Below are 55,885 nucleotides of genomic sequence, written 5' to 3' on the forward strand. Positions count from 1 at the left end.
CGCATACCCAGGCCTACGATTACGGCCAGCACGCCAACACCACCCTGGAAAAACTGATCAACGACTACCCTGGCCGATATCGAGGCACGGCAAATTTTGCCGGGGCAGCCGACTGGATGCAGAGCCAGATGGGCACGGCCTATAGCTTCAGCCGCCAGGACTTCACCTGGAACAACGGCAGCCGGGCTTCGCAAAACGTGGTGGCCTCTGCCGCTGGTATCAAGGCCCAGTACGTGGTGATTGGCGCGCACTTCGACACTTACTTCGGCCGCCCGACCCTGCAAGGCCTGGATGACAACGGCTCCGGCGCCAGCGTGTTGACCGAGGTGGCGAAGAACCTCGGCGGCCTGTCACTGGAAAATGGCCTGCAAATCGTTGGCTTCGGCGCCGAAGAAGAAGGCCTGCGCGGCTCCCGTGCCTTTGTCGACTCACTCAGCGCCAGCCAGCGCGCCAACATGCTCGCGATGATCAACCTCGACAGCCTGATCACCGGCGACATGATGTATGCCCACGCCGGCCAGAACAGCACCGCCAACCCGGCCTTGGCCTCCTTGCGCGAGCACGCCTTCCAGATCGCCAAGGAGTTGAACATTCCCTTGTTCAGCAACCCCGGCCTCGACCCGCAGTACCCGAAGGGCACGGGCTGCTGCAGCGATGGTGAAGCGTTCGAACCGCTGAATATCCCGATCCTTTATATAGAGGCCACCAACTGGGAACTGGGCGACCTGGACGGCTACACCCAGACCGACAACCCGAAAATCCCCGGCGGCTCGACCTGGCACGACCCGAACGAAGACAACAAAGCCGTGCTGACCGATGCGTTCGGCCAGGCGCGCATCGACCAGCGCCTGCGTGACTATTCACGCCTGCTCAGCCGCCTGGTGCTGGAACTGACCAACGCCGACCTGATGGCCTCGACCGCTTCTGGCGGTGCCGTTGCGCGCAATATGCAAGACAACCTGCAGCGCCAGCATCAGGCCCTGGTGCGCCTGCATGATCGCCGCTGGCTGACCCTGCAAGCGGCCAGCCGCGAGGTCGCAAGCTTCGATGGCGAGATCGGGGTGGATGGCGAATACAACCCGGACAGCGGCTTCGACAGTGCCCCCAACCCCGAAGCCCGGCGCGTGGGCCTGCATGCCCTCGGCGACTACCAACTGACTTCAAGCTTGAATATCGGCGCCAGCCTCAGCTACCTCAATGGGCGCGACAAATTGGAGCATCGCGGCAAGCTCGACAGCGACACCTGGCAGGCAGCCGTCTATGCGCTGCTCAACGATGGCGGGCCAAGCTGGCTGGCCGGTGACCTGAGCGTGGGCCACACGCGCTTCGACTCCAAGCGCAACCTGGTCATCCAGGCCAATGGCGGGCCGATCCTGCTCAATCAGCAACTGACGGGCGACACCGATGCCTTGGCGTTGGGCGCACGGGTGCTGGGTGGCTATGACTTTGATTTTGGCGCGATCAAGAGCGGGCCGTTCGCCGGCCTGGACTACAGCCATTACCGCATCGACAAGTTCCACGAAAAGCAGAACCTGCGCACGGCCCTGGAGTACGAAGAGCAGTCTTTCGACTCGCTGGAAGCCAGCCTCGGCTGGCGCGTGCGCGGCGCTGTTGCCCTGCCCTATGGCCTGAACCTGATGCCCTACGGCGACATCGCCTGGGTCAAGGAATTGGCCGACGGCCGCCTGGACGACCTGCAACTCACCGCACGCGCCGATGGCCAGGCCCGCACCGCCAGGCTGGGCTCAGTGGATAAAAGCTTCGCTCGCGCACAACTCGGCAGCCAACTGGCGATCACCCCACAGTTGGGCGTGTTTGCCGAGGTCAATGGCCGCCTAGGGCATGCTGAAGGCAGCCAGACCGGTTATTCGCTGGGCGTGCAATGGATGTTCTGATCAGGGTTTCTTGAACACGTAAAACAGGTTGGGCTCGCTGACCATGTACAGCGTGCCGTCGTCATCCATGGCGATCCCTTCGGCCTGGGGCACGCGCTTGCTCAGCCCATGGCGCCCTTTAAGCAACGACAGACTGCTTAGAGGGCGACCATCAATATCCAGCTCCAAGACCAGGAACGACTCATCCGACAGCGCCAACAGATGGCCACTGCGCTCGTCGTATTGCAGGCTCGACAGGTCGCGCACAAACAGCCCGGCATCGCGCTTGGGGTTGTTTATCACATGTACCGAATAGGTTTTTTCCGGCTTGAAATGGGGAAACCCGTGCACCTCGTAGATCAGCATGGGGTCGCGTTCCTTGGCCACGAACAAGCGCTTGCCCACCGAGTCGTAGGCCAACCCTTCAAAGCCTTTGTTGCCGCCAACGTGCACGCCCAGGGTCATTTGCTCCGCATCGGCGGCGTCGAGGAACGTGGTGTCATCGTCCACATGCACTTTGATCAAGCGCTGCTGGCGCTCATCGCTGATGACGTAGATGTTGTCGCTGATAAATTCCACCGCTTCGGCATCGCCAAAGCCCACCAGCGGAATGCGCCGCAGGATCTTGCCCTCCAGCGACAACTCGACCAGTTCGGCGTTTTTATTGGTGACAGTAAACAGGCTTTTGCGCACGGGGTCGTAGGTCAGGGCCGAGACATCGTCGTCGAGCCCTTCGATCACCTGGCCTTCGAGGGTGACGCGATAATCCGCCAGGCCAATCGCGCGCTCATCCGCAGGCTGGTACCACACCTGCCAGTTGAACCAGGCGCGTTCGAACAGACGGAACTGCTGTGCCACCAGCCCGGCAGCGACCAAGGCGAGCAACAGCAGGATAAAAACAGCAGGTTTGGGGCGGGCAAGTCGACGCATCGGGGCGGGCTCAGAGAAAAAACTGGCGAATAGATATCAAGGTCACCTGAATTTAAACTTAAACGCACCGGACTGCCTGGCGAATGCCGTTTATAAAGAAAACTCTGACGTAATTCGTCAGTTATTTCTGCTTTTCAAAGCGATAGAACAGGTTTGGCTCACTGACCATGTACAGATTGCCGCTCTCGTCCATGGTCACGCCTTCGGCACGTGGGATCGTGTCTTTCAGGCCATTGAAGCCGCCAAGCAAGGTCATGAAGCTGACTTGCTCGCCCGTTTCATCCAGTTCCAGCAGCAGGTGGGAATCGGCCGACAGCACCAGCAAATGCCCGGTACGTGGGTCGATGGACAGGGCCGACAGGTTGCGCACATCCAGTTCGGTGCTGGCCAGTTTTTGCTTGTCGCCGGTCAGCGTATTGCCATCGCTTTTCCAGGTAAACAAGGCCGGCGGACGCTCTTCGCCCAGCACCAGCTGCTGGTTGCGCTTGTCCCATGTGACGGCTTCAAAGGCTTTGTTCTGATCTTTGGACGGGCCCAGGTCATGGCTGGGGAAATCGGCCTTGTTCAGCGCCGTAGTACCGGCGTCGACCTTGACCACGGTCAGGCTGTGATCGCGTTCATCGACCACCGCCATCAAGCCGTTTTCCATCACCGCCACGCCTTCCGGATTGTTCCAACCGTTGAGCGGCATTTTGCGCAACACATCGCCTTGCAGGCTCAACTCGACCAGGAAGGGGTTCTTGCCCATCACCGAAAACAGGGTTTTGGTCTGAGGGTTGTAGGACAGGTCCGAAGCCTCATCCTTCTCCATACCGGGCAGCAACTTGGCGTCGATCACCGCGTGATAGTCGGGCAGCCACACACTCTCCCGGCGCTCAGCCGAACTCTCGAAACGCTCCAGCACCCACAGCAGACCGCGATCGTCCCAGTGCATGGCCCAGGCCACGCCATACAAAATGGCACCGGCCAAGAACACCCAGGAATACCAGCGCATGGACAAGCGGGAGCGGAGCGAGGTTTTCGAAGTGGGCAAAGGCACGACCATTGAGCGCTTTTCCGGAAAGTGAGCCGTAGGGGATAGCACAGGATTCAAGGCCCCGCGCGCAAGAGCAGGGAATTATCCGGATGGCGTGTGAAAAAAATGCAAAACGCCGGATCCTGCAGATGTACACAAACAACTGTGGGAGCGGGCTTGCCCGCGATTGAGGGCGTTCAGTCAACTATTCAGTGACTGTCACACTGCCATCGCGGGCGAGCCCGCTCCCACAGTTTAATTGCAGTTTGGCAGTGATTTAGCGCACAACGCTTTCGAAGCGATTGACACCCGCCAGCTCCAACACCACTTCATCCCCCACATTCAACGGGCCAACGCCCGCCGGGGTGCCGGTCAGGATCACGTCGCCCGCCTGCAGGGAGAAGCAACCCGCCATGTACTGAATCATCGGCACAATCGGGTTGAGCATCTGCGCGCTGTTGCCGTCCTGGCGCACTTCACCGTTGATGCTCAGGCGAATGCCGATATCGGTCACGTCTGCAAAGGTACTGCTGACCACGAAGGGGGCAATCACCGCCGCGCCATCGAAAGACTTGGCGATTTCCCACGGCAGGCCCTTGGCTTTGAGCTCGGCCTGTTTGTCGCGCAGGGTCAGGTCCAGGGCCGGGGCGAAGCCCGAGATGGCGTCCAGCACTTCTTCCCGGCTCGGCTTGGCGGACAAAGGCTTGCCGATCAACACGGCGATTTCCGCTTCGTAGTGCACCGAACCGCGTTCGGTCGGAATGGCAAAGCCGCCTTCCAACGGCACCACGCAGCTGCCCGGCTTGATGAACAGCAGCGGCTCGGTGGGCACCGGGTTGTCCAGTTCCTTGGCGTGTTCGGCGTAGTTACGCCCGATGCACACCACTTTACCCACCGGGAAGTGGATGTTGGTGCCGTCGACATACTTGTGCTGGTAGCTCATGGAACGACTCCTTCAGGTGCGATTAAACAGCGAAGATCTTGCCAGGGTTCATGATCCCGTTAGGGTCGAACACGGCTTTGACGGCCTTCATGTATTCGATTTCAACCGGTGAACGGCTGTAGGTCAGGTAATCGCGCTTGGTCATGCCCACGCCGTGCTCGGCGGAGATCGAGCCGTTGTACTTGGCGACGGTCTCGAATACCCACTTGTTCACGGTGGCGCACTTGGCAAAGAACTCGTCTTTGCTCAGGTTTTCCGGCTTGAGGATGTTCAGGTGCAGGTTGCCGTCACCGATATGGCCGAACCAGACGATTTCGAAGTCCGGGTAGTGTTCACCGACGATCGCGTCAATTTCGCTCAGGAACGCTGGCACTTTCGACACGGTCACCGAGATGTCGTTCTTGTACGGCGTCCAGTGGGAAATGGTTTCGGAGATGTACTCGCGCAGTTTCCACAGGTTGTGCAGTTGGGTTTCGCTCTGGCTCATCACGCCATCCAGCACCCAGCCCTGCTCCACGCAATGTTCGAAAGTTTCCAGAGCGTGGTTGGCGACTTCTTCGGTGGTGGCTTCAAATTCCAGCAATGCGTAGAACGGGCACTCGGTTTCGAACGGCGCCGGCACGTCGCCACGGCCAAGGACTTTGGCCAGGGCCTTGTCGGAAAAAAATTCGAAGGCGGTCAGGTCCAGCTTGCTCTGGAAGGCGTGCAGCACCGGCATGATCGAGTCGAAATCAGTCGTGCCGAGCACCATCGCCGTGAGGTTCTTTGGCGCACGGTCCAGGCGCATGGTGGCTTCGACCACAAAGCCCAGGGTGCCCTCAGCGCCGATAAACAGCTGGCGCATGTCGTAGCCGGTGGCGTTCTTGATCAGGTCGCGGTTCAGCTCCAGCACATCGCCTTTGCCGGTGACGACCTTCATGCCGGCCACCCAGTTGCGGGTCATACCGTAGCGAATCACTTTGATTCCGCCGGCATTGGTGCCGATATTGCCGCCAATCTGACTGGAACCGGACGAGGCGAAGTCCACCGGATAATACAGGCCGTTTTCTTCAGCGACGTTCTGCAGTTGCTTGGTGACCACACCCGGCTGGCACACGGCGGTGCGGTCGGTGAGGTTCACGTCGAGGATCTGGTTCATATAGTCGAACGACACCACCACTTCACCATTGGCGGCAACGGCAGCGGCCGACAGACCGGTGCGCCCGCCCGATGGCACCAGCGCCACCTTGTGCTCATTGGCCCACCGCACGATGGCCTGCACCTGCTCGGTGGTCTTGGGGAACACGATGGCGCTAGGTGCGGGAGCGAAGTGCTTGGTCCAATCCTTGCCGTAAGCCTCCAGGGAGTCGGCGTCGGTCAGCACTTTGCCGGGCTCAACCAGGGTCTTTAGCTCATCAATCAGGGCAGGATGGGTCATCGACAGAACTCTCGAACAATTCATGGTCATCCTGAGAACGCTTCACGTCGCAGGAATAGGTGTTTAGCGGGGTGCGTATGCTAGCATACCGCCCCCGCAGGACAGACCCAAAGGGCGTTTCTGCGGTGACGGCTTTCCTGCCGTCCGGGTCAGCTTGCGCTGCTCGACTCCCTGCCAATTTTCTCCGGGATACAGGTTTACGCAGATGAGCAAGACTTCTCTCGATAAGAGCAAGATCAAGTTCCTTCTTCTGGAAGGCGTCCACCCATCGGCTGTCGACGTTCTGAAAGCCGCCGGGTACACCAGCATTGAGTACATCACCAGTTCTCTGCCGGAAGCCCAGCTCAAGGAAAAGATCGCCGACGCGCACTTTATCGGCATTCGCTCCCGCACTCAGCTGACCGAAGAGATCTTCGACCACGCCAAAAAACTCGTGGCTGTCGGCTGTTTCTGCATCGGCACCAACCAGGTCGACCTCAATGCAGCGCGCGAGCGCGGCATCGCGGTGTTCAATGCACCGTACTCCAACACCCGTTCCGTAGCGGAGCTGGTGCTGGCCGAGGCCATCCTGCTGCTGCGCGGTATCCCTGAGAAGAACGCTTCCTGCCACCGTGGCGGCTGGATCAAGAGCGCGGCCAACTCCTTCGAAATCCGCGGCAAGAAGCTGGGTATCGTCGGCTACGGCTCGATCGGCACGCAACTGTCGGTGTTGGCTGAAGGCCTGGGCATGCAGGTGTTCTTCTACGACACCCTCACCAAGCTGCCATTGGGCAACGCCACCCAAGTGGCCAGCCTGACCGAGCTGCTGGGCATGTCCGACATCGTCACCCTGCACGTTCCGGAAACGGCCGAGACTCAGTGGATGATCGGTGAGAAGGAAATCCGCGCGATCAAGAAAGGCGGGATCCTGATCAACGCCGCTCGCGGCACCGTGGTCGAGCTGGATGCCCTGGCCGACGCGATCAAGGACAAGCACCTGATCGGCGCTGCCATCGACGTGTTCCCGGTGGAGCCACGCTCCAACGATGACATCTTCGAAAGCCCGCTGCGTGGCCTGGACAACGTGATCCTGACCCCGCACATCGGCGGCTCCACCGCTGAAGCCCAAGCCAACATCGGCCTGGAAGTCTCGGAAAAACTGGTCAAGTACAGCGACAACGGTACCTCGGTATCGTCGGTCAACTTCCCGGAAGTGGCCCTGCCGGCTCACCCGGGCAAGCACCGTCTGCTGCACATCCACCAGAACATCCCTGGCGTGATGATGGAGATCAACAAGGTCTTCGCGGAAAACGGCATCAACATCTCCGGTCAGTTCCTGCAGACCAACGAGAAGGTCGGCTACGTGGTGATCGACGTCGACGCCGAGTACTCGGACCTGGCGCAAGAGAAGCTGCAGCACATCAACGGCACTATTCGTAGCCGCGTGTTGTTCTAGTAGGAGCGAGCTTGCTCGCGAAGAACGTCAACGATGACGCGTTTAAGCTGTTTAAACGCGGTGCCCTTGGGATTTTCGCGAGCAAGCTCGCTCCTACAAATAAAAACGGGAGCCCCGCAAAGGGCTCCCGTTTTTTTATTTGACGTTAACAGTGATCACTTTCGATGCAACAGTGGGCTCAAACTGGCGATGCACGTTGTCGCCGGCCACCAGTTGCAGGGTGTGCTTGCCTGGCGTCAGGGTCAGCTCGGTTTCGGTCTGCGCCTTGCCGAAGTGAATCGAGGTAGGCGTTGCCGGGATCGCCTCATTGGCGTTGAGCGACTCCACCTTCTGGTCTACCAACAGGTGGTGGTGCCCGGCGTTAGGCACTTGCTTGTCGATCGGTTCCAGGTCCAGCTTCTTGACGCCGAATTTGACGGTGAAGGTTTTATCAACGGTGGCGCCATCTTTCGGCGAGACGATGAACACTTCGGCACCTTCAGGCGCAGGCGTACGAGGAAGGTCTGCGGCACTGGCCAACATCGAGGTACCCAGCAAAAGGCTGGCAATCGTTGCACGGGACAAAAGGGCTTTCATTCGCTTCTCCAGTTTTTCTGTGAAATCTGTAGGGTTATGACAACTTCGCGATAAATTGCGGTCCAAGGCACCCGACACCATAACAAAACGTTGCTGAACGGCGCCTCGCCTGTACGAATTCTTTAGGAGTGACCATGCGCTTTTCGCCTGGCCTGTTGCTGTTGCTTCCTCTTCTGAGCCCCTTGGCTCATGCCGAACTGATTGACGACGTCAACGATCGCGGTGAACTGCGCATCGCCCTGGAAGCCGATACTCCGCCGTACAATTTCAAAGAGGGCGACAAACTCGCCGGCTTTGAAGTGGAGCTGGGTGAACTGCTGGCCAAGGAAATGGAGGTGCGCTCCTCGTTTATCACCACCGATAACGCGGACCTGCTTTCCGGCGTGGAAACCGGCAAGTACGACGTGGCCATTAACCATATGGCTATGACTGCCGAGCTTGAGGATCGTTTCGATTTCAGTGAGCCTTATCACCAGAAGCCGACATTGGCGATCCCGTTCCAGAAGGGCAACCCGGCGTTCAAGACCAGTTTGAACGGGGCGTTGAAGCGGGTTAAGGACGATGGCCGGTTGAAGGCGCTGTCGCAGAAATGGCTCAAGGCGCAATAAATGTGGGAGCTGGCTTGCCTGCGATAGCGGTGTATCAGCACCTTATGTGTAACTGACAGACCGCTATCGCAGGCAAGCCAGCTCCCACACTTGATCTGTTTAAGCTTCTTAAAGCTGCGTGAGGGCAATCGCCGCCTGTGGCAACTCCAGCTCACTGAACACCTGCACACCATGGCGCTTGAGCAGCGCCGCCGTGACGCCTTCGCCACTGACCTTCACCCCGCTGAAGGTGCCGTCATAGGTCAACAGATTGCCGCAGGATGGGCTGTTGGCCTTGAGAATGGCGATGCGGATGTGATGGCGTTGCACCAGCGCCAAGGCTTGGCGGGCACCGTCGAGAAAGGCGCTGGTGAAGTCTTCGCCCTCGGCCGTCAGCACCTGGGCGCGGCCTTCCCACACGTCGATGCCCTGCCCGCCTGGGATTTCGGCCGAGGGCCGCGGTGTGGGCAAGCCGCCCGCCACTTCCGGGCAGATGGCAACCACGCGACCTTCAGCTTGCCACGCCGCCAGTTGATCGAACGGGCCGCTGGCCCCGCCGTCATAGCGCACCTTGTGCCCGAGCAGGCAGCGGCTGACCAGAATCTTTTCCATGTTTAAAACGGCTCGTTGCCCCGCCGGCGAAACCAGCCCGTCAAGGACAGGCGTTCGCGCGTAGCGGGCAGGACTTCGTGAGGCACCTCGCCCGACAGGAATACCACTAGGCAGCCCCCGGTGGGCACCACGTCGTATTCGACACCGCCCTTGAGGTACATGCGCAGTTGGCCGCCATGCTCGGGCAGCCAGGCGTCGTTCAAGTAGATCACCGCCGAGACCATGCGCCGGTCATCGTCGCGAAAACGGTCTACATGCTTGAGGTAAAACGCGCCCGGCGGATACATCGCGAAGTGGCTTTCGAAATCTTCCAGGCCCAGGAACAGGCTGCGATTCATCGCCAGGCGCAGGCCGTCCATCACGCCCATGTAGGTATCGCAGATAGGCGCGTCCCCCTCCTCCAACCACTGGATATGGTCACCGCGAATGCCCTCGCGAATCTCCTGGGCCGGCCCACGACCTACTGCTGCGGGCGCCAGTTCACCTTGCGCCGCACGTTTACGGCACTCAGCCGCCAGCTCCAGGGTCAGAGCCTGGGGCAGGAAGCCATTTTGCTGCGACCAGCCTTTTTCGGCCAGGTCGTCGACGATGCGTTGCAGCAGCGGGTGATCGAGGGGTATTTGCATGGCGCGCATAGTATCCATACGCCTGAAAATCCGACAGCGCCGTTGAGCGTCTGAATACACTTTAGTCAGGTGACTGATAGGACTTCTCGACAAATCCTACGCCCGACACGGACAATAGTGGCCGACTGACAGGAGTCCTTATGCGTCGTTTGTTTTTTTCTGTGTTGATGTTCTGCGTTTTGCCCGCCTGGGCAGACGGCCATGACCAGTTGTACAAGGTCGCCGGCTGGGCCGAACAACGTGCGCACTTCAATGACGCCCTCAGTGCCGCCCAGCAGCGCTACCGCAATAGCCTGCCGCCGGTGGTGTACCAGGCGCTGGTGGACAACAGCAATAAACGCTTTGCCGCCCAGGCCATGGACCAGCGTGCCGAGGCGCAATTGCGCAAGCACTTGCCCGACCCGAAACCTGCCCTGGCGTTTTTCCAATCGCCCCTGGGCCGCAAGATCGTCGCCGCCGAGTTGCTGGCCACGCGCCGCGACCAACTGGCAAAAAACGCCCAGGGTCTGCCTAAACTTGAAGCCGATGCCACCCGCAGCCTGATCATCGGCCACTTGGCCCAGGCCCTGCCCGCCCGCGAGGCCGGCGCCGAGGTCAGCCTGGCGATTGCTGGCGTGGCGGCCGACAGCTTGAGCCAGATGATCCCAGGCCTGCTCGGCGGCGGTCAGGCGCAAGGAATGTTGAATGGCCAGCGTGAGCGGTTGATGCAGCAGATCGACAAGGATTTGAACAATACCCTGCTGTATGTCTATCGGGATTTGTCCGACCCGGAGCTGGAAGAGTTCGCCACCTTTGCCGAGTCGCCGGAGGGCAAGGCGTATTACCAGGCCGCCCTTGCAGCCATTCGCGCAGGGCTTGCCGTTGGTCAAAGCACCTCAAGCCTGACGCAGTAAACCCTGTCGGAGCTGGCTTGCCTGCGATTGCGATGTGTCAGTGACACCGCTATCGCAGGCAAGCCAGCTCCCACATTTGGACTGCGTTATTTCAGGTGATCCGTGAGGAAGTTAAAATATGCTTCGCGAATCTGCGGAATTTCATTGGCCAAGTGATGCCGCCCCTGCTTGAGCATCAACACCTCAGGCCGGTCGAACTTACCTCGCAACACCTGCAAATTGTGCTGCCAGTCCACCGTCATATCTTCCTCACCCTGCACGATCACCGGGCGCCGGGGGCTGCGTGGTGCGGCTTCGATGCGTTTGATCCAGCGCGCCAGCGACCCCACCCAGGCGGTAGGCAATTGGCGAGGCTGCAGCGGGTCGGCTTCCAGGAACGGCTTGAACGCAGGGTCGTTGGAGTTATCGCTGAAACGCCGGGCGATGCCTTTGACGAACGGGCGCAGCAGGTAATAGCTGACCTGCGACCAACCCCAGGCACGCGGCCGCACCAAAGGCGACAGCAGGAAAGTCTTGCCCTGGGCCGGACTCTGGGCGCCGTGGTTGAGCAGGTGGTCCACCACGATGGCGCCGCCGGTGCTTTGCCCGAACAGGTGCCAGGGTTGCGGCAATTGCAACGCCTTGGCCTCGACGAACAAGGCCTGCACCACGCTCTGGTACACCGCAAAGTCATCGATGCTGGCGCGTGCGCCGCTGGACAAGCCATGGCCAGGCAGGTCGCAGGCGATCACCACGAAGCCCTGGTCCAAGGCCCAATCCACCACATGGCGATACAGCCCCATGTGATCGTAGAAACCGTGGAACAGGAACATCGTCGCCACTGGCGCTGGCGGCCACCAGACCTGGGCCACCACCTCGAACCCATCCACCTGCAAGCGCCCCAGGCGGCTCACCGCCGGCACCTGGCGTGCGGCCAGGTCGAGCCCGTAGAAACGCTGGTAAACCCTCGCCTCGGCTGACAGCGGTTGCGCATCCACCAGGGGGCGCAAGCTTTCGCGCAGATGATCAGGGTCAAAGGTGACGGGCATAAAGGTTTCCAGACTTGCGGTGAAGATGAATATCGAGCTGCGATATTCATCTGTCAGGACAAGCATGGCAAGCTACGCGACCTGCGAGGATACATCCAATGCGACCGCCCTACCGTAACGCCCTGTTCGCCAGCCTGATCCTGGTTATCTGCGCCGGGGTGCTGTGGGCGGCCTATGACTGGTTCCAGGGCCGCTACCTGCGCGCCTTCAGCGAACACACCGCGGTATTTTCCGGCGATGCGCTGCAACTGCCCGCCGCTCTCAGCGGCCCTGGCCCGATTCGCCTGGTGCACTTCTGGGACCCGGCGTGCCCGTGCAATGTCGGTAACCAGCAACACCTGGGCGAGTTGATCGAGCAGTACGCGCCCCAAGGGGTGGAGTTCTATGCCCTGCAAAAACCCGGCAGCCACGGCCAGTTGCCCGAGAACCTGCGCCATCTGAAAGTCCTCGATGCCCTGCCCGGCGCGGACCAGATCCCCGCCAGCCCGGCCGTGGGCATTTGGGACCGCACCGGCAAGCTGGCGTATTTCGGCCCCTACAGCGAAGGCCTGACGTGCAACGCCAGCAACAGTTTTATCGAGCCAATTCTCAAGGCCCTCGGAGCCGGACGCGAAGTGAATGCCACTCACACCCTCGCGGTAGGCTGCTATTGTTCGTGGCCTAAGGATCTGTAGTCCGTCCACTTTGGTAAGGAATGTTCATGAAGCGCGTCTTGCAGGTTTTTGCGGTGCTGATTGTGCTGGTCGCCCTGGGCGTCGGTTGGTACGTCTACAGCAAACAACCCACGCGCCAGGGCACGGTGACGCTGGCGCACCTGCAAGGCTCGGTCACGGTGCGCTACGACGACCGTGGCGTACCGCATATCCGCGCCGAAAACGAAGCCGACCTGTACCGCGCCCTGGGCTATGTGCATGCCCAGGACCGCCTGTTCCAGATGGAGATCATGCGGCGCCTGGCCCGTGGCGAACTGGCCGAGGTGCTGGGGCCCAAGCTGCTGGAGACCGACAAACTGTTTCGCAGCCTGCGCATTCGCGAGCGTGCCTTGAGCTATGTGGAACACATGGACCCTGGCTCAGCCTCGTCCAAAGCCCTGCAAGCCTACCTGGACGGGATCAACCAGTATCAGGACAGCCACGCCAGCCCCATGGAATTCGATGTGCTGGGCATCGCCAAGCGCCCGTTTACCGCCGAAGACAGCATCAGCGTCGCCGGGTACATGGCCTACAGCTTTGCCGCAGCCTTTCGTACCGAGCCGGTACTGACCTACGTGCGCGACCGGCTGGGCAGCGCCTACTTGAACGTCTTCGATCTCGACTGGCAACCCAAGGGCGCCCTCAACCTGGCGGCCAGCGATTGGCAGACGCTTGGCGCCATCGCCGCCCTGAGCGAAAAGGCCCTGGCCGACAACGGCCTGCCGCAGTTCGAAGGCAGCAATGCCTGGGCCGTCAGCGGCAGCCATACTCAAAGCGGCAAACCGTTGCTGGCGGGTGACCCACATATCCGTTTCTCGGTGCCTTCGGTCTGGTACGAGGCGCAGCTGTCGGCGCCAGGCTTCGAGTTGTACGGCTACCACAACGCGCTGGTACCGGTGGCGTTCCTGGGGCACAACCTGGACTTCGGCTGGAGCCTGACCATGTTCCAGAACGACGACCTCGACCTGGTCGCCGAGAAGGTCAACCCGGACAACCCCAACCAGGTTTGGTATCACGGCCAATGGGTGGACATGAGCAGCAGCGAGCAGCAGATCCAGGTCAAGGGCCAGGCGCCGGTAACCCTCACCCTGCGCCGTTCGCCCCACGGCCCGATCATCAACGACGTGCTCGGTGAGAACGCCGGCAGCACACCGATTGCCATGTGGTGGGCGTTCCTGGACAGTGAAAACCCGATCCTCGATGGCTTCTATCAGCTCAACCGTGCCGAAACCCTGGCCAAGGCACGTGCCGCAGCCGCCAAGGTGTCGGCGCCAGGCCTGAACATCGTGTGGGCCAATGCCAAAGGCGATATCGGCTGGTGGGCGGCAGCGCAGTTGCCGATCCGCCCGGCCGGCGTCAACCCGGCGTTCATCCTCGACGGTAGCACTGCCCAGGCCGACAAGCTGGGTTTCTACCCCTTCAGTGCCAACCCCCAGGAAGAAAACCCGCCGCGCGGCTATGTGGTGTCCGCCAATGCCCAGCCGGCATCGCCCACCGGCATGCCGATCCCCGGTTATTACAACTTGGCTGACCGCGGCCAGCAGTTGAACGCGCAGTTGAGCGACACAAGCGTGAAGTGGGATGTGACCAACAGCCAGGCCCTGCAACTGGGCACCACCACCGCCTACGGCCCACGCCTGCTGGCACCGCTGTTGCCGGTGCTGCGCGAGGTGGTCAAGGACCCGGCGCAACTCAAACTGGTGGAGCAGCTTGCCAACTGGAAGGGTGACTACCCGCTGGACTCCACCAATGCCACGCTGTTCAACCAGTTGCTGTTCAACCTCAGCGACGCAACCTTTCACCCCAAACTCGGCGATGCCTTGTTCAAGACCCTGCTCGGCACCCGCGTGATCGACGCCGCCTTGCCACGCCTGGCCGCGTCGGCAGACTCACCCTGGTGGAACGGCAATCGGGCCGATACCGTCAAGCTCGCCTGGGACAACAGCCTGGCCCATCTCAAGGCTACGTTCGGCGATGACCCGGCACAGTGGCAGTGGGGCAAGGCGCACACCCTGACCCACGGCCACCCGCTGGGCCTGCAAAAACCGCTGGATAAAATCTTCAACGTCGGCCCCTTCCCGGCACCGGGCAGCCACGAAGTGCCGAACAACCAGACCGCCCCGATTGGCCCGGCGCCGTGGCCTGTGACCTACGGCCCGTCGACACGGCGCCTGATCGACTTCGCCGACCCGGCCCACGCCCTCACCATCAACCCGGTGGGGCAAAGCGGTGTGCCCTTTGATACGCACTATGGCGACCAGGCGCAGAGCTATATCGAGGGCAGGTATGAGCAGGCGCACTTCAGTGAGGAGGAAGTGACAGCCAATACCCGCGGCACCTTGAAACTGCTGCCCGCCCGATGATCGTTCCCACGCTCCGCGTGGGAATGCAGCCATGGACGCTCCGCGTCCGCCCTTAGAAGCGGGACGCAGAGTGTCCCAAGAGGCGTTACCACGCAGAGCGTGGGAATGATCATCGGGTGTGAGCCCGCATGCGCCCTGGCGCTTGGCCGTAGGTGTCCTTGAATTTCTTGCTGAACGCCGCCTGGGATTGATAACCCACCTGGGCGGCGATATCGATCAGGCTCAGGCGTGACTGGCGCAGCAGGTTGAACGCCATCTCCATGCGCAATTGGGTGAGCAACACCCAGGGCGATACACCTGCCACTTTGACGAACGCACGCATAAAAGTCGCACGGGACATGCTGGCCGCCGACGCCAGACCATCGATGGTCCATTCATGCCCAGGTTCGGCCAGCATGGCTTGCCAGGCCTTGCTCAAGCGCTTGTCAGCGAGCAAGGCGAAGGTTCCCGCCCCTGGCGCCTGGTCGCTCAGCCAACTGCGCAGGATCAAGGTGAACAGGGCTGACGACAGCGCATTGATAAACGAACGGGCACCCACTTGCTGCCCGTCCGCTTCACTGCGCAGCAACGCTATCAACGCCGCCAGTTGCCCATCGCCTTGCCACTGGCGGCTGGACACCACCAGGTAGTCCGGCAACGCATCGAACAACAGCGATTGGCGGTTGTAGTGAAAGCTGCCACACAGCATATCCACATCCGGCTGTTCACCGCCCAAACGGTGCACGGTCAGCGCACCCCCTTCGATAACGCGAGGCTGCATCGGGCGGATCCGCGCGCCCTGGCTGCGCAGCAAGTGGGTACCGCCACCGGGCATCAGCAGGATATCGCCCTCCTCCAACGTTACATATTGCCCGCCAGACAACTCGGCGCGGCAGGTGCCGCTAAGCACGATGTGATAAGGCGCCACGCCGAGGTTTTCCGGCGCATGGTCCAACGCCCAGTCCCCTTGGAACTGGCAACGCAAATCCAGGCTGCCGCGCAGGTTGGCCAGCGCGATAAGGGTGTCGATGGCATTCATTTGCGAGCATCGGTCAAAAAAATGAGCGGATTGAACAATAGCCGTAGCCTTCAACGCTACAGACTGGCTTCACACCCAACCTGTTCAGGAGTTACCGCAATGTTCAATAACTGGTCCGACTTGCTGCCTACCGTGAAGAAAGCCTTTGGCTCACTGGGCAAGAGCAACCCGAAGATGGTCAAAGCCTACATGGCGCTGGGGGAAGCTGCCGAGGAAAACAATGTACTCGACGCCAAGACCCGTGAACTGATTTCCATCGCGGTGGCGATCACCACCCGCTGCGACGGTTGCATCGGCGTGCATGCCGATGCCGCGATCAAGGCCGGGGCAACCCGCGAAGAAGTGGCGGCCACACTGGCCACCGCGATCTCGCTGAATGCAGGCGCGGCCTACATCTACTCGTTGCGCGCCCTGGAAGCCTACGACACGCTCAAACCGGCGCCGCAAAGTTAAGCCTGAACTGTTGCGGCGTGACGCCCAGCCGGCGGTTGAACACACTGCGCATGTGCTGGGCGTCGCGAAAGCCGCATTGATAGGCCACGGTCTTAAGCGGTGCGTGGCTGCTTTCAAGCATCACCCGTGCCGCATCCACGCGCGCCCTCTCGACAAATTCCGCCGGCGTAATCCGCGCTTCACGGGCAAACACCCGGGAGAAATTGCGCGCACTCATATTGGCCGCCTTGGCCAGGTCGGCAATGGTCAAGTCTCCCGTCAGGTTGGCCAGCACGTACAGCTGCACCAGCGCCACCGCCGAGGTGGTTTCGGCATGGGGCGTGAGGAACGGGCTGAACTGCGATTGCCCGCCCGAGCGCTGGGTGAACACCACCAGGCGCTTGGCCACGCTCAGCGCCACTTCCGGGCCGTGATCCTGGGCCAGCAAGTACAACGACAGGTCGATACCTGCCGTGACCCCGGCGGAGGTGTAGAGCTTGCCGTCCTGCACATAGAGACGGTCGGCTTCGACCTGGGCCGAGGGAAACAGGCGCGCCAGGCTGGCGGCATCGTTCCAATGGGTAGTGACGGTCTTGCCGTCCAGCAGACCTGCACGGGCCAGCATGAAGGCGCCATTGCAGATCGAGCCGAAGCGCTGCGCCTTCGCGGCGGCCGCGCGCAGCCAAGCGTCAAACTCGAAGCCGAAATCCTCGAAGGGTAACTGCGGGCCACCGGCGACCAGCAACAGGTCATAGGGTTGCCGGGCTTCGCTGTAGTGCTTGTGCGCCTGCAGTGACAAACCGTTGGAGGCCGCCATGGCGCCGTGGCCAAAGCCGAGTACTTCCAGCCGATAGTGATCCTCGGGCGCCAGGAAGCGGTTGGCCTCGCAGAACACATCCATCGGCCCGCTCACGTCCAGCGACTGGACACCGGGGAAGATCAGGATGGCGACGGTTTTGCCCATGGTCACAAACACCTTTTTCCAACTGGATAAATGCGCTCCCCTTGTGGGAGCTGGCTTGCCTGCGATGCAGACGACTCGGTACCTCAGGTACACCGAGGTGATGCTATCGCAGGCAAGCCAGCTCCCACAGGGGATCGCCTACATGCTTGGCACGATGTGGCGGCACATTGGCCGGGATCGCCTCCCTGTCGCAATAGCCGCTTCAGGGTCATGGGACCAGACTGAAGTCTTTCCAGAGGAGATCCACCATGAGCATCACCATAGCCGGTATTCAGATCCCTGATAGCGCCTTGGCCAGGGCCACCACCGAATACATCCGCGACGTCGAATCGGACCTGCTCTACCACCATTCGCGCCGGGTCTTCCTGTTCGGCGCCTTGAGCGGTGAGCGCAAGCAATTGGCCTACAACCCGGAGTTGCTCTACGTCGGCGCGATGTTCCATGACCTGGGCCTGGTGGAAGGCCACCGCAGTGACGACGAGCGTTTTGAAGTGGACGGCGCCAACGCCGCCGCCGCATTTCTCAAGCCCTATGGGCTGAGCGATGACGATATCGAACAAGTGTGGTTGTCCATCGCCCTGCACACCACACCGGGCGTGCCGAAACACCTGCGCCCCACCGTAGCGCTGGTGACCGCCGGTGTGGAGATGGACGTGCTGGGCATCGACTACGCCGCGTTCAGCAGCACGCAGCGCGAAGCGGTGGTGCATGCACATCCACGGGGTGAAGGGTTCAAGGAGTGCATCATCTGCGCGTTCGCAGACGGCTTGCGCCATCGCCCGCAGACCACGTTTGGCAATGTTAAGACCGACGTGCTGGTGGACCAGGAGCCGGGGTTCAAGCCGATGAATTTTGTGCAGGTGATCCGCACGTCGCCGTGGGCGATGTAATCAACCTGAAATGCAATCAAATGTGGGAGCTGGCTTGCCTGCGATGACGGTGAGTCAGCACCTTATAAGTGACTGATACACCGCCATCGCAGGCAAGCCAGCTCCCACACTTTTACCCTGTTCCAGCAGTTAGACCGGCGCTGGCGCCCGGCGCTTGTCCGGCTGCTGCCAGCCATCCGCTGCGGCTTCTTCAATCGCTTGCTGAATAGCCTTCTTGCGATGCTCTTCGGCCCGACGGCTGAAGAACCACACCAGGAAGGTCACCAGCGACACCGCCAACAGAATCAGGCTCGCCACGGCGTTGATCTCGGGTTTAACCCCCAGACGCACCGCCGAGAACACTTCCATCGGCAAGGTGGTGGAACCAGGGCCCGACACGAAGCTGGCCAGTACCAGGTCGTCCAGCGATAGCGCGAACGACATCATGCCGCCCGCTGCCAGCGATGGCGCGATCATCGGGATGGTGATCAGGAAGAACACCTTCCACGGCCGCGCGCCCAGGTCCATCGCCGCTTCTTCGATCGACAGGTCCAGCTCACGCAAGCGCGCCGACACCACCACCGCCACATACGCCGCACAGAAGGTGGTGTGGGCGATCCAGATGGTGACGATGCCACGCTCCTGGGGCCAGCCGATCATCTGCGCCATGGCCACGAACAGCAGCAACAGCGACAGGCCGGTGATCACTTCCGGCATCACCAACGGCGCCGTCACCAGGCCACCGAACAGCGTGCGGCCCTTGAACTGGCTGATGCGCGTCAGCACGAAGGCCGCCAGAGTACCCAACGCCACCGCCGCCACCGCCGTGTAGCAGGCGATTTCCAGGGAGCGGGCCACCGAGCCCATCAACTGGGTGTTGTCCAACAGGCCCACGTACCACTTGATCGACCAACCGCCCCACACTGTCACCAGCTTGGATTCGTTGAACGAGTAGATCACCAGGATCAACATCGGCAGGTAGATGAACAACAAGCCTGCGACCAGCATGAAGCTGGAGAAACGAAAGCGCTTCATATCTTGCCCTCCAGCTCTTTGGCTTGGCTGCGGTTGAACAGGATGATCGGCACGATCAGGATCGCCAGCATCACCACCGCCAGGGCAGACGCCACCGGCCAGTCACGGTTGTTGAAGAACTCTTGCCACAACACCTTACCGATCATCAGGGTTTCCGGGCCGCCGAGCAGTTCAGGAATCACGAACTCGCCCACCACCGGGATAAACACCAGCATGCAACCGGCGATGATGCCGTTCTTGGACAGCGGCACGGTGATTTTCCAGAAGCTGTTGAAGGTGCTCGAACCGAGGTCCGAAGCGGCTTCCAGCAGGCTCTGGTCGTGCTTCACCAGGTTGGCGTACAGGGGCAGGATCATGAACGGCAGGTACGAATAGACCACGCCGATGTACACCGCGATGTTGGTGTTGAGGATCTGCAGCGGCTCGTTGATCAAGCCCATGGACATCAGGAAGCCATTGAGCAGGCCGTTGTTGCTGAGGATGCCCATCCACGCATACACCCGGATCAGGATCGCGGTCCAGGTGGGCATCATGATCAGCAGCACCAGCACGGTCTGCATCTCTTTGCGCGCGGTGGCAATGGCGTAGGCCATCGGGTAGCCGATCAGCAGGCACAGCAGCGTGCTGAAAAACGCCATCTTCAGCGAGCCCAGGTAGGCGGCGATGTACAACTCGTCGCCCGCCAGCAAGCTGTAGTTGGCCAGGTTCAGCACCACCTCCAGCTTTTGCTCAACGTAGGTATAGATCTCGGTATAGGGCGGGATCGCCACATCGGCTTCGGCAAAGCTGATTTTCAGCACGATGAAAAACGGCAGTGCGAAAAACAGGAACAGCCAGAGGAAGGGAATCCCGATGACCACCTGCTTGCCATTGGGCACGATGCGATCCAAGCGCCGCTTGAATTTCTTCATGTTCATGAGCGAAGTACCACGCCGCTGTCGTCTTCCCACCACACGTACACCTGGTCACCCCAGGTTGGGCGCTGGCCACGGCGTTCGGCGTTGGCGACGAAAGACTGCACCAGCTTGCCGCTCGGCAGCTCCACGTAGAACACCGAGTGGCCGCCCAGGTAGGCGATGTCGTGCACCTTGCCGCTGGACCAGTTGTGTTCGCAGGTCGGCATTTCGGTGGTCACCAACAGCTTTTCCGGGCGAATGGCGTAGGTCACCGACTTGTCTTCCACCGAGGTGGCGATGCCGTAGCCTACGTAGATGTCGCGGTCCAGGTCCGGGCACTTGAGCACTGCGTGGCCTTCGGCGTCGTCCACCACCTGGGTGTCGAAAATGTTGACGTTGCCGATGAACTCGCACACCAGGCGGCTGGTGGGAGTTTCGTAGATATCGATCGGGCTGCCGATCTGAGCGATCCAGCCCAGGTGCATGATCGCGATGCGTTCGGCCATGGTCATGGCCTCTTCCTGATCGTGGGTCACCATCACGCAGGTCACCCCAACGCGCTCGATGATCTCCACCAACTCAAGTTGCATCTGCGAGCGCAGCTTCTTGTCCAGTGCGCCCATCGGCTCATCGAGCAGCAGCAGCTTCGGGCGCTTGGCCAAGGAGCGGGCCAAGGCCACACGCTGGCGCTGGCCGCCGGACAATTGGTGCGGCTTGCGCTTGGCGTACTGGCTCATCTGCACCAGCTTGAGCATCTCGGCCACGCGTGCGTCGACTTCAGCCTTGGGGATCTTGTCCTGTTGCAAGCCGAAGGCGATGTTCTGCGCCACGGTCATGTGCGGGAACAAGGCGTAGGACTGGAACATCATGTTGATCGGCCGCTCGTAGGGCGGCATGTCGGTGATGTCCACACCGTCGAGGTAGATGCGACCTTCGGTTGGGCGCTCGAAACCTGCAAGCATGCGCAGCAAGGTGGATTTGCCCGAACCCGAACCGCCGAGCAAGGCGAAGATCTCGCCTTTCTTGATTTCCAGGGACACATCGTCCACGGCAATCGTCTCGTCGAACTTCTTCGTGACCCGGTCGATTTTGACCAGCACCTTTTTCGGTGTCTGGTCGCCCTCGAGGGCTTTCTTATAGGCGCCGGAGGCAACTGCCATTTACGAAACTCCCAAAAAAAACTGTGCAGCCGGCCCAATGCGGGCCAGCCTTGGATAGTTTTAGCCTTACTTGCCCGTCTTGACCTTGGTCCAGCTACGGGTCATTAAACGCTGCACTTTCGGGGGTAGCTCAAAGTTGACGAATGTCCGCTCGAGAACCGCCTGCGGTGGGTAAACCGCTTCGTCGGTGCGTATCGATTGCTCCATCAGTTTGTCCGCCCCTGGGTTAGGGTTGGCGTAACCGACTTGATCGCTGACCTGAGCGATCACCTCAGGCTGCAGCAAATAGTTGATGAAGGCGTGGGCTTCCTTGACGTTGCTGGCATCCTTGGGAATCGCCAGCACGTCGAACCACAGGTTGCCGCCTTCTTTGGGAATCGTGTAGGCGATGTTCACGCCTTTGCCCGCCTCCGCCGCACGGGCCTTGGCCTGGAACACATCGCCGGAGAAACCGGCCGCCACGCAGATGTTGCCGTTGGCCAGGTCCGAGATGTATTTGGAGGAATGGAAGTAGGTCACGTAGGGCCGCACTTTCAGCAGTTTTTCCTCGGCTTTCTTATAGTCGGCCGGGTTGGTGCTGTTGGGGTCCAGGCCCATGTAGTTGAGTACTGCGGGCAGCATTTCATCGGCCGAGTCCATGAACGACACGCCGCAAGTGGCCAACTTCTTCATGTTTTCCGGTTCGAACAACACGGCCCAGGAGTCGATCTTGTCGACCCCCAGCACTTCCTTGACCTTGTCGACGTTGTAGCCAATGCCATTTGTGCCCCACAGGTACGGCACCGCGTACTGGTTGCCCGGGTCGTTCTTTTCCAGGCGCTTGAGCAGCACCGGGTCGAGGTTGGCGTAGTTTGTCAGCAGTGACTTGTCGAGCTTCTGGAACGCTCCAGCCTTGATCTGCTTGCCCAGGAAATGGTTGGACGGCACCACGACGTCGTAGCCGGTACGCCCGGCGAGCAACTTGCCTTCCAGGGTTTCGTTGGAGTCAAACACGTCATACACAGGCTTGATACCACTGGCCTTTTCGAAGTTGGCCAGGGTGTCGGGGCCGATGTAGTCCGACCAGTTATAAATATGCACCGTCGGTGCGGCCTGTACGCTGGCAGCCAGCGTGATACCTGCACCCACCAGCATGGCTTTGCGAAATAAAGAAATTGGCAAGTGGAGGTCCTCTTGAATAGTTGGGGCCTTGAAGTTGTTGCCCGGCAACAAAACCGGCGCGCAACTTACCGTCGATAAACCGATCCGGCAAAACTTTCTGTCATTTATTTTCTGTACGGCTGCCACTGTTTGTAGGAGCGAGCTTGCTCGCGAAGAACTCACAGGCAACGCGGGCTATCAGAGGCCCCGCGTTATCGTTGACGATTTTCGCGAGCGAGCTCGCTCCTACAGGTTTGTGCGTTATTTACCGGACTTGATCTTGGTCCAGCTACGGGTCATTTCACGCTGAGTTGCCGCTGGCATGTCGGCAATGGCGTAGAGCTTGGATTGCACTTCGGCCGACGGATAAATACCCGGGTCGCTGGTGATGTCTTTATCGACCAGGGCAGTGGCTTTCTCGTTACCGTTCGGGAAACGCACACTGTTGGTGATCGCGGCCATGACGTCTGGCTTGAGCAGGTAGTTCATGAATGCGTAGGCAGCCTCGACGTTTTCGGCATCCTTGGGAATGGCGACCATGTCGAAGAAGCTGCCAGCACCTTCCTTGGGAATGTCGTAGGCGATCTTGACCTTGCCACCGGCTTCAGCCGCGCGGGTTTTGGCCTGTTCGATGTCACCCGAGTAGCCCACAGCCACGCAGATGTTGCCGTTGGCCAGGTCGGAGATGTACTTGGAGGAGTGGAAGTAGCCGATCGAAGGACGGATTTTCATGAACAGGTCTTCGGCCTGTTTCAGATCAGCCTTCTTCGTCGTGTCGGTCGGCAGGCCCAGGTAATGCAGCGCTACCGGCAGCATTTCGGTTGGCGAATCGAGGAAGCTCACGCCGCAGCTTTTCAGCTTGGCGATGTTTTCCGGCTTCATCAGTACGTCCCACGAGTCGATCTTGTCCACGCCCAGTGCGGCCTTGACCTTCTCCGGGTTGTAGCCGATCCCCATCGAGCCCCACATGTACGGGAAGGCGTGCTTGTTGTCCGGGTCGCTGACCGATACGGCCTTGAGCAGGGATTTGTTCAGGTTGTCGTAGTTGGACAGCTTGGACTTGTCCAGCTCCTGGTAGACACCGGCCTTGATCTGCTTGGCGAGGAAGCTGTTCGACGGCACAACGATGTCGTAGCCGGACTTGCCTGCCAGCAACTTGGCTTCCAGGGTTTCGTTGCTGTCAAAAACGTCGTACACCACTTTGATGCCCGACTCTTTTTCAAAGTTGGCGATGGTGTCCGGTGCAATGTAGTCGGACCAGTTGTAGACGTGCAGCACTTTATTGTCTGCCTGGGCCGCGCCCGCCATTGCACCCATCAGGGACAAGGCGAGGAGGGTCTTGCCAGCGTTCTTCAAACCTAATGCCTTCATTTGGTGATGCTCCAATTTTTTCTTTTTTGGGCCACAAGCGTTGTATGTTTTACGGCCCAACCGAAGGGCAACAAAACAGGGCGACAGTCTGGCAAGTTCAGGGGCCGGCTTTCAACCAAAGCCCCTGCATTTTTAACTGCCCAGTGCACCGCGCACTGAGCCTAGCACTTAGCCCTGCAAGGCAGCCAAAGTCAGGTCCAGGCAATGGCGCGCCTTGGTTACCAGCTCGTCGATTTCAGCCTTGCTGATGACCAGTGGCGGCGAAATGATCATGGTGTCGCCCACGGCGCGCATGATCAGGCCATTTTCAAAGCAGAAGGTTCGGCAGATCATGCCCGCGCCTTTGCCTTCATGACGCTTGCGCGTCGCCTTATCCTGCACCAGCTCGATCGCACCGAGCATACCGACGCCGCGTACTTCACCCACCAGCGGATGATCGCCCAGTTCCCTCAGACGCTTTTGCAAATACGGTGCCGTTTCGTCGTGCACACGGTTAACGATTTTTTCATCGCGCAGGATGCGGATGTTTTCCAGCGCCACGGCCGCGGCCACCGGGTGGCCGGAGTAGGTAAAGCCGTGGTTGAAATCGCCCCCTTCGTTGAGCACCGCCACCACTTCGTCACGCACGATCAGGCCGCCCATGGGCACGTAGCCCGAGGTCAGGCCCTTGGCGATGGTCATCATGTGCGGCTTGAGGTCGTAGAAATCGCTACCGAACCACTCACCGGTACGGCCGAAGCCGCAGATTACTTCGTCGGCGACAAACAGGATGTCGTACTTGGCGAGGATTTCCTTAATGCGCGGCCAGTACGTGGCAGGCGGCACGATCACGCCACCGGCACCCTGGATCGGCTCGGCAATAAAGGCGCCGACGTTGTCCACGCCCAGCTCCAGGATTTTCTCTTCCAACTGGTTGGCGGCCCACACACCGAATTCCTCGGGGCTCATGTCGCCGCCTTCGCCAAACCAGTACGGCTGCGCGATGTGGGTAATGCCCGGGATCGGCAAGTCGCCCTGCTCGTGCATATAGGTCATGCCGCCCAGGCTGGCGCCGGCCACGGTAGAGCCGTGGTAGCCATTCTTGCGGGCAATGATGGTTTTCTTGTTGGGCTGGCCCTTGATCGCCCAGTAGTGGCGGACCATGCGCAACATGGTGTCGTTGCCTTCGGAGCCAGAGCCGGTGAAGAACACGTGGTTCATGCCAGCCGGCGCGACATCGGAAATGACCTTGGCCAACTCCAATACCGGCGGGTGTGCGGTCTGGAAGAACAGGTTGTAGTACGGCAGTTCTTTCATCTGCTTGGCGGCGGCATCGGCCAGTTCATCGCGACCGTAACCGATCGCCACGCACCACAGGCCGGCCATACCGTCGAGGATCTTGTTGCCTTCGCTGTCCCACAGGTAAACGCCGTGGGCTTTGGTGATGATCCTTGGGCCTTTCTCTTTCAATTGCTTGAAGTCGCTGAACGGCGCCAGGTGGTGATCATTGCTCAAGGCTTGCCATTCACGGGTTTGCGGGTTGTTGCTGGACATACCAATCTCCTAGACTTTTCAGTGAAGGCGCGCCGTTTGAAGGGCGCGCCCGGCGCATCAGACGGCGAAGAGCAGGAATTCCCGCTCCCACGAACTGATCACGCGCTTGAAGTTTTCATGCTCGGCCCGCTTGACCGCGACGTAGCCTGTGATGAATTTTTGCCCCAGATATTTCTCGATGGTCTTGCTGTTTTCCATGCGTTCCAGGGCGTCTTCGATGGTCAACGGCAGGCGCAGGTTGCGTCGCTCGTAACCGCGGCCCACCACCGGCGCGCTCGGGTTATGGCCTTCGACCATGCCGATGTAGCCGCACAACAGGCTGGCGGCAATCGCCAGGTACGGGTTGGCGTCGGCGCCAGGCAGGCGGTTTTCCACGCGGCGATTCTGCGGGCCGGCATCCGGTACGCGCAGGCCGACGGTGCGGTTTTCTTCGCCCCATTCCACGTTCACCGGCGCCGAGGTGTCGGGCAGGAAGCGGCGGAACGAGTTCACGTTGGGGGCGAATAAAGGCAGCAATTCAGGGATGAATTTCTGCAGGCCGCCAATATGGTTGAGGAACAGTTGGCTCATGGTCCCGTCTTCATTGGAGAAGACGTTCTTGCCGGTGGCAATGTCGATGATGCTCTGGTGCAGGTGCATCGCGCTGCCGGGCTCGCCGGTCATGGGCTTGGCCATGAAGGTGGCGGCCACGTCGTGCTTGAGCGCGGCTTCACGCATGGTGCGCTTGAACACCAGGATCTGGTCGGCCAGAGACAGGGCATCGCCGTGACGGAAGTTGATTTCCATCTGCGCGGTGCCGTCCTCGTGAATCAGGGTGTCGAGGTCCAGTTCCTGCAGTTCGCACCAGTCGTAGACGTCTTCGAACAGCGGGTCGAATTCGTTGGCTGCTTCTATAGAGAAGGACTGGCGACCGGTTTCCGGGCGGCCGGAGCGGCCAATCGGCGGTTGCAGCGGGAAGTCCGGGTCTTCGCAGCGCTTGGTCAGGTAGAACTCCATCTCCGGCGCCACGATGGGCTGCCAGCCGCGGTCGGAGTAGAGTTTGAGGACTTTCTTGAGCACGTTGCGCGGCGACAGCTCGATCGGGTTGCCTTGCTTGTCGTAGGTGTCGTGGATCACCTGGGCGGTCGGCTCGATGGCCCAGGGCACCAGGAATACCGCGTTCTGGTCGGGGCGGCAGATCATGTCGATGTCGGCCGGGTCGAGCAATTCGTAATAGATGTCGTCTTCGACATAGTCGCCGGTCACGGTCTGCAACAGAACACTCTCGGGCAGGCGCATGCCTTTTTCGGCAATGAACTTGTTGGTCGGCGAGATCTTGCCCCGGGTAATACCGGTGAGGTCGCCAATCATGCATTCGACTTCTGTGATCTTGTGGTCTTTCAACCAATCGGTGAGCTGGTCGAGGTTGTTACTCATAAATGCCTCTGGGCTGGGTTTCCTGGCATCCATTAAAGGCCAGGCGTTGGTTGACGCAGCATCCGCGTCGTTTTTTCATTCAGGGTAGGAGCTTACCTGCCATTTGCCCATGGGTTGCATTCCTCAGGCCAAAGTTGTGCGCAATTATGATCGGCACGGCGGATGAGGGTCGCTCAGTGGCGTCGGAGATGGCAAAAAGGAGATCGGCCGGGCCGTCAAGAATATTGGCCGGTGCCTGGGCATTCACACGGGGCGAACGAGCTGCGGACAAAGCCTGGCTGGAGCAGGCAGAGACGCCGATTGGCGGCAGGTGAAACATGAAGCACCCCGGTATTATTGCTGTTATGGGTTTGAATCGAGCTTAGCCTTGTTCATTTTTTTACACAACACCCCCGTAAAAAATCCTACACGGCCCGCTCAAGCCTGCAGGTCCCAAGCCCCTAAAACCCAAAAAACCGCCCCAAAACCCCGCAAAAAAGGCTTCATGGCGCTTTTTTAGGGCAAAAAATGCCTCGCTTGACTTCGGCAGGCCGTTCGGGTTGACTGAAACCAGAAAAGATCAATGATTGATATTTTTAACAACAAAGGTGTTGCATCATGTCGGTACCCCCGCGTGCCGTTCAGCTTAACGAAGCGAACGCGTTCCTTAAGGATCATCCTGAGGTTCTGTACGTAGACCTTCTAATTGCGGATATGAATGGTGTGGTGCGCGGTAAGCGCATCGAACGCACCAGCCTCCACAAGGTTTACGAGAAGGGCATTAACCTGCCTGCCTCTTTATTTGCCCTGGATATCAACGGCTCTACGGTGGAAAGCACCGGCCTGGGCCTGGACATCGGTGATGCTGACCGAATCTGTTATCCAATCCCCGACACCCTGTGCAATGAACCCTGGCAAAAGCGCCCCACCGCGCAACTGCTGATGACCATGCACGAACTTGAAGGTGAACCTTTCTTCGCCGATCCGCGCGAAGTGCTCCGCCAAGTTGTCACCAAGTTTGACGACCTCGGTCTGACCATCTGCGCCGCTTTCGAGCTTGAGTTCTACCTGATCGACCAGGAGAACGTGAACGGCCGCCCACAACCGCCCCGCTCGCCGATCTCCGGCAAACGCCCGCACTCGACACAGGTCTACCTGATCGACGACCTCGACGAATACGTCGACTGCCTCCAGGACATTCTGGAAGGTGCCAAGGAGCAAGGCATTCCGGCCGATGCCATCGTCAAGGAAAGTGCCCCGGCGCAGTTCGAAGTGAACCTGCACCACGTCGCCGACCCGATCAAGGCCTGCGACTACGCGGTACTGCTCAAGCGCCTGATCAAGAACATCGCCTACGACCATGAGATGGACACCACCTTCATGGCCAAGCCTTACCCAGGCCAGGCAGGCAACGGGCTGCACGTACACATTTCCATTCTGGACAAGGACGGCAAGAACATCTTTGCCAGCGAGGATCCCGAGCAGAACGCCGCATTGCGTCACGCGATCGGCGGTGTGCTGGAGACCCTACCCGCCCAAATGGCGTTCCTGTGCCCCAACGTCAACTCCTACCGTCGTTTCGGCGCACAGTTCTACGTGCCGAACTCGCCGTGCTGGGGCCTGGATAACCGCACCGTGGCGATTCGCGTACCCACCGGCTCGTCCGATGCCGTGCGTATCGAACACCGTGTGGCTGGCGCCGATGCCAACCCTTACCTGCTGATGGCCTCGGTATTGGCGGGCGTACACCACGGCCTGACCAACAAGATCGAGCCGAACGCTCCAGTGGAAGGCAACAGCTACGAGCAGAACGAGCAGAGCCTGCCGAACAACCTGCGCGATGCGCTGCGTGAGTTGGACGACAGCGAGGTGATGGCCAAGTACATCGATCCTAAATACATCGATATCTTCGTCGCCTGTAAGGAAAGTGAGTTGGAGGAGTTTGAACACTCCATCTCCGACCTTGAGTACAACTGGTACCTGCATACCGTGTAAGCGGTTGCTGCAATAAAAGAACGCCGCTGATTTTGGTCAGTGGCGTTTTTTTATGGGTTTCTACCGGTAGACCGAGTTGGCCTCTTCGCGAGCAAGCCCGCTCCCACAGGGGTCGGGTTTCAACTTTGGAATGCAGTTAAATGTGGGAGCGGGCTTGCTCGCGAAGGCGGCTTGGCAGACAACACAGATTCCTGCTCATACAATGCCTGCTGCCTTGTAGGAGACATCCATGACCACCCGCCCCGCCACTGTTCGCAAACCCCGCGCCCGCAGCCAGGCCCGGATCGACGCGATCCTCGACGCCGCCCGCACCTTGCTGGCCGCCGAAGGTGTGGCCAGCTTGTCGATCTACAGCGTGGCCGAACGAGCACAGATTCCCCCGTCATCGGTGTACCACTTTTTCGCCAGTGTGCCGGCGTTGCTTGAGGCGTTGACCGCTGACGTTCACGCAGCCTTTCGCGCCGCCATCCAGGCGCCCATCGAGCATGAATCGCTCAAGCATTGGCGCGACCTGTCCTACATCGTTGAACAACGCATGCTCAGCATCTACAGCAAAGATGCCGCGGCGCGCCAGTTGATCCTGGCCCAGCATGGGTTGACCGAAGTGACCCAGGCCGATCGCCAGCATGATTTGGAATTGGGCGACTTGATGCTGGCGGTGTTCAATCGCCACTTTGAAGTGCCAACGCTACCGAGCGATGTGGACGTGTTTGCTCTGGCATTGGAGTTGAGCGACCGCGTGTACGCGCGCTCGGTGCATCAGCATGGGCTGATTACGCCGCGCATGGCGGAGGAAGGGATGCGGGTGTTTGATGCGTATGTGGGGCTTTATTTGCCGGCCTATCTGCCCAAGCGCTGATCGTTCCCACGCTCTGCGTGGGAATACATCCCGTGACGCTCTGCGTCACCTTTGGCACAGCGGGACGCGGAGCGCCCCAGGCGGCATTCCCACGCAGAGCGTGGGAACGATCAGTGGCGTTATCACAACTTGGCAATCGACACCTCAGTGGATTTCACAAAGGCAATCACTTCACTGCCGATCACCAGCTCCAACTCCTTGACCGAACGGGTGGTGATCACCGAGGTGACAATGCCGGACGCGGTCTGCACGTCAATTTCCGACAGCACGTCGCCAACCACGATTTCCTTGATGGTGCCTTTGAACTGGTTACGCACGTTGATGGCTTTAATAGTCATGGTGTTTTTCCTGTGTGAGTTATTGAGCCCAACGCAATTGCGTCGGCAGCGGTGAAACAGGTTCGGGTTCCGGTGGGGAACCGGGTAGCGACAGCACGCGGTTGAGCACTTCGGCTTCCAGCGCGGCCAGGCGGTGTGAGCCACGGGCCCGTGGGCGTGGCAGATCGATGTTCAGGTCGAGGCCGATTTCGCCGTTTTCAATCAGAATTACGCGGTCGGCAATCGCCACGGCTTCGCTGACGTCGTGGGTCACCAGCAACACCGTGAAACCGTGCTTGCGCCACAGGTTTTCGATCAGTTGCTGCATCTCGATGCGGGTCAGGGCATCCAGTGCGCCCAGCGGCTCATCGAGCAGTAACAGGCGCGGCTGATGGATCAACGCCCGTGCGAGTGCCACGCGCTGTTTCTGGCCACCGGACAACGCCGCCGGCCATTCATTGGCGCGCTCGGCCAGGCCAACCGCTTCCAGCGCATCCAGCGCTTTGGGCCGCCAGTCGCCCTTGAGGCCCAGGCCGACGTTATCGATGATCTTCTTCCATGGCAGCAAGCGCGCTTCCTGGAACATCAACCGCGTATCTTCAATCGCTTCGTGCAGTGGCGCGGAGCCGGCCAGCAGCTCGCCGCCACTGGCTTTGTCCAGCCCCGCCAACAGGCGCAGCAAGGTACTTTTGCCGCAACCACTGCGACCGACCACGGCCACGAACTGCCCCGCGGGAATATGCAGGTCAATCTCTTTGAGCACTTCGCGGGTACCAAAGGCCTTGCGCAATTTGCGCACTGCCAGAGGGATGCCCTTCAACAGACGCGGAGGTTGTTGAGCCGTCATGCTGCGCCTCCTTTGACTTGGTACGCCGGGTGCCAGCGCAGCCACACACGTTCCAGCCCGCGGGCTGCCAGGTCTGCCAGTTTGCCGAGGATGGCGTACATGACGATGGCCAGCACCACCACGTCGGTTTGCAGGAATTCACGGGCATTCATCGCCAGGTAACCGATGCCGGAACTTGCCGAGATGGTTTCCGCCACGATCAACGTCAGCCACATGAAGCCCAGGGCAAAGCGCACCCCAACCAGGATCGACGGCAGCGCGCCCGGCAGGATCACTTGCCAGAACAGGCTGAAACCGGACAAGCCATAGCTGCGCGACATTTCCACCAGTGCCGGGTCGACATTGCGGATGCCGTGGTAAGTGTTCAGGTAGATCGGGAACAAGGTACCCAGGGCCACCAGGAAAATTTTCGCAGTCTCATCAATGCCGAACCACAGGATGACCAGCGGAATCAGCGCCAGGTGCGGCACGTTGCGGATCATCTGCACCGAGCTGTCGAGCAAGCGTTCGCCCCACTTCGACAAGCCGGTGATAAAGCCCAGGGCCAGACCGATGCTGCCACCGATCACAAAGCCCAGGCCGGCGCGCCAGCCGCTGATGGCCAGGTGCGTCCAGATTTCGCCGCTGACCACCAGGTTCATCCCGGCTTCGATCACCGCACTCGGCGCTGGCAGAATGCGCGTCGACAACCAACCCGCCGACACCGACAACTGCCACACCGCCAGCAATAAGATCGGCAGCACCCAGGGCGCCACGCGATGGCTGATTTTTTCTAAGTCCATAACGGCGCCTCAGCTCTGTGACGCAGCTTTGGGAAGGATGTCGTTGGCCACCATCTCGCCAAACGGGCTGACGTAGCCGGCGCTTTTGGGCAGCTCGGGACGTTCGATATCCAGGTGCGGGAACAACAGCTCGGCGACCCGATACGACTCTTCCAGGTGTGGATAACCGGAGAAGATAAAGGTATCGATACCCAGGTCCGCGTACTCCTTGACCCGCGCCGCAACCGTTGGGCCATCGCCCACCAGCGCCGTCCCTGCGCCGCCACGTACCAGGCCGACGCCGGCCCACAGGTTGGGGCTGACTTCCAGGTTGTCACGGCTACCGCCGTGCAAGGCTGCCATGCGTTGCTGGCCCACCGAATCGAAGCGCGCCAAGGACGCCTGGGCGCGGGCGATGGTCTCGTCGTCCAGGTGGGAGATCAGTTTGTCGGCGGCTTTCCAGGCTTCGTCGTTGGTTTCGCGCACGATCACATGCAAGCGAATGCCAAAGCGCACCGTGCGTCCCAGTTTTGCAGCCTTGGCGCGTACCTGCGCGATCTTTTCCGCAACGGCTGCCGGCGGCTCGCCCCAGGTCAGCACCATCTCGACCTGTTCGGCCGCCAGGTCCTGGGCGGCTTCGGAGGAACCCCCGAAATACAGCGGCGGGCGTGGTTGTTGAATCGGTGGGTAGAGCAATTTTGCGCCTTTGACGCTGATGTGCTCGCCGTCGTAGTCCACGGTCTCGCCTTCCAGCACACGGCGCCAGATGCGTGTGAATTCCACCGACGCCTGGTAGCGCTCTTCATGGCTCAAGAACAATCCGTCGCCAGCCAGTTCTTCCGGATCGCCACCGGTGACCAGGTTGAACAGCGCACGGCCACCAGACAGGCGATCCAGGGTCGCGGCCTGACGCGCGGCCACGGTGGGGGAGATGATCCCAGGGCGCAGGGCAACCAGGAATTTCAAGCGCTGGGTCACGGGGATCAGCGAGGCGGCCACCAACCACGAGTCTTCGCAAGAGCGACCCGTAGGGATCAACACCCCGCCGAAACCCAGGCGGTCAGCAGCCTGGGCCACTTGTTGCAAGTAACCGTGGTCGACAGCGCGGGCGCCTTCGGCGGTGCCAAGGTAATGACCGTCGCCGTGGGTGGGCAGGAACCAGAAAATATTGAGGCTCATGGAGTTGTCTCCTGAATGAAGTCGGATTACGGCGCTTTGGCAACCGCGGCGGGTGGCGTCCAGATCACGTCCTTGATGCTCAAGGGCTTGGGGATCAATTTGAGTTGGTAGAAGGTGTCTGCGATTTTCTGCTGGGCGGCGACCACTTCCGGGGTCAGGAACAGCGCGCCGTAGCCCTGGCGTTTCACCGATGTGAGGGTGATATCTGCCGGCAGGCCGAGCAGTGGGGCGACCTGCTCAGTCACTTCCTGCGGGTTGGCCTTGGACCATTCGCCTACCGCACGCACCTCTTCCACCAACGCCTTGATCACTTGCGGGTGCTGTTCGGCGTAGGGTTTGGTGGCCAGGTAAAACTGATGGTTGTCGGCAATCCCGGTGCCGTCTCGCAGGGTGCGCGCTTGTAGTTGCTTCTCGGCGGCGGCCTGGTACGGGTCCCAGATCACCCAGGCGTCCACGCTGCCACGCTCGAACGCAGCACGGGCATCGGCGGGGGGCAGGAACACGGTCTTTACGTCGGTGTAGTTGAGGCCGGCATCTTCCAGGGCACGCACTAGCAGGTAGTGCACGTTGGAGCCTTTGTTGAGCACGACCTTTTTACCCTTGAGCTCGGCCACCGATTTGATCGGCGAGTCCTTGGGCACCAGGATCGCTTCGCTGGTAGGCGCGGGTGGTTCGTAGGCGACGTAGAGCAGATCGGCGCCAGCCGCCTGGGCAAACACCGGTGGGGTTTCGCCAGTAACGCCGAAGTCGATGGAGCCGACGTTCAGGCCCTCGAGCAATTGCGGGCCACCGGGAAACTCGGTCCACTGCACCTGCACGCCTTGGTCGGCCAGGCGTTTTTCCAGGGTGCCCTTGGCCTTGAGCAGCACCAGGGTGCCGTACTTCTGATAACCGATCCGCAAGGTCTCGGCGGCTTGGGCTTGAACGATGGCGCCGAGGGACACAGCCGCAGCAAAGAGTGCGACCAGACCACGACGCAAGATGACAGTGCGCATGGCGCTCTCTCCAACTGTGCGATTAGGGTTTTGGCTGCACCTGCTTGGCCGTTGTCGGCTGAGTAAGGTGAGTGTTTCCAGCTTTTCGGGGTGAGGCTCAGATGCTCCAGCGAGCACTCAACAAACGTTCATTCAATACGTCAGGGTCCAGCGGTTTTGGCCGGCGCGCCATGGCGCTGTAGAGCTGCTCCAGGGCTTCGTGCAGACGCTGTTCGAGTACCGGCACCAGTTGCGCCTGCACGCTGCCTTCGCCATAGGCGATCTGGCTGTCTTCGGCAAAAATACCGTGGAGCAATTCCTGGGCCTTGAGGGCCGACAGCACCGGCTTCAGGGCGTAGTCCACCGCCAGCATGTGGGCGATGCTGCCGCCGGTCGCCATCGGCAGCACCACCTTATGGGCCAACGCACGCTCCGGCAGCAGGTCCAGTACGGCCTTCAACGCCCCGGAAAACGACGCCTTGTACACCGGCGTGGCAATCACAAGGCCGTCGGCATTGGCGACTTGTTGCAGCAGGTCGATGACCTTGGGGCTGTCGAAGCGCGCATGCAGCAAGTCTTCAGCCGGGAAGTCCCGTACTTGGTAACTCACCACTTCCACGCCCTGCTGTTGCAGCCACTGACGGGTTTTATCCAGCAAGACCCCAGAGCGGGACCGCTGGCTGGGACTGCCTCCAAGTGTTACGACCAGCATGCAGGAGATTCCTTGAGCAAGTGTCGGCGGTTCGCTGTACGGCGATGGCGCCAAGATGGGATAGACCTTATCAGCAGATTTATATATCTATAAATCTTATTTATTCATTTGTTTATTCCATAAAAACATAAGCGATTGATCAATCCCCAGGCGAAAAAAAAGGCCGTGGAAACGGCCTGAAAACCCCTGCTGTGAGTCAGTGCTTTTTGGTAGGAGCGAGCTTGCTCGCGAAAAACTCACAGGCGCCGCGTTCATTCAGGAAGCACGCGTTATCGTTGACGTTTTTCGCGAGCAAGCTCGCTCCTACAGAGGCATGGTCCGTGATGCCTTAACGATTGGGTTGTGGGGTAAGACGCAGGTACGGCTTCACCGCGCGATAGCCCTTGGGAAAGCGTTTCTTGATCTCTTCCTCGTCCTTGAGTGACGGCACGATGACCACCTCATCCCCATCCTGCCAGTTGGCCGGTGTTGCCACCTTGTGGTTGTCGGTCAGCTGCAGCGAGTCGATCACCCGCAGGATTTCATGGAAATTACGCCCGGTGCTGGCCGGGTAGGTGATGGTCAGGCGGATCTTCTTGTTCGGGTCGATCACAAACAAGGAGCGCACGGTGAGGGTATCGCTGGCATTCGGGTGGATCAGGTCGTAGAGGTCCGAGACCTTGCGGTCGGCGTCGGCCAGGATCGGGAAGTTGACCACGGTGTTCTGGGTCTCGTTGATGTCTTCGATCCACTTGTGGTGCGAGTCCACCGGATCTACCGACAGGGCGATGGCCTTGACGCCACGCTTGGCGAATTCATCCTTGAGCTTGGCGGTAAAACCCAGCTCGGTGGTGCACACCGGCGTGAAGTCCGCAGGGTGGGAAAACAGCACACCCCAGCTGTCGCCCAGCCATTCGTGGAAGCGAATCTTGCCGGCGCTGGAATCCTGTTCGAAGTCGGGGGCGATATCGCCCAGTCTTAGGCTCATGGTGTGGCTCCTGATGAGTGCTTATGGAGCCCACTGTGCATGGATTTTTGGTGATTTAAAAAGAATAAATATCGATTTATCTAGACGATAAAAGAATATTAAAAATCAGTTCATTGGACTTGGGAACGGCCTGAGGCCAACATCGCCTTCAAGGTTCGAGAAGGCCTTGAGACGCTGCAAAAAAGAGGGATTCAGGAAGGGCTTGCGGGGGTTGAGCCCGACTTGAATAGCAAGACACCTTGCCCGGCATTGCGCCGGGCAAGGTTTTACAGTCTTACAACAGCGGGATCGAGTAGCTGACGATCAAGCGGTTTTCGTCCTGGTTACGCGCGTTGGCGATGTCGCTGCGCCACATAGCGTTTTTCCACGCCACGCCGACGTTCTTCAGCGGACCTTCCGGTACGACGTAGGCAACAGTGATGTCACGCTCCCACTCGGACTGGCCGGTGAACTCGGTACGGTTGCTGGCGACGGTGTCGATATGATCACCTTTCAGGTAAACCACACCGGCGGTCAGGCCAGGCACGCCGACTTTGGCGAAGTCGTAGGAGTAGCGAGCTTGCCAGGTACGCTCGCCGGCACGGGCGAACTTCTGGATTTGCATGTCGGTGGTGATGTAAGCCGACGAGCCGTCACCCTGGTTCAGCCAAGGGAAGTCGCTGCTGCCGTTGCTGACCTGGTAACCGCCACCGAAGGTGTGACCGGCCACCGAGTACAGGAACAGGCCGCTGTACAGGTTGTTGTCGACTTTGCCACGGCCGGAGTTCACGCCGCTGTAGTTGCCCGTCGAGAAATAAGCGGACTGGTTACCGTTGTTGCCATCGTCGGAGCTGTTGAAGTAACGCAGGTCAGACTTCAGCACGCCAGGGCCGATAGCCCAGTTGTGGGTCAGGCCCAGGAAGTGTTGCTTGTAGAAATCTTCCAGGTTGCCGTAGTAGTACTGGGCGGTCAGATCCTTGGTGATCTTGTAGTCGCCACCGGCGTAGTAGAACTTGTTGCTCGAACGCCAGTTCACACCGCGGCTGTTGGCGCCGGAAATGGACAGGCTTTCGTTGTTGCTGGAGTTACGGCCCTTGGCCTTTTCGATCTGGCCCGCGACCAGGGTCAGGTCCTTGATGTCGCTGGAGGTGATCTGGCCACCTTGGAAGGTTTGCGGCAGCATACGACCATCGTTGGTGACGATGACCGGCAGCTTGGGCTGCAAGGTACCCAACTTCAGTTCGGTTTGAGAGATCTTGGCCTTGGCAGTCAGGCCCAGGCTGGAGTAGTTATCAACGGCTTCGCCATTGGACTTGCTCGGGAAGATCGTGCCACCGTAGGAGCTGGCAGTCGCGCCGTTGGTGCCACCGCCGGAATCCAGGCGAACACCCAGCAGGCCGATAGCGTCCAGACCGAAGCCGACGGTGCCTTGGGTGTAACCGGAGATGAAACGCAGATCGAAGCCTTGGCCCCACTCTTCGTTGCGGCTCGGGTTGGCCGTGCCTTCGCGGTTATCGGTGTTGATGTAGAAGTTACGCAGGCCCAGTGTGGCCTTGCTGTCTTCGATGAAACCGGCAGCGCCTGCTTGCTGGGCGATTGCGCCCAACGTTACAGCCACAGCCAAGGTGGACTTCTTCATGTACCGCTCCTCTCATTTCTAATTTTTGTATTTCTTTGGTCTCGGGTCTGACGCCCTCGATCCACAGATGCGCGATTAGCGCCAGATAGTGACCACCAAGTCAATCGTAACCTTGTGTGTCTACTACCTTCGTCTAATCGCAGTTGATTTGGTCCCTGCAGGGTAATGAGTTTTTCATACACCCAAAAAGAATTATTTCATTCTTTTTCATACGATCCAGGAATAAGACTTTCCGTGAAGCTGGCCGGTCAGGATAGACGCGCCGCTCCATAAGCTAATTCCTAAAGGGTATTTACTGGTGCTTTTTTAGATCGATTAGTGTTGCCGTACGGTTGCATACGTCACTCACGATCAAAAAGGCGACGCCATCATGGCCAAACGCACATCCTCCCGTCAATTTGTTACAGTTTTTGTATCGCTATTACTTTCTTTTGGTGTCAACGCCACCGACCTGACGGTGGGCTACCAGACCGGCATCGATCCCAGCAAGGTTCCCCAGGCCGACGGCCTGTATGAAAAAGCCATCGGCGAAAAAATCGCCTGGCGCCGCTTCAACAGCGGGCCAGAGGTAGTCACGGCCATCGCTTCGGGTGATGTACAAATCGGCAACCTCGGCTCCAGCCCGCTCGCGGCGGCGGCCTCGCGCAACCTGCCGATTGTGGCGTTTATCGTATCGGCACAGATCAACGCTTCTGAAGCCCTGGTGGTGCGCAACGGCAGTGGCATCGACAACCCCCAGGACTTGATCGGTAAAACCATCGCCACGCCCTTCGTCTCCACCTCCCATTACAGCCTGCTCGGCGCGCTGAAACACTGGGGTCTGAACACCCAGCAAGTCAAAGTGGTGAACCTGCAACCGGCCGAAATCGCCGCCGCCTGGAAGCGTGGCGATATTGATGGGGCTTTTGTGTGGTCCCCGGCCCTGGGTGAAATCCGCAAGAGCGGCAAGACCCTCACAGACGCGGCGCAGGTGGGCCAATGGGGCGCGCCGACGTTTGAGGTGTGGGTGGCGCGCAAGGATTTTGCGCAAAAACATCCTGAGGTAGTGGCCAAGTTCGCCAAAGTTACCCTGGATGCCTTTGCCGACTATGCCGCCCACAAAGACAGCTGGACGGTGGATTCCGAGCCAGTGCAGAAAATCGCCAAATTGACAGGTTCAAATGCGGATGACATTCCGGAACTCTTGGCCGGTACGACGTTTCCGGATGCGCAGGCACAGCAAACCGCTGCGCTGCTCAAGGGCGGCACGGCGAAGGCGATTGAGGAGACGGCGAAGTTCTTGAAGGAACAGGGGAAGGTGGAGACAGTGCTGCCGGATTATTCGGCGTATGTGACCGACAAATTCATCACACAATAAATACAGTCTTCGGTGGGAGCTGGCTTGCCTGCGATACCAGCAACTCGGTCCTTCAGATAAACCGAGGCGCCACTATCGCAGGCAAGCCAGCTCCCACACAGAGCCGTACTCTTTTACAGGGCCTTTTCAAAGATCTTGGAGTTGCGCTGATAGTTGTACAGCGACGCTCGCGCCGACGGCAGGCGGTCCACGCTGCTGGGTACAAAGCCGCGTTCGCGGAACCAATGGGCCGTGCGCGTGGTGAGTACAAAGAGGGTTTTCAAGCCTTGGGCGCGTGCCCGGGTCTGGATGCGTTCGAGCAACACATCGCCTCGCGCGCCGTGGCGGTACTCCGGGTTCACTGCCAGGCACGCCAACTCCCCCGCATCCGAATCCGCGATCTGATACAGCGCCGCGCAGGCGATGATCATGCCTTCGCGCTCGACCACGCTGAACTGCTCGATCTCACGCTCCAGCACTTCCCGCGAACGGCGCACCAGAATGCCCTGCTCTTCCAGCGGGCTGATCAGGTCCAGCAAGCCGCCGACGTCTTCAATCGCCGCTTCGCGCACCAGTTCGAATTGTTCCTGGGCCACCAGCGTACCGCCACCATCGCGGGTGAACAGTTCGGTAAGCAAAGCGCCATCTTCGGCGTAGCTGACGATATGGCTGCGCCCTACTCCACCCCGGCAGGCTTCGGCAGCGGCATCGAGCAGTTCGGCTTGATAGTTGCTGCCCAGGCGTTGCAGGTGCGCGGGTACTTGTTGTGGGCGCAATTCACGCACCAGGCGGCCGTTCTCATCGATCAGACCGGGATCGGCGCCGAACAGCAGCAATTTGTCGGCGCCCAGGTCGATGGCGGCGCGGGTGGCGACGTCTTCGCAGGCCAGGTTGAAGATCTCGCCGGTGGGCGAATACCCCAGGGGCGAGAGCAGCACGATAGAGCGCTCATCCAACAGGCGGTTGATGCCCTTGCGGTCGACCCGGCGCACTTCGCCGGTGTGGTGGTAGTCCACGCCTTCAAGCACGCCAATTGGCCGTGCGGTGACCAGGTTGCCGCTGGCCACACGCAGGCGCGAGCCCTGCATCGGCGATGACGCCATGTCCATGGACAAGCGCGCCTCGATGGCAATGCGCAAATGACCCACCGCGTCGATCACACACTCCAGCGTCGCAGCATCGGTGATGCGCAAGCCTTCGTGGTAAGCCGGGGTAAGGCCGCGTGCTTCAAGGCGGGTTTCGATTTGCGGGCGCGAGCCATGCACCAGCACCAGGCGCACACCCAGGCTGTGAAGCAGCACCAGGTCGTGGACGATATTGCCGAAGTTGGGGTGGTCCACACCATCGCCGGGCAGCATGACCACAAAGGTGCAGTCGCGGTGGGCGTTGATGTAGGGCGAAGCGTGACGAAGCCAGTTGACGTATTCGGGCATAACACCTGGGCCTGTAATAAAAAGCAGCCAAATAAAGGATCAATCGTGAAAGCGCACAGCGGCTGATGGTTATCGTCGGAACAGGCTTGGCGACACGCTCACTCTCCTTATGTACGAATGGGCAAGGGTTAATTTATGCAGGTTTCAGGCAGTAGTGTTCGATCAGTTCCCGCAATAGACGCACTGTAGGCGTCAAGCGTGACATTTCAAGGTACTCGCCAGGCTGGTGGGCGCAGGCAATGTCGCCAGGGCCGAGCACCAGGGTTTCGCAACCAAGGCGCTGAAGATAAGGCGCTTCGGTGCCGAACGCTACTGCTTCGGCACGATGACCGGTCAAACGCTCCGCCACCCGCACCAACTCGGCGTCTTCGGGCTGCTCAAAGGGTGGCACTTCGGGGAACAACGGCGCGTAGTCGATCTTGACCTTATGCCGCTCGGCCAGGGGTTCGAGCTTCTGGCGGATCGCGGCGCGCAGCACCTCGGGGTCCATGCCCGGCAGGGGTCGCAGGTCGAACTCCAGGGAGCACTGGCCGCAGATGCGGTTGGGGTTGTCGCCGCCGTGAATGCAGCCGAAGTTCATCGTCGGCTGCGGCACGCTGAATTGCGCGTTGCGGTACTCGCGCTGCCAGGCCAAGCGCAGGCCGCGCAGTTCGCCGATGGCGTCATGCATGGCTTCCAGGGCGCTGTGGCCCAGGCTGGGGTCCGACGAGTGGCCACTGCGCCCGAGGATCTCGATGCGTTCCATCATCACGCCCTTGTGCAGGCGGATCGGCTTGAGCCCGGTCGGCTCGCCGATCGCCGCTGCACGACCTAATGGGCGCCCCGCCTCGGCCAGCGCACGGGCACCGGACATAGAGCTTTCCTCATCACAGGTGGCAAGGATCAACAGCGGTTGCTTGAAGGGTTGGTCCAGCAGCGGCAACGCCGCGTCGATAACCAGTGCGAAGAACCCCTTCATGTCACAACTGCCCAGCCCTACCCAGCGGCCGTCGACTTCCGTCAGCTTGAGCGGGTCGGTGTTCCACAGCGCCGCGTCATACGGCACGGTATCGCTATGCCCCGCCAACACCAAGCCACCGGGGCCGCTGCCGAAACTGGCCAACAGGTTGAACTTGCCGGGGCTGACTTGTTGGATATCGATGGCAAAGCCCAGGTCGCCCAGCCAAGCGGCGAGCAGGTCAATCACCGGGCGGTTGCTCTGGTCGAGAGACGCCTGGGTGCAGCTCACCGACGGCGCGGCGATCAAGGCGGCGAACTGCTCTTTCATAGACGGTAAAGGCATGCGCGGTCTCCCAACTTCCCGGATGAACCTCACTATAGAGGCATCTGGGCAACACAATAAACCGTTGCGGCACGTTGCCGGGCTCAGTCCTGTACACTGCACGACCTTGGCAGCCACACTTTTCCCCGGCTGCGCTCCCGATCCTGGATTTTCCGGCCATGCAGAAAGAAACCGAAATCAAGCTACGCGTCAGCCGCGAAACACTCGCCGCGCTGCGTGAGCACCCGTTACTGAAAAAACGCAACAAAAGTGGCTGGGAACGCCGTGAGTTGATGAACCAGTACTTCGACACCCCCGAGCGTGACCTGGCCCAGGCCAAGGTTGCCCTGCGCCTGCGCAAGGACGGTGACGACATCATCCAGACCCTCAAGACCCGCGGCCAAAGCGTCGCCGGCTTGTCGGAACGCAACGAATACAACTGGGACCTGCCCAAAGCCAAGCTCGATGTGAAGAAACTCGATGGCGAGTGCTGGCCCGAGCAACTGGCCGAGCTGGACAAAAAGACTCTCAAGCCGATCTTCACCACCGACTTCGTGCGTGAACGCGCCGAAATCGCCTGGGGCCGTGGCAAGGCCAAGGTGGTGATCGAAGCCGCCCTGGACCTGGGCCATGTGGTGGTCGGCAAGCAGAAAGAAGAAATCTGCGAGCTGGAACTGGAACTGCGCGAAGGCGAACCGGCGGCCCTGCTGGAACTGGCCGCCGAGCTGGCCGCAACCCTGGCCCTGATGCCGTGCGACATCAGCAAGGCCGAACGCGGCTATCGCCTGTATGACGCCAGTAGCTATTCCCTGAGCCTGCCGGCGCCACAGATCCACGCCGAAATGCCATTGGACGACGCCTTCGCCGCGATCCTGTGGCACCTGCTGGGCAGCAGCCAGCGCCTGGCTGAGCAATACCGCTTCAATGGCCACTGGCGCCTGTTGCAGGACTGGGTCGAGAACCTCGGCGAGTTGCGCGCCCTGATCGGCAGCCTCGGCCAGGCCGCGCCACGCCAATCCACCAGCGAACTGCGCAGCGCCCTGGATGCGTTGCTGGAAGACTGGCGCCCGCTGGTCCAGGCCGGTGACGACGATGAAGACATTCGCAAAGCCGCGCCGGAACAGTTCATCGAAGAGCTGCAAGACGTGCGCTGGGGCCTGTTCTCACTCAACCTCTCGCGCTGGCTGCTGGCTCGCACCTGGACGGCCGAACGTAACGTGCGCGGCAACCGCCAGGGCGCTGCGCAAATTACCAACTGGCTGCCACGCCTGTTGGCCGACGACGCTGTCGCCCTGCAACTGCAGCGCTACCAGCAACAGCCGGAAGACCTGGCCGAGCAACTGCCGCGCATCGAACGCATCCAGGCCTGGCTGCACCATGCGCGCCATGTGGTGGACATTCCTGAGCTGGACCGTTTGTACGGCGAGCTGAACAAGCTGGCGCACCTGGCCAACCAGCCGATTACCGATGAATCACTGGATGCGCGTATGCACCAGGCGATTGCGGTTTATCAGAATCGTGCCTGGAAGACCCTTCTGCGCCTGTAAGTCACTCTACCTGTAGGAGCGAGCTTGCTCGCGAAAAACCCGAGAGCGATGTGGGGAGCCAGGCTTCCCGCGTTATCGTTAACGATCTTCGCGAGCAAGCTCGCTCCTACAGTCAATGGCATGCCTGTCAGCGCAATACTGGCAGGCTGGTGGTGGACTTGATCTCCGACAGCGCCACAATCGAGTTGACCTCCTGAATCCCCGGCACCATCGACAACTTCTCGAAGAAAAACCGCTCGTACGCCTCGATATCCGAGGTGACGATACGCAGCAGAAAATCCACCGCCCCCATCAGCACATAGCACTCCAACACTTCCGGGAACCCGCGAATCGCCTCGGTGAACTCGGTGAAATTGGAGCGACCGTGGGCGTTGAGTTTGACCTCGGCGAAAATCTGCGTGTTGAGCCCGATTTTCTTGCGGTCCAGCAGGGTGACCTGGCCGCGGATCACGCCCTCCTCCTTGAGCCGCTGAATACGCCGCCAGCATGGCGACTGCGACAGGCCGACCTGTTCGGCAATCTGTGCACTGGAGAGCGAGGCATCCTCTTGCAGCAAGGCCAGGATGCGGCGGTCGTAGGCGTCCAACTCATTGTGCATAAAAGTACCCATGAATAGGCTTATCTTGAATTGTTTTGGTCTATTTATCGCCAAATAGGCTTATTTTAGATAAGAAATCTCCCGAGGCGAATGTAAAAATTTCTCCAGTCGAAACTGGAGAGTCAGCATGCATGCCGTCGAAACCGCCTACCCCGCCACCCGCGTCGATGCGTGGGCCGTCAATAGCAGCCACTGCCAGGCGCACTATCGCATCGTCGCCGAGGCTGAACCGGACGTGCTGTGCCGGGTGCTGAACCACTTCGCGCTGCAATTGCTCACGCCCACCCAGGTCAGCATGAACCGGGAAGCCGACCTGCTGAGCATCGATATCGTGATGACCGGCCTGAGCTGGCACCGCGCCCAAGTGATCGGTGAAAAGATTCGAAACCTGATCAGCGTCTGCACCCTGGAGCTGTGGTCGGCTGATTCCGAGCGGCCTCAAGCGTTGGCGGCGATGGCGCAGTAAAAACCGGCAATACAAGCGCCAGCAGGATCTTCAGCGGCTGGCTAGCCTGGGATTACCCCCACGCCCCAGGAAAACCTGCATGCCCGTCGCCACTCACGATCACCCCTTGGAACTGCAGCAATTATTGCCGGAGTTGGTCGAGCAAGGGCTGATCACGGCGCAGGCGGCGCAAAAGGTAGCGCCAGCGTCCGGCAGCCAGCATCCCTTGGAATGCATCGCAGCCCAGGGCCCTTGCGTGGAGACCTTGACCCAATGGCTGGCCCGGCAGGTAGGCCAACCTTACCTGCGCATCGACCCGTTGAAGATTGATGTGGCAGCCGTGGTGCCGTTGATGTCCCACGCCTTTGCCCAGCGCCACGGCATTCTCGCAGTCGCCGTCGATACTCACAGCGTGACGATCGCCAGTGCCCAACCCCATGTCACCACCTGGGAAGCCGGGCTGTCCCAGGTGCTCAGACGCACGATCAAGCGCGTGGTTGCCAACCCCAGCGATATCCAGCGCTGTATCAACGAGTTTTACCGTTTAGCCAAGTCCGTCAGCGGTGCGGATGAAAAGATGACGACGCCTGGCAATCTCGACTTGCTCAGCCTCGGCGCCAGCGACAAGGAGCCGGATGCCAACGACGCGCATATCGTCAACATCGTCGACTGGCTGCTGCAGTACGCCTTTGGCCAACGAGCCAGCGATATCCATATCGAGCCCTGCCGCGACCAGGGTCGGGTGCGCTTTCGCATTGATGGGCTGCTGCATGACGTCTATCAATTTCCCCCGCAGGTCACCATGGCCGTGGTCAGCCGCCTGAAAAGCCTGGGGCGAATGAACGTGGCCGAAAAACGCAAACCCCAGGATGGCCGCGTCAAGACCCGGAACCCTGCGGGTGTCGAAGTGGAATTGCGGCTTTCGACCCTGCCCACGGCATTCGGCGAAAAACTGGTGATGCGAATTTTCGACCCACAGGTGCTGCTCAAGGATTTCGACCAGTTGGGTTTGTCCAGCGCCGACCAGCAACGCTGGCACGCCATGACGCGACGCAGCCACGGCATCATCCTCGTCACCGGCCCCACCGGCTCAGGCAAGACCAGCACCCTCTACACCACCCTCAGGCAACTGGCGACCCGCGAGGTCAACCTGTGCACGGTGGAAGACCCGATTGAAATGGTCGAGCCGGCCTTCAACCAGATGCAGGTCCAGCACAACATCGACCTCACGTTCGCAAGCGGCATCCGCGCCCTGCTGCGCCAGGACCCGGACATCATCATGATCGGCGAAATCCGCGACCAGGAAACCGCAGAGATGGCTATCCAGGCCGCGCTGACCGGGCACCTGGTTTTCTCGACCTTGCACACCAACGATGCACCCAGCGCCATCAGCCGCCTGCAGGAACTGGGCGTTGCTCACTATTTGATCAAAGCTACGCTCATAGGAGTGATGGCGCAGCGCCTGGTGCGGCTGCTGTGCAGCCATTGCAAGCGCCCGCTGGGCCAGGAGGACGCTGACGGCTGCGAAGCCGTCGGCTGTGCGCAATGCCGTGACAGCGGTTATCGAGGCAGGGCCGGGCTGTATGAAATTATGCTCATGGACCCGGCACTCCAAGCGCTGGTCACCCCGGGCGCGGACGTACAAGCGCTGCGCCGTGAGGCACTGGCGCAGGGCATGAGCAGCCTGCGCATGGCCGGTGTCGAGAAAGTGAAGGCCGGCCTGACCACGATGACGGAGGTATTGCGGGTCACGCCAGGGGATTCAGAAACAAATTCTTCGGGTTTGATCGAGTACTGAAACTGTTTAGTCAGTGATGGAACTGGATCGGGTTAACTACAATCAAAACGTACAGATAACCCACCGGAGTCACCCATCATGCGTCTCAAATATGCTGTCGCAACCCTCGCTGTGCTTTCCCTACCTGTCGGCTCAGCCATGGCCGATAGCTTCTGGCGTAATGTCATCTCGTCGGGCGCCACCACTGGCTCGACTTACCTGACCTTCAAGGACCACAAGCTGGTGGTCGCCGCCCAGGACGACGCGGGCAGCTTCGTCGCCAGCGACGGCGGCATTCGCGGCCCGTATCTGGAAGCGGCCATGCAGAAGGTCCGCGCCGATAACCCTGGCCTCCAAGCCACGGACATGGAACTGGCTAACGCCATCCTGGCGAAGAATGCTGTAACCGAGTAACAACTGCCCTCATAAAAAATGCCGCTTTCTCAAGCGGCATTTTTTTGCCTGCTGCATGACGAATCGTTCATGGATGACAGGCTATATTCAGTCTCAGCGTGCAACCATGCCCTACTGACTCGTCTATCTTTCATTGCCTACCTGAAACGGATGCCTTCTTCGTCATGAGCCAACAGCCCTTCCTGCCGTTTTCCAAACCGACCATTGATGAAGCCACCATTTCGGCGGTCGGCGATGTTCTGCGTTCCGGCTGGATCACCAGCGGACCAAAGGTGCAGGCGTTCGAAGCACAGCTGTCGGACTATTTTGGCGGCCGTCCGGTGCGCACCTTCAACTCGGGCACCTGCACCATGGAGATCGCCTTGCGCATCGCCGGGATCGGGCCTGGGGATGAAGTCATCACCACCCCAATTTCCTGGGTTGCCACGGCTAACGTGATTCTCGAAGTCGGTGCCACTCCGGTCTTTGCCGACATCGACCCGGTGACGCGCAATATCGACCTGGCCCAGGTGGAAGCGGCCATTACTCCGCGCACCAAGGCGATCATCCCGGTCTACCTGGCCGGCTTGCCTGTGGATATGCCGATGCTCTACGCGCTGGCCAACAAGTACAACCTGCGTATTGTCGAAGATGCTGCCCAGGCCCTGGGGTCCAGCTGGGATGGAGAACGCATCGGCGCAACCGGCGACTTCGTGTCCTTCAGCTTCCAGGCAAACAAGAACATCACGTCGTCCGAAGGCGGCTGCCTGGTGTTGAACAATGCCGAGGAGGCCCGTCTGGCAGAGAAGTACCGACTGCAAGGCGTCACCCGCAGCGGCTTCGATGGCCTGGATGTGGATGTGCTGGGTGGCAAGTTCAACATGACCGACATTGCCGCCGCCATAGGCCTGGGGCAATTTGCGCACATCGAGAAGATCACCGCCCATCGTCAGAACCTGGCACGGCACTACTTCAAATGCTTTGGCAGCGATTTCGAAGCCCAATACGGCGCGCAACTGCCGCCGGCCGACTTCGAAAACAGCAACTGGCACCTGTTCCAACTGGTATTGCCGGAGCGCCAGGATGGCCTGCCAGCCCGCGCCACGTTCATGGAACAGATGCAGGCCCACGGCGTGGGTATCGGCTATCACTACCCGCCGATCCACCTGCTGAGCCTGTATCGGGCACAGGGTTTCAAGGAAGGCATGTTCCCGGTGGCCGAACGTGTTGGGCGTTTGATCGTGTCGTTGCCGATGTTCACGGCGATGACAGAGGCGGATGTGGAGCGGGCTGTAGCGGCGGTTAAAGCCGTACTGAAAAAAGACTGATCACAACAAATCAACTGTGGGAGCTGGCTTGCCTGCGATGCTGGCACCTCGGTGTATCGGTGATACCCGGGTGATCCAATCGCAGGCAAGCCAGCTCCCACATTGAGGTGTGCTGTTGCAGCTGTTGTGTTTATTCGCCGATGGCGGCTTTGTAGCCGGCGGCATCCAGCAGTTTGTCCAGCTCGGCCTTGTCGCTTGGCTTGAGCTTGAAGATCCAGGCGCCGTACGGGTCAGAGTTCAACAGCTCAGGACTGCCACCCAATTCTTCGTTGACGGCAAGCACTTCGCCCGCAATCGGCGAGTAGATATCCGAAGCGGCCTTGACCGACTCCACCACGCCCGCCTGGTCTTGAGCGGCAAACACCTTGCCCACTTCGGTCAGTTCAACAAACACCACATCACCCAAAGCTTCCTGTGCATGGTCGGAGATCCCGACGGTCACGGTGCCGTCAGCTTCCAGACGAGCCCATTCGTGACTTTCGGCAAAACGCAGGTCGGCAGGGATATTGCTCATAGTCTGTGTCCTCAAGATGAAATGTCAGCGGCCATTGGCCTGCCGGAATTGGTTAGATCAGGGTTTTGCCATGACGCACGAAGGTCGGCTTGACCACTCGAACCGGATACCACTTGCCGCGGATTTCCACTTCGGCCCGGTCGGCAGTCGCCGTCGGCACACGCGCCAGCGCAATGGATTTGCTTAGCGTAGGCGAGAAACTACCACTGGTGATCTCTCCTTCGCCAACATTGGCGATACGAACCACTTGGTGAGCACGCAGCACACCACGCTCTTCAAGGACGAGCCCGACCAGTTTGAACTGCACGCCGGCTGCTTTTTCTGCTTCCAGCGCAGCGCGGCCAATGAAGTTACGCTCGACAGGTTCCCAGGCGATGCTCCAGGCCATGTTGGCCGCCAGGGGCGAGACGGCCTGGTGAATATCCTGGCCATACAGGTTCATGCCGGCCTCCAGGCGCAAGGTATCGCGCGCACCGAGGCCGATGGGGGAAATGCCAGCGCCCACCAGGTCGTTGAAAAAGCCCGGTGCCTGATCGGCCGGCAGCACGATTTCGAGGCCGTCTTCGCCGGTATAGCCGGTGCGGGCGATATACCAGTCGCCGTCGGCCCGGCCTTCGAACGGTTTGAGCTGATGGATCAGGATGCCACGGGACTGGGTCACCAGTTCGGCGATTTTCTGCCGGGCGTGGGGGCCTTGGATCGCGAGCATGGCCAACTCGGAGCGCTCATGCAGTTGCACTGAGTAGCTGCCCAGTTGCGCCTGCATCCAGGCCATGTCCTGATCGCGCGTGGCGGCGTTGACCACCAGGCGGTAACCGGTTTCGGTGCGGTAGACGATCATGTCGTCCACCACCCCGCCCTGCTCGTTGAGCATGGCGCTGTATAACGCACGGCCACAGCCATGCAGTCGGTCGACATCATTGGCCAGCAGGTACTGGAGCCATTCCTTGGCCTGGGGGCCGGTGACATCGATCACGGTCATATGAGATACATCGAAGACCCCGCAGTCACGTCGCACCTGGTGGTGCTCTTCAACTTGCGAGCCGTAATGCAAAGGCATATCCCAACCGCCAAAATCGACCATTTTCGCGCCGAGGGCGAGATGCAGGTCATACAGAGGCGTACGCTGTCCCATGGGTTTCTCCTTCCGGGCTTGGCGAAGGCGCGCAGAGCTGCCACTTGCGCTGAACACCTCGTACTACAAGGCCCGCAGCCACATACAGCAGGTCGATCCGAAAGACGGAGCGCACCGAATGCCGCGCATTGTAGCCTCAAGCCGTAGGACTGGCACCTAACCGATTTGCCGAGCCGAGCGACGAATCAGCCCGATGACCGGCAACAAGCCAACCAGCACAAGGGTCAGCGCCGGCAAAGACGCCCGCGCCCATTCGCCTTCACTGGTCATTTCAAAGATGCGGACCGCCAGGGTGTCCCAACCAAACGGGCGCATCAGCAAGGTGGCGGGCATTTCCTTGAGCACATCCACAAACACCAGCAGCGCTGCGCTCAACGTGCCCGGCAGCAATAACGGCAGATACACTTTGCAAAACAGTCGTGGGCCGCTCACGCCAAGGCTGCGTGCCGCTTCGGGCAGTGACGGACGGATTCGCGCCAGGCTGTTTTCCAGCGGCCCGTAGGCCACCGCCAGGAACCGCACCAGGTACGCCAGCACCAGTGCCGACAGGCTGCCCAGCAGCAAAGGCTTGCCCGCCCCGCCCAGCCATCCGGAGAGCGGCGCCACCAACTCGCGGTCCAGGTAACTGAACGCCAGCATGATCGACACCGCCAGCACCGAGCCTGGCAAGGCATAGCCGACATTGGCCAGGCTGATACCGGAGCGAATCGCCCGGGTGGGCGCCAGACGGTTGGCAAAAGCCAGTATCAACGCCACGCTGACGGTGATCAGCGCTGCGATCCCGCCCAGGTAAAGGGTATGCACGATCAGCCCGGTGTAACGTTCATCCAGGTCGAAGCGGCCACGCTGCCAGAACCATGCCACCAGTTGCAGCATCGGAATCACGAACGCACAGGCGAAGACCAAGCTGCACCACGCGCTGGCCGCCACGGCTTTGAACCCGCGCAGGTGGTATAACGCCTTGCCCCGTGGGCGCTCATTGCTCGGTCGGCTGGCCCCGCGCGCACGTCGCTCGCCATACAGCACCAGCATCACTACCAGCAGCAGCAGGCTGGCCAGTTGCGCGGCACTGGACAGGCTGAAAAAGCCGTACCAGGTTTTATAGATTGCGGTGGTAAAGGTGTCGAAATTGAACACCGAGACCGCGCCAAAATCCGCGAGCGTCTCCATCAGCGCCAAGGCCACACCGGCACCAATTGCTGGTCGCGCCATTGGCAATGCCACGCGCCAGAACGCTTGCCATGGCGATTGCCCCAGCACCCGCGCCGCTTCCATCAAGCCTTTGCCCTGGGCCAGGAACGCGCTGCGCGCCAGCAGGTAGACATAGGGATAGAACACCAGCACCAACACGATGACCACGCCACTGGTAGAGCGTACCCGCGGCAAGCGCAACCCGGTGCCGAACCACTCGCGCAGCAGGGTTTGCACCGGGCCGGCGAAATCCAGCAGGCCCACGAACACAAAGGCCAGCACATAGGCAGGGATTGCAAAGGGCAACATCAGTGCCCAATCGAGCCAGCGCCGCCCGGGGAACTCGCACAGGCTGGTCAGCCAGGCCAGGCTGACGCCCAGCAGCGTCACGCCCAGGCCGACACCGAGCACCAGGGTCAAGGTGTTGCCCAGCAAGCGGGGCATCTGAGTGTCCCAGAGGTGCGACCAGATCTGCGGGTCGATGCTTTGCCAGGACAGCAGCAGCACGCTCAGCGGCAACAGCACCAGGGCGGCGACGCTGAAAACCGGTAGGTACCAGCGACGTTGGGCGGGGTGGGCCAAGGAAAAGCTCTCAGAAAAATAAAGATGTTGAAGCGGCCACTAACCAATGTGGGAGCTGGCTTGCCTGCGATACAAGCACCTCGGTGTATCAGTGATACCGAAGTGATGCAATCGCGGGCAAGCCAGCTCCCACAGTTAAGCGGCGCAGCTTCAGTTCCAGCCAGCGCGATCCATCAGGCGAATCGCTTCGGCCTGGCGCTTGCCTGCCACTTCCACCGGCAAGGTATCGGCCACGAACTTGCCCCAGGTCGCCACTTCCGCCGATGGCGGTACCGCTGGGTTGGCCGGGAACTCCTGGTTGACGTCGGCGAAGATCTTCTGTGCCTCAGGCGTGGTCATCCACTCCACCAGCGCCTTGGCCGCTTCCGGGTGCGGTGCGTGCTGGGTCAGGCCGATGCCGGAGAGATTCACATGTACGCCGCGGTCGCCCTGGTTCGGCCAGAACAACTTCACCGCCAGCTCTGGCTTCTGCTTGTGCAGGCGACCGTAGTAATAGGTATTGACGATACCCACGTCGCATTGCCCGGCGTTGATCGCCTCCAGCACGGCGATGTCATCGGAGAACACGTCGGTGGAGAGGTTATTCACCCAACCCTTGATGATTTCTTCGGTCTTGGCCGCGCCATGGGTTTCGATCAACGTGGCGGTCAGCGACTGGTTGTAGACTTTTTTCGCCGTGCGCAGGCACAGGCGGCCTTCCCACTGCTTGTCGGCCAGGGCTTCGTAGGTGGTCAGGTCGCCCGGTTTTACCCGGTCGGTGGAATAGGCGATCGTTCGCGCACGCAGGCTCAAACCGGTCCAGGCGTGGGCCGATGAGCGATATTGCAGAGGAATGTTCTTGTCGATGACAGGAGAGGTGAACGGTTGCAGGATGCCCATCTGCTCGGCCTGCCAGAGGTTGCCGGCGTCAACGGTGAGCAGCAGGTCGGCGGTGGCGTTCTCGCCCTCGGCCTTGATGCGCTGCATCAACGGGGCTTCCTTGTCGGTAATGAACTTGACCTGTACGCCGGTCTTTTTGGTGTAGGCGTCGAACACGGGCTTGATCAGTTCGTCGATACGCGAGGAGTAGACCACGACTTCGTCGGCCGCCTGCACGGTGGTGCTGCCGATCAGGGTGAGTGCCAGGGCAGTCAGGAGGCGCTTGGGTGCCAACATGGGTGCGGTCTCTCATTTGCAAATGGAGAGCAAATGATAAGGACTCACATTTGGTAACGCTTGGTGGAGGCGTTACCAGATGTTGCACAGCCAGAATATGCGCTGGAGCTGATAGCCTCATCGCGGGCAAGCCCGGCTCCCACAGAGGGTTGTATTGTCAGTTCAGGGTTTGGCGAGTTCGGGAAGATCGCCAGTCAATCCCAGTGCCTGGCGCACAAACACTGCTTTGGCTTCGGGCATCTGGTCGACGATTTTCAAACCCGCGTTGCGCAACCAGCGCAGCGGCAGTTGATCGGCCTGGAACAAGCGCTCAAAGCCTTCCATCGCCGCCATCAGCGTCAGGTTATGGGGCATGCGGCGCCGCTCGTAACGGCTCAGCACTTTCACATCGGCCAGGCGCTCGCCGCGCTCGGTCGCCGCCAACAGCACTTCGGCCAGCACGGCTGCATCGAGGAAACCCAGGTTGACGCCCTGCCCCGCCAACGGGTGAATGACGTGGGCGGCGTCGCCGATCAACGCCAGGCCTTCGGCCACATAACGTTTGGCATGGCGCTGGCGCAACGGTACGCACACACGCGGGTCGGCACTGACCACAGTGCCCAAGCGCCCCTCGAAGGCACGCTCCAGTTCCCGACAGAAGCGTTCATCATCCAGCGCCATCAAGCGCTCGGACTCCGCGGGCGTGGTCGACCAGACAATCGAGCACCAGTCTTCCTGCCCATCGCGCACCAGCGGCAGGAACGCCAACGGGCCGGTGTCGGTGAAACGTTGCCACGCGGTGCGCTGGTGCGGCTGACTGCTGCGCACGCTGGTGACGATGGCGTTGTGCAGGTAATCCCATTCGCGGGTAGGTGTACCGGTCAGGCGGCGTACAGCGGAGTTGGCACCGTCGGCGGCCACCACCAGCGGCGCGCGCAGCTTGCGGCCGTCGGCCAGGGTCAACAACCAGTCATCGCCGGATCGGCGCATTTGTTCCAGGCGCGCATTGGCCAGCAGGCCGAGGTCGCAGTCATGCAGGCGATCGAGCAAGGCATCCTGCACCACGCGGTTCTCGACGATATGCCCAAGCACCTCCGCATGCACACTGGCCGCCGAGAAGTGGATCTGCCCAGTGCCGCTGCCGTCCCATACCTGCATTTCGCCATAGGGGCTGGCACGCCGCTCTACGATGCCGTCCCACACGCCCAGGCACTCAAGAATGCGCTGGCTGGCCGCCGACAGCGCGCTCACCCGCGGTTCAAACGCCGCAGCCGGTTCAAACGGCTTGACGCTCAACGGGCTGCCGTCGAGCAGCAGCACCTGCAGGCCACTGCCCTGCAACGCCAGCGCCAGGGCGCTTCCGACCATTCCGGCCCCGACAATCAGCACATCTGCGCGCATGTCCATATTCAAGCCTGTCTCGCTGGCGGCTTGCGCCGCACATAAAGGGTTTTGTCGACCCGCGCCACCAGGGTGCCGGAGCCGTCATGAATCTCGACCTTGAGGTGGGGCAGATATTTCTCGCCACCTGCGGTCTGGCGCCGGATTTCATCGAGCAAAGCGTCGTCGATGGAGAATTCGGCATACACCGGGCCTTTGCCCGGCGAGATGAAGTCGATACTCGCAGCCTTGTCCCACACGATGTAGTCGCGGCCCAGGTTTTCCATCAACAGCAACATGTAGAACGGATCGACCATCGAATACAGGCTGCCGCCAAATTGCGTACCGACGTAATTGCGGTTGTACCAACCCAGGCCCATGCGCACCTTGGCATGCCGGAAGTCGGCACTCAGTGCCTGCACCCGCACCCCGGCGCCGAGGTACGGCGGGTACAGGGTGAGGAACCAGCGCAACAGCCGCGCCTTGCCCACGCGTTGGGTTAGCCACTTACGCATCGGAACGCGTACCCAGGCCCATGGCCTGGCGGGCGAACCAGCGTTTGGCTGGTGGCAACAGGTCGAGGCCGAGCAAGCCCATATTGCGGCCCAGCGCCACCAACGGTTGGGCACTGCCAAACAGGCGCGTGACCTGGTCGGAGAAGCCTACGGTGAGTTGCTGGTCCAGGCGCTGGCGCTCGCGATAGCTTTGCAAAGTCGCCAGGTCACCCGGCACAGCAGGCCCGGCCAGCAGCGCTTCGGCCAAGGCATTGGCATCGCGCAGAGACAGATTGAACCCCTGCCCGGCAATCGGGTGCAGGCTATGGGCGGCATTGCCGAGGACCGCCAGGTGCGAACGCACTTGCTCTTCGGCTTCCACCAGGGTCAACGGGTACAGGTGGCGGGCACCCACTTGCTTGAGGGTGCCCAGGCGATACCCGAACACACCCTGCAGTTCGCTCAGGAAGCTACGCTCGTCGAGGCTGGCCAAGCGCTGGGCGTCCATGCCGATGCGGGTCCAGACCAGCGCGCAACGGTTGTCCGGCAGCGGCAGCAAGGCCATGGGGCCTTCATCGGTAAAGCGCTCGAACGCCTCGCCATTGTGCGCCTCGCTCGGGGTGATGTTGGCGATCAGCGCGCTCTGGTTGTAGGGCCGGGTTTTCACGCCAATGCCCAGTTGCTCTCGCAGGCCGGAACGGCCGCCATCGGCCAGTACCGCAAGGTCGCATTCCAGCACGGTTTCATCGTTGAGGGTCAGGCGATAGCCATCGGGCAGCGGCTCCATGCGCGTGACTTCCGCCGGGCAGCGCCAGCTCACCACGTCCTTGTCCAAGCCTTGCCACAGGCATTGGCCGAGCCAGGCGTTTTCCACCACATAACCCAGGGCTGGCACGCCCTCCTCCATCGCGGACAAACGCGCGGTGGAGAAGCGCCCACGGTCCGATACATGGATCTGCTTGATCGGCTCCGCACGCCGGGAAATGGCTTGCCACAGGCCCAGCCGCTGGTAAATCTGGCGCGCGCCAAACGACAGCGCGGAAGAGCGCGCATCGTAGCTCGGTTGGTAACTGTCGCCCGGTGCAAAGGGCTCGATCAGCACGATCTTCCAACCCCGCGCCTTGGCCCCCGCTTGCAACGCCAGGGCCAGGCTGGCGCCCACCAGGCCACCGCCGATAATCGCCAGGTTGACCCGGCTCATCGGGCAGCCGCCATCAACGCCTCGATCTCGGCAACGGTCTTGGGCACGCCGCCAGTCAGGATTTCACAGCCTTGCTTGGTCACTACCACGTCGTCCTCGATGCGCACGCCAATGCCACGCCATTTTTTTGCCACGTTCTGGTTGTCCGGGGAAATATAGATGCCCGGCTCCACGGTCAAGGCCATGCCCACTTCCAGCACGCGCCATTCACCACCCACTTTGTACTCGCCCACATCATGCACATCCATGCCCAGCCAGTGGCCGGCACGGTGCATGTAGAAGGCGCGGTAGGCTTCGCTGGCGATCAACTCGTCAACGTCACCTTGCAACAACCCCAGCTTCACCAAGCCGGCGGTGATGACCTGCACGGTCGCCTCGTGGGCCTGGTTCCAATGTTTGTTCGGCGCGATCTGCTTGAAGGCGGCTTCCTGGGAGGCCAGCACAATCTCGTAGATCGCCTTCTGCTCCGGCGAAAACTTGCCGTTGACCGGCCAGGTACGGGTGATGTCGCTGGCGTAGCAATCGATCTCACACCCGGCGTCGATCAGCACCAGGTCGCCGTCCTTGAGCACCGCGTCATTCTGCTGGTAATGCAGGATGCAGCTGTTGCGCCCGGCGGCGACGATGGAGCCATAGGCCGGCATCTTCGCGCCTCCCTTGCGAAACTCGTAATCCAGCTCGGCTTCCAGGCTGAACTCATGCAGGCCGGCACGGCTGGCCTGCATCGCCCGCACATGGGCCGCACAGGAAATTCGCGCTGCCTCGCGCATCACCTTCACTTCTGCCGCCGATTTATACAGGCGCATATCGTGGAGCAAATGATCCAGGGCAACGAATTCGTTCGGCGGCTGGGCGCCCAGGTGTGCTTTGGAACGGATCACGTTGATCCACTCCATCACGTGCCGGTCGAACTCGGCATTGCTGCCCATGGCCGAGTACACGCGGTCGCGACCTTCGATCAGGCCGGGCAGGATGTCGTCGATATCGGTAATGGGGAAGGCGTCATCCGCGCCAAAGTCGCGAATCGCGCCCTCGGTGCCCGCACGCAGGCCGTCCCACAATTCGCGCTCGGCATTGCGCTCGCGGCAGAACAGCACGTACTC

52 protein-coding genes and 2 pseudogenes (2 of these 54 running past the window's edge) are annotated in these 55,885 nt (G+C 60.5%); 17 read left to right on the top strand and 37 right to left on the bottom strand.

The genetic code is table 11. From position 1 onward, the window contains the following. On the top strand, positions 1–1,895 hold the 3' portion of the coding sequence (locus BT204_RS01340; RefSeq protein ID WP_054895973.1) for an autotransporter domain-containing protein. 52 nt of this gene lie to the left of the window's left edge; only the last 1,895 of its 1,947 coding nucleotides appear in the window; its start codon lies off the left edge, out of view; its stop codon occupies positions 1,893–1,895. Here BT204_RS01340 and BT204_RS01345 read toward each other — a convergent pair whose 3' ends face one another. From BT204_RS01345 to BT204_RS01360, 4 genes are all read right to left on the bottom strand, one after another. After that, the gene (locus BT204_RS01345) at positions 1,896–2,804 is read right to left on the bottom strand and encodes an SdiA-regulated domain-containing protein (RefSeq protein WP_034128981.1); all 909 of its coding nucleotides are present in this window, start codon (positions 2,802–2,804) and stop codon (positions 1,896–1,898) included. A gap of 121 nt (positions 2,805–2,925) precedes the next feature. Further along, the gene (locus BT204_RS01350; protein WP_034128982.1) at positions 2,926–3,849 is read right to left on the bottom strand and encodes an SdiA-regulated domain-containing protein; all 924 of its coding nucleotides are present in this window, start codon (positions 3,847–3,849) and stop codon (positions 2,926–2,928) included. Positions 3,850–4,096: 247 nt separating this feature from the next. Next, a complete protein-coding gene (locus tag BT204_RS01355) occupies positions 4,097–4,762 on the bottom strand; it encodes a fumarylacetoacetate hydrolase family protein (RefSeq protein ID WP_034128983.1) in 666 nt (221 codons plus the stop codon). 22 nt (positions 4,763–4,784) lie between these two features. Beyond that, positions 4,785–6,179: an FAD-binding oxidoreductase gene (locus tag BT204_RS01360; protein WP_005792341.1), complete on the bottom strand. Its 1,395-nt coding sequence runs from the start codon at positions 6,177–6,179 to the stop codon at positions 4,785–4,787. 205 nt (positions 6,180–6,384) lie between these two features. Here BT204_RS01360 and serA point away from each other — a divergent pair, with 205 nt between their 5' ends. Continuing rightward, a complete protein-coding gene (gene serA, locus BT204_RS01370; RefSeq protein ID WP_003195214.1) occupies positions 6,385–7,614 on the top strand; it encodes a phosphoglycerate dehydrogenase in 1,230 nt (409 codons plus the stop codon). Positions 7,615–7,625: 11 nt separating this feature from the next. Beyond that, a pseudogene (locus tag BT204_RS28015) lies at positions 7,626–7,712 on the top strand (outer membrane lipoprotein carrier protein LolA); the annotation flags it as partial. A gap of 37 nt (positions 7,713–7,749) precedes the next feature. Here the strand turns inward: BT204_RS28015 and BT204_RS01375 are convergent. Beyond that, positions 7,750–8,190, bottom strand: coding sequence for a DUF4399 domain-containing protein (locus BT204_RS01375; RefSeq protein WP_034128985.1), 441 nt, complete (start codon positions 8,188–8,190; stop codon positions 7,750–7,752). A gap of 134 nt (positions 8,191–8,324) precedes the next feature. Here BT204_RS01375 and BT204_RS01380 point away from each other — a divergent pair, with 134 nt between their 5' ends. Next, on the top strand, positions 8,325–8,798 hold the full coding sequence (locus BT204_RS01380; protein WP_054895975.1) for a transporter substrate-binding domain-containing protein: 474 nt from the start codon (positions 8,325–8,327) through the stop codon (positions 8,796–8,798). Positions 8,799–8,906: 108 nt separating this feature from the next. Here the strand turns inward: BT204_RS01380 and BT204_RS01385 are convergent, their stop codons facing one another. Further along, positions 8,907–9,389, bottom strand: a complete 483-nt coding sequence (locus tag BT204_RS01385) for a 2-thiouracil desulfurase family protein (protein WP_034128986.1) — start codon at positions 9,387–9,389, stop codon at positions 8,907–8,909. A 2-nt stretch (positions 9,390–9,391) separates the two neighbouring features. Beyond that, positions 9,392–10,024 (bottom strand): 2OG-Fe(II) oxygenase, encoded by a 633-nt coding sequence (locus BT204_RS01390; RefSeq protein ID WP_003195222.1) that lies wholly within the window; start codon positions 10,022–10,024, stop codon positions 9,392–9,394. A gap of 131 nt (positions 10,025–10,155) precedes the next feature. Between BT204_RS01390 and BT204_RS01395 the strand changes: the two genes are divergently transcribed. Continuing rightward, positions 10,156–10,908, top strand: coding sequence for a DUF2059 domain-containing protein (locus tag BT204_RS01395; RefSeq protein ID WP_003195224.1), 753 nt, complete (start codon positions 10,156–10,158; stop codon positions 10,906–10,908). An 86-nt stretch (positions 10,909–10,994) separates the two neighbouring features. Here the strand turns inward: BT204_RS01395 and BT204_RS01400 are convergent, their stop codons facing one another. Continuing rightward, positions 10,995–11,936 carry a phospholipase BipL gene (locus BT204_RS01400; RefSeq protein ID WP_054896031.1) on the bottom strand — a complete coding sequence of 314 codons (942 nt, stop codon included), beginning with the start codon at positions 11,934–11,936 and terminating at the stop codon, positions 10,995–10,997. 98 nt (positions 11,937–12,034) lie between these two features. Here BT204_RS01400 and BT204_RS01405 point away from each other — a divergent pair, with 98 nt between their 5' ends. Beyond that, a complete protein-coding gene (locus BT204_RS01405) occupies positions 12,035–12,610 on the top strand; it encodes a DUF6436 domain-containing protein (protein ID WP_032894642.1) in 576 nt (191 codons plus the stop codon). A gap of 26 nt (positions 12,611–12,636) precedes the next feature. Continuing rightward, positions 12,637–14,991: a penicillin acylase family protein gene (locus tag BT204_RS01410; RefSeq protein WP_072445604.1), complete on the top strand. Its 2,355-nt coding sequence runs from the start codon at positions 12,637–12,639 to the stop codon at positions 14,989–14,991. A 109-nt stretch (positions 14,992–15,100) separates the two neighbouring features. Here the strand turns inward: BT204_RS01410 and BT204_RS01415 are convergent, their stop codons facing one another. Continuing rightward, on the bottom strand, positions 15,101–16,009 hold the full coding sequence (locus BT204_RS01415) for an AraC family transcriptional regulator (protein ID WP_034128990.1): 909 nt from the start codon (positions 16,007–16,009) through the stop codon (positions 15,101–15,103). A gap of 99 nt (positions 16,010–16,108) precedes the next feature. On the opposite strand from BT204_RS01415, the gene BT204_RS01420 reads away from it, so the two are divergent. After that, positions 16,109–16,462 (top strand): carboxymuconolactone decarboxylase family protein, encoded by a 354-nt coding sequence (locus tag BT204_RS01420; RefSeq protein ID WP_034128991.1) that lies wholly within the window; start codon positions 16,109–16,111, stop codon positions 16,460–16,462. Here BT204_RS01420 and BT204_RS01425 read toward each other — a convergent pair. Further along, complete coding sequence (locus BT204_RS01425) at positions 16,440–17,405, bottom strand: GlxA family transcriptional regulator (RefSeq protein ID WP_072445605.1); 966 nt, start codon at positions 17,403–17,405, stop codon at positions 16,440–16,442. The genes BT204_RS01420 and BT204_RS01425 overlap by 23 nt on opposite strands. A 248-nt stretch (positions 17,406–17,653) precedes the next feature. Between BT204_RS01425 and BT204_RS01435 the strand changes: the two genes are divergently transcribed. Further along, complete coding sequence (locus tag BT204_RS01435) at positions 17,654–18,295, top strand: HD domain-containing protein (protein ID WP_072445606.1); 642 nt, start codon at positions 17,654–17,656, stop codon at positions 18,293–18,295. A 129-nt stretch (positions 18,296–18,424) separates the two neighbouring features. Here the strand turns inward: BT204_RS01435 and BT204_RS01440 are convergent, their stop codons facing one another. The 7 genes from BT204_RS01440 to BT204_RS01470 form a co-directional block, all read right to left on the bottom strand. Then, entirely contained in the window at positions 18,425–19,309 is an 885-nt protein-coding gene (locus BT204_RS01440; RefSeq protein WP_003195236.1) for an ABC transporter permease subunit, read from the bottom strand. Further along, positions 19,306–20,226 carry an ABC transporter permease subunit gene (locus tag BT204_RS01445; protein WP_003195238.1) on the bottom strand — a complete coding sequence of 307 codons (921 nt, stop codon included), beginning with the start codon at positions 20,224–20,226 and terminating at the stop codon, positions 19,306–19,308. The genes BT204_RS01440 and BT204_RS01445 overlap by 4 nt, the downstream gene beginning before the upstream one ends. Beyond that, positions 20,223–21,365: an ABC transporter ATP-binding protein gene (gene potA / locus BT204_RS01450; protein ID WP_003195240.1), complete on the bottom strand. Its 1,143-nt coding sequence runs from the start codon at positions 21,363–21,365 to the stop codon at positions 20,223–20,225. The genes BT204_RS01445 and potA overlap by 4 nt, the downstream gene beginning before the upstream one ends. A gap of 66 nt (positions 21,366–21,431) precedes the next feature. Further along, entirely contained in the window at positions 21,432–22,526 is a 1,095-nt protein-coding gene (locus BT204_RS01455; RefSeq protein ID WP_034128995.1) for a polyamine ABC transporter substrate-binding protein, read from the bottom strand. A 240-nt stretch (positions 22,527–22,766) separates the two neighbouring features. Beyond that, entirely contained in the window at positions 22,767–23,861 is a 1,095-nt protein-coding gene (locus BT204_RS01460; protein ID WP_034129075.1) for a polyamine ABC transporter substrate-binding protein, read from the bottom strand. Positions 23,862–24,044: 183 nt separating this feature from the next. Then, positions 24,045–25,409: an aspartate aminotransferase family protein gene (locus tag BT204_RS01465; protein ID WP_014720386.1), complete on the bottom strand. Its 1,365-nt coding sequence runs from the start codon at positions 25,407–25,409 to the stop codon at positions 24,045–24,047. Between the two features lie 57 nt (positions 25,410–25,466). After that, positions 25,467–26,825 (bottom strand): glutamine synthetase family protein, encoded by a 1,359-nt coding sequence (locus tag BT204_RS01470; RefSeq protein WP_003195249.1) that lies wholly within the window; start codon positions 26,823–26,825, stop codon positions 25,467–25,469. A gap of 597 nt (positions 26,826–27,422) precedes the next feature. On the opposite strand from BT204_RS01470, the gene BT204_RS01480 reads away from it, so the two are divergent. Continuing rightward, positions 27,423–28,799, top strand: a complete 1,377-nt coding sequence (locus BT204_RS01480; protein ID WP_003195252.1) for a glutamine synthetase family protein — start codon at positions 27,423–27,425, stop codon at positions 28,797–28,799. A gap of 229 nt (positions 28,800–29,028) precedes the next feature. Continuing rightward, a complete protein-coding gene (locus tag BT204_RS01485) occupies positions 29,029–29,658 on the top strand; it encodes a TetR/AcrR family transcriptional regulator (protein WP_072445608.1) in 630 nt (209 codons plus the stop codon). 122 nt (positions 29,659–29,780) lie between these two features. On the opposite strand, the gene BT204_RS01490 is transcribed toward BT204_RS01485, so the two are convergent. The 8 genes from BT204_RS01490 to BT204_RS01525 all read right to left on the bottom strand — a co-directional run bounded on the left by BT204_RS01490 (position 29,781) and on the right by BT204_RS01525 (position 37,033). Beyond that, positions 29,781–29,996 carry a TOBE domain-containing protein gene (locus BT204_RS01490; protein WP_003176783.1) on the bottom strand — a complete coding sequence of 72 codons (216 nt, stop codon included), beginning with the start codon at positions 29,994–29,996 and terminating at the stop codon, positions 29,781–29,783. Between the two features lie 19 nt (positions 29,997–30,015). Then, positions 30,016–30,822 (bottom strand): aliphatic sulfonates ABC transporter ATP-binding protein, encoded by an 807-nt coding sequence (ssuB, locus tag BT204_RS01495; protein WP_032902254.1) that lies wholly within the window; start codon positions 30,820–30,822, stop codon positions 30,016–30,018. Further along, complete coding sequence (ssuC, locus tag BT204_RS01500; protein ID WP_072445609.1) at positions 30,819–31,604, bottom strand: aliphatic sulfonate ABC transporter permease SsuC; 786 nt, start codon at positions 31,602–31,604, stop codon at positions 30,819–30,821. Before ssuC ends, ssuB begins: the two co-directional genes overlap by 4 nt. Positions 31,605–31,613: 9 nt before the next feature. Next, positions 31,614–32,762 (bottom strand): FMNH2-dependent alkanesulfonate monooxygenase, encoded by a 1,149-nt coding sequence (ssuD, locus tag BT204_RS01505; protein ID WP_003195260.1) that lies wholly within the window; start codon positions 32,760–32,762, stop codon positions 31,614–31,616. A 26-nt stretch (positions 32,763–32,788) separates the two neighbouring features. Continuing rightward, complete coding sequence (locus tag BT204_RS01510; protein WP_072445610.1) at positions 32,789–33,757, bottom strand: sulfonate ABC transporter substrate-binding protein; 969 nt, start codon at positions 33,755–33,757, stop codon at positions 32,789–32,791. Between the two features lie 97 nt (positions 33,758–33,854). Next, entirely contained in the window at positions 33,855–34,448 is a 594-nt protein-coding gene (ssuE, locus tag BT204_RS01515) for an NADPH-dependent FMN reductase (protein WP_054895984.1), read from the bottom strand. Positions 34,449–34,776: 328 nt separating this feature from the next. Then, entirely contained in the window at positions 34,777–35,415 is a 639-nt protein-coding gene (locus BT204_RS01520) for a peroxiredoxin (protein WP_003195267.1), read from the bottom strand. A 274-nt stretch (positions 35,416–35,689) separates the two neighbouring features. After that, positions 35,690–37,033 carry an OprD family porin gene (locus BT204_RS01525; RefSeq protein WP_034128998.1) on the bottom strand — a complete coding sequence of 448 codons (1,344 nt, stop codon included), beginning with the start codon at positions 37,031–37,033 and terminating at the stop codon, positions 35,690–35,692. 370 nt (positions 37,034–37,403) lie between these two features. Between BT204_RS01525 and tauA the strand changes: the two genes are divergently transcribed. Beyond that, positions 37,404–38,390, top strand: coding sequence for a taurine ABC transporter substrate-binding protein (gene tauA / locus BT204_RS01530; protein ID WP_054895985.1), 987 nt, complete (start codon positions 37,404–37,406; stop codon positions 38,388–38,390). Positions 38,391–38,503: 113 nt separating this feature from the next. Here the strand turns inward: tauA and argA are convergent, their stop codons facing one another. Both argA and argE read right to left on the bottom strand, forming a co-directional pair. Then, positions 38,504–39,802: an amino-acid N-acetyltransferase gene (gene argA / locus BT204_RS01535; protein WP_003195273.1), complete on the bottom strand. Its 1,299-nt coding sequence runs from the start codon at positions 39,800–39,802 to the stop codon at positions 38,504–38,506. 133 nt (positions 39,803–39,935) lie between these two features. Beyond that, complete coding sequence (gene argE / locus BT204_RS01540) at positions 39,936–41,084, bottom strand: acetylornithine deacetylase (RefSeq protein WP_072445611.1); 1,149 nt, start codon at positions 41,082–41,084, stop codon at positions 39,936–39,938. Between the two features lie 158 nt (positions 41,085–41,242). On the opposite strand from argE, the gene BT204_RS01545 reads away from it, so the two are divergent. Beyond that, positions 41,243–42,610 carry a CYTH domain-containing protein gene (locus BT204_RS01545; RefSeq protein WP_020301821.1) on the top strand — a complete coding sequence of 456 codons (1,368 nt, stop codon included), beginning with the start codon at positions 41,243–41,245 and terminating at the stop codon, positions 42,608–42,610. 11 nt (positions 42,611–42,621) lie between these two features. Here BT204_RS01545 and BT204_RS28020 read toward each other — a convergent pair. Both BT204_RS28020 and BT204_RS01550 read right to left on the bottom strand, forming a co-directional pair. Beyond that, a pseudogene (locus BT204_RS28020) lies at positions 42,622–42,732 on the bottom strand (outer membrane lipoprotein carrier protein LolA); the annotation flags it as partial. A gap of 5 nt (positions 42,733–42,737) precedes the next feature. Next, positions 42,738–43,208 carry an Lrp/AsnC family transcriptional regulator gene (locus BT204_RS01550; RefSeq protein WP_054896032.1) on the bottom strand — a complete coding sequence of 157 codons (471 nt, stop codon included), beginning with the start codon at positions 43,206–43,208 and terminating at the stop codon, positions 42,738–42,740. Positions 43,209–43,335: 127 nt separating this feature from the next. Here BT204_RS01550 and BT204_RS01555 point away from each other — a divergent pair, with 127 nt between their 5' ends. The 4 genes from BT204_RS01555 (at position 43,336) to BT204_RS01570 (ending at position 47,151) form a co-directional block, all read left to right on the top strand. Continuing rightward, positions 43,336–43,674 carry a hypothetical protein gene (locus BT204_RS01555; protein WP_057975328.1) on the top strand — a complete coding sequence of 113 codons (339 nt, stop codon included), beginning with the start codon at positions 43,336–43,338 and terminating at the stop codon, positions 43,672–43,674. Between the two features lie 79 nt (positions 43,675–43,753). Beyond that, entirely contained in the window at positions 43,754–45,451 is a 1,698-nt protein-coding gene (locus BT204_RS01560) for a GspE/PulE family protein (RefSeq protein ID WP_072445612.1), read from the top strand. Positions 45,452–45,529: 78 nt separating this feature from the next. Continuing rightward, positions 45,530–45,844, top strand: coding sequence for a DUF2388 domain-containing protein (locus BT204_RS01565; protein WP_003176799.1), 315 nt, complete (start codon positions 45,530–45,532; stop codon positions 45,842–45,844). Positions 45,845–46,008: 164 nt separating this feature from the next. Further along, positions 46,009–47,151 (top strand): DegT/DnrJ/EryC1/StrS family aminotransferase, encoded by a 1,143-nt coding sequence (locus BT204_RS01570; RefSeq protein ID WP_072445613.1) that lies wholly within the window; start codon positions 46,009–46,011, stop codon positions 47,149–47,151. Between the two features lie 130 nt (positions 47,152–47,281). Here BT204_RS01570 and gcvH read toward each other — a convergent pair whose 3' ends face one another. From gcvH to pepP, 8 genes are all read right to left on the bottom strand, one after another. Continuing rightward, positions 47,282–47,665, bottom strand: a complete 384-nt coding sequence (gene gcvH, locus BT204_RS01575; protein ID WP_020301818.1) for a glycine cleavage system protein GcvH — start codon at positions 47,663–47,665, stop codon at positions 47,282–47,284. A gap of 52 nt (positions 47,666–47,717) precedes the next feature. Continuing rightward, positions 47,718–48,800, bottom strand: a complete 1,083-nt coding sequence (gene gcvT, locus BT204_RS01580; protein ID WP_003195295.1) for a glycine cleavage system aminomethyltransferase GcvT — start codon at positions 48,798–48,800, stop codon at positions 47,718–47,720. Positions 48,801–48,956: 156 nt separating this feature from the next. Beyond that, complete coding sequence (locus BT204_RS01585) at positions 48,957–50,573, bottom strand: ABC transporter permease (RefSeq protein WP_072445614.1); 1,617 nt, start codon at positions 50,571–50,573, stop codon at positions 48,957–48,959. 150 nt (positions 50,574–50,723) lie between these two features. Next, positions 50,724–51,728, bottom strand: coding sequence for an extracellular solute-binding protein (locus BT204_RS01590; RefSeq protein ID WP_057975325.1), 1,005 nt, complete (start codon positions 51,726–51,728; stop codon positions 50,724–50,726). A 162-nt stretch (positions 51,729–51,890) separates the two neighbouring features. Next, a complete protein-coding gene (locus tag BT204_RS01595) occupies positions 51,891–53,108 on the bottom strand; it encodes a 2-octaprenyl-3-methyl-6-methoxy-1,4-benzoquinol hydroxylase (protein ID WP_175550955.1) in 1,218 nt (405 codons plus the stop codon). Positions 53,109–53,116: 8 nt separating this feature from the next. Next, positions 53,117–53,602 (bottom strand): DUF4442 domain-containing protein, encoded by a 486-nt coding sequence (locus BT204_RS01600; RefSeq protein ID WP_034129007.1) that lies wholly within the window; start codon positions 53,600–53,602, stop codon positions 53,117–53,119. Continuing rightward, positions 53,595–54,782: a 2-octaprenyl-6-methoxyphenyl hydroxylase gene (gene ubiH, locus BT204_RS01605; RefSeq protein WP_057975323.1), complete on the bottom strand. Its 1,188-nt coding sequence runs from the start codon at positions 54,780–54,782 to the stop codon at positions 53,595–53,597. Before ubiH ends, BT204_RS01600 begins: the two co-directional genes overlap by 8 nt. Further along, positions 54,779–55,885, bottom strand: partial view of a Xaa-Pro aminopeptidase gene (gene pepP / locus BT204_RS01610; RefSeq protein ID WP_034129009.1) — the 3' portion only. 216 nt of this gene lie beyond the right edge of the window; only the last 1,107 of its 1,323 coding nucleotides appear in the window; its start codon lies beyond the right edge, outside the window; its stop codon occupies positions 54,779–54,781. The genes ubiH and pepP overlap by 4 nt, the downstream gene beginning before the upstream one ends.

It is taken from the genome of Pseudomonas sp. NFPP02, assembly GCF_900119355.1.
Lineage (GTDB): Bacteria > Pseudomonadota > Gammaproteobacteria > Pseudomonadales > Pseudomonadaceae > Aquipseudomonas > Aquipseudomonas paracarnis.

Excerpts from the sequence above, each read along its gene's own strand:
- BT204_RS01570 (WP_072445613.1), top strand. The coding sequence starts at position 46,009 with ATGAGCCAACAGCCCTTCCTGCCGTTTTCCAAACCGACCATTGATGAA.
- BT204_RS01350 (WP_034128982.1), bottom strand. The coding sequence starts at position 3,849 with ATGGTCGTGCCTTTGCCCACTTCGAAAACCTCGCTCCGCTCCCGCTTG.
- BT204_RS01510 (WP_072445610.1), bottom strand. The coding sequence starts at position 33,757 with ATGCGCACTGTCATCTTGCGTCGTGGTCTGGTCGCACTCTTTGCTGCG.
- BT204_RS01485 (WP_072445608.1), top strand. The coding sequence starts at position 29,029 with ATGACCACCCGCCCCGCCACTGTTCGCAAACCCCGCGCCCGCAGCCAG.
- BT204_RS01395 (WP_003195224.1), top strand. The coding sequence starts at position 10,156 with ATGCGTCGTTTGTTTTTTTCTGTGTTGATGTTCTGCGTTTTGCCCGCC.
- BT204_RS01545 (WP_020301821.1), top strand. The coding sequence starts at position 41,243 with ATGCAGAAAGAAACCGAAATCAAGCTACGCGTCAGCCGCGAAACACTC.
- BT204_RS01410 (WP_072445604.1), top strand. The coding sequence starts at position 12,637 with ATGAAGCGCGTCTTGCAGGTTTTTGCGGTGCTGATTGTGCTGGTCGCC.
- BT204_RS01465 (WP_014720386.1), bottom strand. The coding sequence starts at position 25,409 with ATGTCCAGCAACAACCCGCAAACCCGTGAATGGCAAGCCTTGAGCAAT.
- BT204_RS01390 (WP_003195222.1), bottom strand. The coding sequence starts at position 10,024 with ATGCGCGCCATGCAAATACCCCTCGATCACCCGCTGCTGCAACGCATC.
- BT204_RS01435 (WP_072445606.1), top strand. The coding sequence starts at position 17,654 with ATGAGCATCACCATAGCCGGTATTCAGATCCCTGATAGCGCCTTGGCC.
- BT204_RS01400 (WP_054896031.1), bottom strand. The coding sequence starts at position 11,936 with ATGCCCGTCACCTTTGACCCTGATCATCTGCGCGAAAGCTTGCGCCCC.
- tauA (WP_054895985.1), top strand. The coding sequence starts at position 37,404 with ATGGCCAAACGCACATCCTCCCGTCAATTTGTTACAGTTTTTGTATCG.
- BT204_RS01590 (WP_057975325.1), bottom strand. The coding sequence starts at position 51,728 with ATGTTGGCACCCAAGCGCCTCCTGACTGCCCTGGCACTCACCCTGATC.
- BT204_RS01385 (WP_034128986.1), bottom strand. The coding sequence starts at position 9,389 with ATGGAAAAGATTCTGGTCAGCCGCTGCCTGCTCGGGCACAAGGTGCGC.
- BT204_RS01480 (WP_003195252.1), top strand. The coding sequence starts at position 27,423 with ATGTCGGTACCCCCGCGTGCCGTTCAGCTTAACGAAGCGAACGCGTTC.
- BT204_RS01345 (WP_034128981.1), bottom strand. The coding sequence starts at position 2,804 with ATGCGTCGACTTGCCCGCCCCAAACCTGCTGTTTTTATCCTGCTGTTG.
- ssuE (WP_054895984.1), bottom strand. The coding sequence starts at position 34,448 with ATGCTGGTCGTAACACTTGGAGGCAGTCCCAGCCAGCGGTCCCGCTCT.
- ubiH (WP_057975323.1), bottom strand. The coding sequence starts at position 54,782 with ATGAGCCGGGTCAACCTGGCGATTATCGGCGGTGGCCTGGTGGGCGCC.
- BT204_RS01595 (WP_175550955.1), bottom strand. The coding sequence starts at position 53,108 with ATGCGCGCAGATGTGCTGATTGTCGGGGCCGGAATGGTCGGAAGCGCC.
- gcvT (WP_003195295.1), bottom strand. The coding sequence starts at position 48,800 with ATGGGACAGCGTACGCCTCTGTATGACCTGCATCTCGCCCTCGGCGCG.
- argE (WP_072445611.1), bottom strand. The coding sequence starts at position 41,084 with ATGCCTTTACCGTCTATGAAAGAGCAGTTCGCCGCCTTGATCGCCGCG.
- BT204_RS01470 (WP_003195249.1), bottom strand. The coding sequence starts at position 26,825 with ATGAGTAACAACCTCGACCAGCTCACCGATTGGTTGAAAGACCACAAG.
- BT204_RS01520 (WP_003195267.1), bottom strand. The coding sequence starts at position 35,415 with ATGAGCCTAAGACTGGGCGATATCGCCCCCGACTTCGAACAGGATTCC.
- BT204_RS01550 (WP_054896032.1), bottom strand. The coding sequence starts at position 43,208 with ATGCACAATGAGTTGGACGCCTACGACCGCCGCATCCTGGCCTTGCTG.
- BT204_RS01490 (WP_003176783.1), bottom strand. The coding sequence starts at position 29,996 with ATGACTATTAAAGCCATCAACGTGCGTAACCAGTTCAAAGGCACCATC.
- ssuD (WP_003195260.1), bottom strand. The coding sequence starts at position 32,762 with ATGAGCCTCAATATTTTCTGGTTCCTGCCCACCCACGGCGACGGTCAT.
- BT204_RS01445 (WP_003195238.1), bottom strand. The coding sequence starts at position 20,226 with ATGAACATGAAGAAATTCAAGCGGCGCTTGGATCGCATCGTGCCCAAT.
- BT204_RS01555 (WP_057975328.1), top strand. The coding sequence starts at position 43,336 with ATGCATGCCGTCGAAACCGCCTACCCCGCCACCCGCGTCGATGCGTGG.
- argA (WP_003195273.1), bottom strand. The coding sequence starts at position 39,802 with ATGCCCGAATACGTCAACTGGCTTCGTCACGCTTCGCCCTACATCAAC.
- BT204_RS01415 (WP_034128990.1), bottom strand. The coding sequence starts at position 16,009 with ATGAATGCCATCGACACCCTTATCGCGCTGGCCAACCTGCGCGGCAGC.
- BT204_RS01525 (WP_034128998.1), bottom strand. The coding sequence starts at position 37,033 with ATGAAGAAGTCCACCTTGGCTGTGGCTGTAACGTTGGGCGCAATCGCC.
- BT204_RS01360 (WP_005792341.1), bottom strand. The coding sequence starts at position 6,179 with ATGACCCATCCTGCCCTGATTGATGAGCTAAAGACCCTGGTTGAGCCC.
- serA (WP_003195214.1), top strand. The coding sequence starts at position 6,385 with ATGAGCAAGACTTCTCTCGATAAGAGCAAGATCAAGTTCCTTCTTCTG.
- BT204_RS01355 (WP_034128983.1), bottom strand. The coding sequence starts at position 4,762 with ATGAGCTACCAGCACAAGTATGTCGACGGCACCAACATCCACTTCCCG.
- BT204_RS01405 (WP_032894642.1), top strand. The coding sequence starts at position 12,035 with ATGCGACCGCCCTACCGTAACGCCCTGTTCGCCAGCCTGATCCTGGTT.
- potA (WP_003195240.1), bottom strand. The coding sequence starts at position 21,365 with ATGGCAGTTGCCTCCGGCGCCTATAAGAAAGCCCTCGAGGGCGACCAG.
- BT204_RS01375 (WP_034128985.1), bottom strand. The coding sequence starts at position 8,190 with ATGAAAGCCCTTTTGTCCCGTGCAACGATTGCCAGCCTTTTGCTGGGT.
- ssuC (WP_072445609.1), bottom strand. The coding sequence starts at position 31,604 with ATGGACTTAGAAAAAATCAGCCATCGCGTGGCGCCCTGGGTGCTGCCG.
- BT204_RS01600 (WP_034129007.1), bottom strand. The coding sequence starts at position 53,602 with ATGCGTAAGTGGCTAACCCAACGCGTGGGCAAGGCGCGGCTGTTGCGC.
- ssuB (WP_032902254.1), bottom strand. The coding sequence starts at position 30,822 with ATGACGGCTCAACAACCTCCGCGTCTGTTGAAGGGCATCCCTCTGGCA.
- BT204_RS01565 (WP_003176799.1), top strand. The coding sequence starts at position 45,530 with ATGCGTCTCAAATATGCTGTCGCAACCCTCGCTGTGCTTTCCCTACCT.
- BT204_RS01420 (WP_034128991.1), top strand. The coding sequence starts at position 16,109 with ATGTTCAATAACTGGTCCGACTTGCTGCCTACCGTGAAGAAAGCCTTT.
- gcvH (WP_020301818.1), bottom strand. The coding sequence starts at position 47,665 with ATGAGCAATATCCCTGCCGACCTGCGTTTTGCCGAAAGTCACGAATGG.
- BT204_RS01425 (WP_072445605.1), bottom strand. The coding sequence starts at position 17,405 with ATGGGCAAAACCGTCGCCATCCTGATCTTCCCCGGTGTCCAGTCGCTG.
- BT204_RS01560 (WP_072445612.1), top strand. The coding sequence starts at position 43,754 with ATGCCCGTCGCCACTCACGATCACCCCTTGGAACTGCAGCAATTATTG.
- BT204_RS01380 (WP_054895975.1), top strand. The coding sequence starts at position 8,325 with ATGCGCTTTTCGCCTGGCCTGTTGCTGTTGCTTCCTCTTCTGAGCCCC.
- BT204_RS01440 (WP_003195236.1), bottom strand. The coding sequence starts at position 19,309 with ATGAAGCGCTTTCGTTTCTCCAGCTTCATGCTGGTCGCAGGCTTGTTG.